The sequence below is a fragment of the Paenibacillus lentus genome, from assembly GCF_042714055.1.
Lineage (GTDB): Bacteria > Bacillota > Bacilli > Paenibacillales > Paenibacillaceae > Fontibacillus > Fontibacillus lentus_A.
In genome coordinates this window covers 1-57671 of sequence record NZ_JBHGVC010000004.1, presented here as the reverse complement: position 1 = coordinate 57671, position 57671 = coordinate 1, and the positions used below count along the sequence as shown (strand labels likewise).

The window sequence follows — 57671 nt, the reverse complement described above, 5'->3', positions numbered from 1 at the left end:
CTGCAATATCGCTAATGACGTCTTGGCCCACAACCTTAGCTTCTTTGGAATCCCCACTGCTCGTGAGAATTTCCAAATCACTGGCTCCGTAAATGACATGCGCATTCGTAATGATGAAGGCCTTGCCCTTCTCCTTCTTAAAAATAACGCCAGACCCAAGCGCCGCCTGCGCCGGATCTCCGCCCGACAGCTCGTTATGGTTTAGAATGCTAACGACCGCCGGCACAACCTTGGCAGCAGCCGTGCTAATTCGGCTGAATGGATCAGGATCCCCACCAAAAAAGGCTCCACCGCCAGAGCCGTATCTGGCCTTGGAGGAGGGAAGACCCGTAATGAAGCTGAACAGCAGCACAGCGACAATCGCGCTGAGCACGGATGAGACTATCGACACCTGCAGTGTAGACCATCCCGTGCTGTGCTTTTTTCTTTTCCAGCCGCGATTGCTCTCCACTTTACGATCATGCCGCCGCGATACCTTCGTGGAATAAAAATCGTCATCAAACAATCCCATCCGAACTCTCTCCCTCCGTGACTCTGCTCCCAGGTTACTCGCTTCCGATTCGACTCATGCTTATAACTTGAGTGAAGCCCTACTTCAACTTATTCCCGGTAGGCAAAGCCATATGTCCGTACAAACCCCTAACTTCTTGACGAGATGGTTCAGTATGAAGTTGCTGGTTTCCCGTAATTCTTTCTTTTTTTCCAAGCGTCAGGAATGTTTCTGCTCATAAAAGACTACACTAATAAGAAAAACTTCTATCGATATAAATTCTAAGTAGACAGACCGCTTTTAGCAGTAGTTTTTCTTGCGATAGATTCATAGATTTATTTTACCATAAACGGCGCGTTCCTGAAGGTTTTTCCAGCAAGGGAATTACCGGGAATTTTTATTTGAGGAGGATTTTTATGGATTCTTATGCTTCGCCGATGAACGAAGTCAACATTCTTGCCAAACTGGCCGATCTCAAGGAGGATCACTACCAGCAGCTGCTAACGCTTAGCGCTATGATGGAGCTGCTTATTGAGAAGGGTGTCCTCACCCGCGAAGAAATCACGAAGAAAGCCACCGAGCTGGACAACTTTATGGCTCACCCACCCTATCCCACGGGGTAGGACGATCCGCATAAGTTTCGCATAGACGGAACTCGCTGTCCCGATAAAAGCAGCCCCGATCCTCCATCGCGCTGCGAACCGACATTTTTGCCAAATCGAGCATGTTGTGCTCCTTGCTGAGATGAGCCAGATATGTTCGCTTCATGCGGCCGTTGAGCAGCTCGCTAAGCACCTCGCCGGACGCCTCATTGGATAGGTGCCCCATATCGCCAAGAATGCGCCGCTTTATATTCCAGGGATAACGCCCCATGCGCAGCATTTCAATATCATGATTCGCCTCGAGAACGAGCACGTCCGAATCGGCAATGGCTTGCTTCACTTTATCGCTGGCATAGCCTAAATCCGTACAGACGCTGAGCTTCTCCCGGCCGTCGCTGAAGGTATAACCGACCGGCTCCGCCGCATCATGCGAAATGCCGAACGACTCTACCCGCATCGAACCGAAATCACGCGCTTCACCTGTCCCCAGAAGACAGCGGTTCTCCTCGGCAATGCTGCCGATCGATTTCTCCATGGCCTGCCACGTTTTCTCATTGGCGTAGATGGGAAGATTATATTTTCTCGCTATTGGTCCAAGCCCTTTAATATGGTCAGAATGCTCATGCGTCACAAGGATGCCTGTCAGATGCGTCCCGGTCAACCCGCGCTCCAGCAGCAATTCATCTATGCGTCGGGCACTGAACCCCGCGTCAATCATCAGTGTTACCTCTCCGTCCGTCACCACCGTCGCATTCCCGGTAGATCCGCTCGACAGTACCGTAAATTGTAAGCCCATGTTCCCCATTACTCCTTTGATTCCTTCGTGTTTGGACTGATGACGTCCCCGCTAATGCCCTGTACGTAATACTCTTCACCGCTCTCCAGCAAAAAACGCCAAGCCGGCGAGGCTGGAAGGTCGGCGTCCGAATCAAACACCTGTCCGTAATAACCGAGCTCGATGCTTGTTACTACCGCGCCATCAGGCAAAAAGTTCTCAATGAGATTCCCCAAAGCTTTGGACGCGGACAGCACCTGCTGCTCCTTTTCATCCGTTGATTCGTTGATTTCAATGATGTCCTCACGATACGATACAATCTTTTGGTTGCCGTGATACAGCTCCAAGTTGATTTTGAACAGCGGCCATTTCCCGTCCACAAGCGGATGCAGGACAAATACATTCTCTCTCCCGGCCCACTCGTCATAACGGTAATTTCCGATATTTGGCAAACTTGACCGCAGCGCATTGGCCAGCTCCTTCGGTGAAAAGATCAGCCCGCTGTCCACCGGTGCCGGAAGTTCGACCGTTTTGTGGCTCTGCTGCCCGTTCACGAAGCGATAAGATATTTTTCGCAGCTGCGGCGACTCGCTCGGAATTTGCACCAATACCTTGATTCGTTTGCTCTCCATGACTTTTTGAATATTGCTTTCCAGGGAGGTAAGGTCTGGATTGGAGTCTGCCTGCTCCCTCAGATCATTCCAGAGCTGATAACCAAGCACTAAATTCAGCAGCAAAAAAGCGTAAATGAGCACATTTTTAGCTCTGCCCCAATCCATACTCATGACCTCCCTTGGTTATAGTTGTGTTCTGATCAAAGCTCCCTGCACGACACCTATTTCAGCTCATGCACGGCACCGCTGCTCAGCTCGACAATCCAGGTCGGCTTCAGAAGCAGCCCCTCCTGACTAAGAGAAGGGAGATACGCCGGATACAAATTAACGACGCCGGACAGCTGTTCAATTTTATCCCTTAACTCTTTACCGCCGGACAGCTGAACGACCTGCTTCTCCCAGTCTCCCGTTTTTACGTACAGCAAGGATCGCTCATATCCCGTAATCGTACCTTGGCGCATGGCGAGCGAAATGGTTCCATAGCGGAAGGAGCTGAAGTCCATAATCGGAAAAGCTCCAAACTGCCCGTTCCCGAAATATTGGCGAAAAACGACCGTATTCATCTCATCCAAGCCGTCCACCTGCTCCAAGCGATAGCTGCCGTTCCAGCCGCCATGCTGGTTTACGAAGTCGATCGAGGATAACGCGTTGCTCGCCGGACTGTTCTCGCCCGCAGACGGTGCCGCCGGGTCGGTGTAATTAATCCAATTTCCATCCTGCTTCACCTGCAAACTCCGCCTGCTATCCGTATAAATCTCCGAGCCGTCCTTTTCCCGAATAGTTCTCGTAATGCTCGGGTCAAAGAACAAGCTGCCCTGAATTTGCTCGGTCGAGAAAGTGCCCACCTTCAGTACGGTCTGCACCATATCGATAGGCTTCTCCGGAATATAGTAGCCATCCTTGAGCGTATACGGAATCCAGTCCTTGCCGAAATCGACCTGCTGCCTCACGTCCTGTACCGTCAAGTCCGCCTTGGTCGCTTCATATACGACGTCCCCCTGGGAACTGAAAAAGAACACCCTCGCCCGCTCTTCATCTTCCCCATTGTAGATGAACACCCGATTGATGCTCTCTTCCTCAAATAAAGGGTCTGCGGAAATTTGCATCACCTTCTGCAGGAGCGATACGGGTACGCCGCGGTCGAATTGAAGCTCCAAGCCCGCATAACGGCTGCGAATTTCAGACCAGTTCATATTGTCCACGGCATAGCGCTGAAACCCTTCAAACATCCGGCCCTTCAAGCGAGAATAAATCAGATCATAGAACATGGAGTCCGGGTAGAAAACCGTATGCCGGTTGTCCCCCATATGGATGGATACTTGCGCAGGAAAGATCAGCTCCTCAGCCCGCATCTCCGAACCCATATTCTCGGTCTTAATATAATCATTCTCCGTCTTGACCACAGGGTTGCTGCCCGGCAGCCGATAGATCAAGAAATAACTCTGCACCAAACTGCAAACGACAAGAAAAGTGAGCAAGAGCGATTTCACCGTTTCCTTCACTGTCCTTCGCCTCCTTGTTCCTGTGTCGGCAGTGTAAAGGTTACTTTGGTGCCTTCCCCCAGCTCTGAATCCAAAATGATCGTCCCGCCATGGGCTTTCACAATTTCCCGGGCAATGGACAGACCGAGACCCGTTCCCCCCATATTGCGGGCCCGAGCCTTGTCCACCCGATAGAACCGTTCAAAAATACGCTCCAAATCGCGCTTCGGAATGCCGATTCCATTATCCTTAACAGAAATGGCTATCATTCCATCGTCAATCCTGCGGGCCTCAAACGCAATCTTTCCGCCTTCCGGCGTGTACTTCATCGCATTGGAAATCAAGTTGTCCAGCACCTGGTCGATCTGATCCCGATCCATCCAAGCGGTATCGACGCCTTCCTCGATAAAGATCTCAGGAAGGATTTCCTTCTCCTGCATCTGGAAGGAAAAGCGGTCTACGACCTCCTCCAGCATTTCAAGCACCCCTGTAGACTGCTTCCGCAGCAAAGCCTCCTTTGAATCAAGACGAGACAAATGAAGCAAATCGGTAACCAGGCGGATCATCCGCTCGGTCTGATTCTGAATCACGGAAGCAAACCGAGGCCCGAGCTCCGGATCCTGCAGCGCACCGTCCTCCAGCGCCTCTGTATAGCTTTTGATCGTTGTCAGCGGCGTCCGCAGCTCATGAGATACGTTCGCCACGAACTCTCTGCGCGAAGCCTCCAGCTTCTCCTGCTCCGTTACGTCCTGCAGCACCGCGATCGTACCGCTCACTCCGAACTCCCGTCGGTGAATCGGCGTAAACGTCACGCGAATAAGGAACGTATCCCCTTCCGGAGAATCAATTTCCAGAATGGCGGAATGCATCGTTCCCCGTTCCAGTACGGCCCGCTCCTCGAGCGGCAAATGCAGCAGCGTCATAATATCCATGCCGCTGACCGCCTGCTCCTGAACCCGCAGCATCTCACTTGCCCGGCGATTCATCAGGATGACCTGGCGTTTCTCATCCGCTGCGATCACGCCATCACTCATATTGGTCAGAATCGAAGCAAGCTTCTCCTTCTCTTCCTCGTTCTGAGCCAGCGCGTCCTGCAGCCGGCTCGTCATATAGTTGAACGCCTTGCTCAATTGACCGATCTCATCGTTCCCTAACACCGGCATCTTTTGGTGAAACTGTCCTTCCGCCACCGCGGTCGCCCGCCGGGTCAGCTCTTTGATAGGCGATGTGATCGTATGAGCGAGTATCACACCCAGCACTGCAGTCAGTGCCAGAGCCAGCAGTAAGCCGGAGATGAATATGCTATTGATCCGCTCCATCGTGTTATAAAGATCCGTCATGGATGCGGCGATATAAATGGCGCCAACCGTTTTTCCGTCTCTTACGACCGGCTTGGCTACCACTTTTTTGCGCACATTGTCTTCATCGATCATATATTCTTCATTATCGCGTATACCCTGCAGTGCCCGGCTGACTACGGTCTGCGTATTCTTCGTGCCCACATAATCCGCATGCGACGGCTTGGAGGTCGTCAGAACCCGGCCGCTCGAATCCAGCACCTGGATCTCAGCGCCGTTAATATTGAATAAATTGTTGACAAGAACGCTTAAATTATCTAGCGATGCATCTGCCGATTCTCCAGTGACCCCTAAGTTTTGCGCAGCCAGTACCGAAAGCAATGCTGCCCGCTCCTGCAGTTCCTTCGTAAAATTGCTGGTAAGCGAGGTTTTCATCGCGCTCACGAAATAGACCCCGATCAATTGCATAGCGATCAGGATCAAAAGCACGTAAATGATGATCAGCTTAGCCTGGATCGTACGGAAGAAGGAGGGCAGATTCATCCTAGAATCCACCCGCCTTGGAGCTGCGCATCATATAACCGAGTCCGCGCCGGGTCAAAATGTACTCCGGCTTGCTCGGATCACTCTCAATCTTCTCCCGCAGCCGGCGAATCGTTACATCCACCGTGCGCACATCTCCAAAATAGTCATACCCCCACACCGCTTGCAGCAAATGCTCTCGGGTCATGACCTTTCCGGCGTTCTTCACTAGATAATGAACCAGCTCAAACTCCCGGTGAGTCAAATCCAGCGGTTCACCGTTCTTGTACACCGTATACATGTCTGTATCAATAAACAGCTCAAACAAGCTGATTCCTTGCTTGCCTTCGGTGCTTTCCAGCTGAGCCGGCTTCTGCTGCCGCCGCATTTGCGCTTTCACCCGGGCAAGAAGCTCGCGTGCGCTAAACGGTTTTGTGACATAATCATCGGCCCCGAGCTCCAGCCCAAGCACCTTATCGATCTCGCCGTCCTTGGCGGTCAGCATAATAATCGGCGTCTGCAGCTTGGCACGCACCTCTCTGCACACATCCATGCCATCCTTGCCCGGCAGCATCAGATCCAGCAAAATGAGATCGGGCTGTTCGTTGAACGCCAGCTCTACGGCCTCGATTCCATCGAAAGCGAGGATGACCTCATATCCTTCTTTTTCTAAATTAAATTTCAAAATATCAGCAATCGGACGCTCATCGTCCACGACTAAAATTTTACCCTGCATCTTGCGATTCACCCCAAACTCTCAGGCCTTGGCCACTCTTCCTCTATCTTACCATACCTGACCCCGCCCTTCATAAAAATGCGGCATAAAAAGTCATGGTTATGACCTATTCAGGACTTTAAACCTACTGGTTGCGGCTTCCTCTAAATCGACTTGCAGACACAATAAGAACCTGACCGAAATAAGGCCAGGTTCTTTTCGCTTTTTTGGATACTATTATCCGCTTATCTATTTTATAAATATTTCATCGGGTTTTGCACACTGCCATTTTTATGAATTTCAAAATGCAAATGCGTTCCCGTAGAACGTCCCGTGCTGCCCATGACTCCGATTTTCGTGCCTTTCTCGACGACGTCGCCCTTTTCCACGCTGATCTTGCTCAAGTGCCCGTACAGCGTCTCAAATCCGTTATTATGATTGATAATGATAACATTGCCATATCCCGATTTGGTACCCGCGAAGCTAACGACTCCTTCATCAGCCGCCAGAATGTTCCGGTTCGAGGAGACAAGATCGATTCCTTTATGGGTTCGGCCCCAACGCTTACCGTAGCTGCTCGTCATCCGTGCGCCGGATACCGGCCATGCGAATTGTCCGCTTCCCTCGCCGATCACCTTCGTGCCTTTCATGATGATTCGCGGGGATGAAGCCTTGAGCACCTCTTGACCAAGCCATTCCTCGGAGACCACCTCGCCGTTTTCCTTCGTCAGCCGATATTCCATCACTTTAAGACCGCTTTGCCCTTCAGCCACAACCTTCGACTTGCCTGCCTGCATGTCGGCGTTTTTCTGAATAATGACTTCCGGTTCGGTTACAATCTCCTCGGACATCAGCTCAACCGTCTTCACCGTTAGCGCGGGCTTCAATGCCTTCACATTCAGCTCGGTTCCGATTTGCATCGTTTTCTCCTGAACGCCGGGATTGTTTGCGAACAACTCCTTCTGGGTTACCCCGAATCGTTTGGCTATCGAGGAAATTGTGTCTCCCTCGCGTACCGTATAGGTGATCGCCGCCTCGCTGCCTTGTACAATGCTCTGCAGTGCCTCCTCGGCACCCAGCACCTTATTCGGGTCGGTCTTCACGGCGACCTGTGTTACATCCTCTACAATTTCGGCGGATTCAATCTTCACGCCGCTCTCTGTCGACTTCGCCGTCTTATTCGGATTGCTGCTTAGCAATTTAATTTTAGGCGCATTGCCCTTGGTTGAAGTGTCCGGTATGTATTTCCCCTTCACTTGCTCCAAAATTGCATTCGCTGTAGCCTGATCCTTCACGATCGCAATCGTCTTCCCATCGACCTTCAGTTCCACGCCCCGGGAATAACCGGTCAGTCTGCCATCGAGCTCGGCAAGCGTTGCCTCCGTATCGATCTTGGCTTTATAATTTTTCGCCTCGACTGTCGTAATGCCTTTCGTGTTCACTACCATATCGGCCTGCGGGTACTTCTCCGCATATTCCTGCTCCTTACGCTCGTAAAGCGCCAGCAGCTGTTCCTCATTCTCGATCGTTCCGATCTCTTCACCATTGATCATAACGCGGTAATAGGTAACCGTGTGCGCTTGCACATATTGAAATCCCGCTAGAAGCATGCCTACCGTAAGTACGGCAGCTATAGCTCCGATCTTGACTCTGCGTGATCTCGTTTGCTGTTCTATATTTACGCTATCTATTTGGTCTTGCTCATTTATCGCTAGATTGTGGTCCGGTCGGATGTTCTTTCCGTCAGCCTGGAGCCATTTCGTAAGCCAACCGAGACCGAGCTTTCCCCTGAAACCTTTCATGGTAATCTCCTTTTCTAGTTGACACTATTCGACAGTAAATAGTTTCAAAATTTTAACCTTTTATCACTATGGTCTACTTTAGCATACGACCAACTAGAATTTCAACTATGTTCACAAATGCCGAAAACCCGCTCCAGGAGCGGGTTTAAAGGTTTTTTACTGGATTAACCAGCAAGTATTTTATTTACAATCCTGTGAATGGAACCGCTAACATAGTGATAGGGTCGTGCTATTTCTACTTATTTTTTGAGCATATCCATCACCTTTGCATACTGTTCTTTATCTAAATGCTTAGATAGAACTTGCTGAATCTCTATCATTTCTGATTCAGTCAATCCACCTTCCATGGCCTCCGTCATTTTTCGCATATCCTCCTCCGGAAGCTTGGACATCAATATGTTGAATATTTCCTCCTTCTGCTGATCAGGAAGCTCATCTTTCTTCGCAAGCAAATCATCCGGCGTAATGACGACCAATTGATCCTGGTCGCTGCCGAGATTTCCCTGTTGCTGCGATTGCTGAGATTGTTGGGATTGGCCTGACATTCCGCCCATGACCGGGAGTGCATCCTCTGGAATGTCCTCTCCCGTATTCATCTCGTCGTGATTAGGATTGCTAGACCCGCTGCCATTATTGTTGGCTTTTCCATTTTCATTTGGGTTTTCATCCGCATTTTCATTTATATTTTCATCGGTCTTGTCATTTCTATTCACATCCGCGTTGGCTTTAGCGCTCTCATTTCCGATATCTGAGCTATTGCTGTTCGTGCCCCTGCTATCCGCGCCCTTGCTGTTAGCACTCTTGCTCCCAACATTTTTATTGGCGGCTCCCTTCTCCCCAAAGCCCAGCATGCCCTTCATCATACTCCCGAGGCTCAACGATTGCACTTCGAGAGGGATGTTATAACTGCCCAGCAGCGATTGGACATACCAATTCACTACATATCCTGTCGTTGCGACGGTTAACATACTCACTATAACAACAGTAATAGATAACTTCACAACCCAAGCGACCCACTTCATCTCTATCCCTCCTTCTGCATTCCTACCAACCAGTATGGACGATAGAACGGCAATTCAACCTCTCGAAAGGGGAAAAGAACACAAAAAAACCGCTTGGAGCAGCAGCCTCCAAACGGCAAATTTCATGACGCTTTACGTATTAATGATATAGCACGCTGTCTTATTCGTAAATAGGCAATACTTGATTCGTCTGATCACGGTTCCGGCCTACCGAGAAGATCGCAATCGGAATGCCTGTCAGCTCAGATACGCGCTGTACATAGTTCCGCGTCGTTTCCGGCAGATCGGCCAGCGTCTTCGCCCCCGTAATGTCCTCAGACCAGCCTGGCAGCTCTTCATAAATCGCTTCGCATTCCGCAAGCATTTTAAGACTGGCCGGATAGTGGCTGATGACTTCTCCGCGGTATTTATAGCCGGTGCAGATTTTGACCGTTTCCAGCCCTGTCAGCACGTCCAGCGAATTCAGTGACAATCCGGTCAGGCCGCTCACCCGGCGGGCATGGCGGACAACGACACTGTCAAACCAGCCGACGCGGCGGGGGCGCCCCGTAACAGTACCGTATTCGTGGCCTGCTTCGCGGATCGCATCGCCCAGGGCATCGTTCAGCTCCGTTGGAAACGGGCCGTCACCCACGCGCGTCGTGTAGGCCTTTGCCACACCGATCACTTGATCAATCTTCGATGGACCAACGCCGGAGCCGATGCAGACTCCTCCTGCAGACGGATTGGAGGAAGTGACGAACGGATATGTCCCTTGGTCGATATCCAGCATAACGCCTTGCGCACCCTCGAACAGCACTTTTTTCTGCGCATCAATGGCATCATTGAGAATGACCGAGGTATCTCGCACGTATGGACGCACAACCTCCGCATACTCCAGGTACTGCTTCAGCACTTCTTCGACATCTAACGGCTCAGATCCATAAACCTGCTCAATGATATGATTCTTCTCCTTCATCAGATGGCGAAGCTTCAACTCGAACTCTTCGGGATCGAGCAGATCGGCAATACGAATGCCGTTGCGCGCCGCTTTATCCATATAAGCCGGCCCGATTCCTTTACGGGTCGTCCCGATCTTATTCGGCCCCTTGCGGTCTTCCTCCAGCGCATCCAACACCATATGATAAGGCATAATGACATGGGCCCGATCACTGATGACCAGATTGTTCGTCGAGAATTTATGGTCATGAATATAATTAATTTCTTCGATAAGAGCTGCCGGATTGACGACCATCCCGTTACCGATGACGCACACTTTATCTTCATAAAAAACGCCCGATGGAATTAAACTCAGCTTGTACTTCTTCCCGTCAATAAGTATGGTGTGACCGGCATTGTTACCGCCTTGATAACGCGCCACCACATCTGCGCTTTCAGCCAGATAATCCGTGATTTTGCCCTTACCTTCGTCTCCCCATTGCGTTCCCACAACCACTACTGTTGACATGTACATTCCTCCGTCGGTGCACAGGGCACCCAAATTTGCCTTGCGTGGATTTTCGTACTTTAGATTCGGTTGTTCTTCTCTGCTCTAAAAAAGAGCAATCTCAGTGTAACAGGAGCTTTTTTCAAAGTCAAATTAAAAAGCGAACAATCACGCATAGAAATACGTGATTGTTCGGAATTGAAGTGAAAAACTATTAATTATTAGGAGTTCAGCTTATTCAATCTATAATTTACCCCGCAAACGCATCACTATGCGCACGTTCGTAATTGGCGAACTTATTGAAGTTCTTCAGGAACACCAGCTCGACTGTGCCTACCGGACCATTACGCTGCTTAGCGATAATAATCTCGATAATGTTCTTCTTCTCCGTCTCCTGATTATAGTAGTCATCACGGTATAAGAACGCGACGATATCCGCATCCTGCTCAATCGAACCGGACTCCCGCAGATCGGACATCATCGGACGTTTGTCCTGCCGCTGCTCTACGCCCCGGCTAAGCTGGGACAAGGCGATGACAGGCACTTCCAGCTCACGGGCGATTTGCTTCAGGGTACGGGAAATTTCCGAAACTTCCTGCTGCCGGTTCTCGCCCGCCTTGCCGCGCCCATGAATAAGCTGCAAATAATCGATGACGATCATGCCAAGTCCCCTTTCCTTCTTGAGACGGCGGCATTTGGCGCGAATATCGGCTACCGTTACCCCGGGCGTATCATCGATATATATTTCCGACTCCGACAAAGCGGCGATCCCCATCGTCAGCTTGGACCAGTCATCATCATTCTTAAAGTCCCCCGTACGCATTACCCCCGCATCGAGGTTCGCCTCGGCGCAAATCATCCGCTGAACGAGCTGAGCCGCCGACATCTCCAGACTGAAGATAGCGACGGTCTCTTTGGCCCGAACGGCCACGTTCTGGGCAATGTTCAGAGCAAACGCCGTCTTACCGACTGACGGCCGGGCCGCCACGATGATCAGGTCGTTACGCTGGAATCCCGACGTCATTCTGTCCAAATCGACAAAGCCCGAAGGAATTCCCGTGGTATTGCCCCGATTTTGATGCAGTTCCTCCACCTTTTCGAACACTTCCATCAGGACATCGCGAATCGCGATAAATCCGCTGCCGGAACGGCTATTGGAAATTTCAAGGATTTTCCGTTCTGCATCGCTCAGCATGCCGGATACATCCTCGCCGCCCGAATAGCCCTCACTGACGATTTGCGTGGCCGTCCGGATCAATCGGCGAAGCATAGACTTCTCTTCGATGATTCGGGCGTAGTAATCGACGTTGGCCGCTGTAGGCACTGCATTTGCCAGCTTAGCCAAATAACTGACACCGCCGATATCCTCCAGCTGTGCGCGATCCTGAAGCTTCGAGGTTAGCGTAATCAGGTCGATCGGCTGGCTTTCTTCCCCAAGCTGAACCATGGCATCATAGATCAATTGGTGGGGAGGATCATAGAAATCCTCCGTCCGCACCCGCTCCATGGCCGTAATCAGCGCTTCGGATTGCAGCAATATGGCCCCAAGCACTGCCTGCTCCGCTTCAAGGTTCTGCGGAGGGATTCGGTCGAAGAATTGATCTCCAGCCATTTTATTCCTCCGTTACTTGAACCTTGAACGTTGATTTCACATCAGGGTGAAGCTTCACAGGCACCTGAGTTACGCCAAGCGTCCGAATCGGTTCGGCCAGCTCGATTTTGCGGCGATCGATCTTCACGCCCGCTTTAGCCAAAGCTTCAGCGATTTGCTTATTGGTGATTGCACCAAACAGGCGGCCGCCTTCTCCCGCTTTGGCCTGTACCGTTACCGTCATTTCCTCCAGCTTCTTGCCCAGCTGAGCCGCTTCTTCCTTCTCCTGGGCCTTGCGCTTTTGCTCTGCCGCGTTCTGCACTTCCAGCGTCTTGACGTTGCCCTCGGTCGCCGGACGAACCAGCCCCCGCGGCAGCAGGAAGTTCTGTGCATACCCTTCGGATACGTTCTTGATTTCCCCTTTTTTTCCTTGACCTTTTACATCTTTCAAGAAAATGACCTTCATTCGAATAACCCCTCTTCCTTTTCTATTTCATCCAGTACTTCGAGCAGCCTTCTCTCCGCCTCAGCCTGGGTTCCTTCCAATTGCACAGCGGCGTTCGTTAAGTGCCCGCCGCCGCCAAGCCGCTCCATAACGATCTGCACGTTCATGTTGCCAAGCGATCGGGCGCTGATTCCAATCAAGCCGTCGGGCCGCTCGCTGATGACGAACGAAGCCAGCACATTCGTCATATTGAGCAGGGTATCCGCCACTTGAGCGATCAGCAGCTGTGGAATTTTACGGTTAGGCTCCGTTACCGCAAGCGCGATATGATTATAAATCATGCGTGCATGTTTAATAATATCGGCTTTTGCGATATATTCCTGCAGGTCTTCCTTCAGAACTCGCTGTACCATCACGGAGTCCGCGCCGACCCGCCGCAGAAATGCCGCGGCCTCAAATGTCCGCGACCCCGTATGAAGTGCAAAATGCTTCGTATCTACCGTAATCCCCGCAAGCAAGGTAGTAGCTTCCAGCGAGCTGAGCTCGACCTTCTCATGGATATACTGAAGCAGCTCGGTAACAAGCTCGCAAGCCGAGGACGCGTAAGGCTCCAAATAAACGAGCACCGCATCATTGATAAATTCCTCGCCCCGCCGGTGATGATCAACGACCACCACCCGGCTGGCCTCTTCGACCAGTCTGGGCTCCATCGTCATCGACGCCTTATGCGTATCGACAACGACCAATAGCGTATGCTCGGTCATGATATCCAGCGCATGCTCCGACGTAATGAACCGGCGTCGCAGAGATTCATCCTTCTCGATGCGTTCCATCAGGCGATCGATGCCCGGGTTCTTGTCATCGAGCACGATATGCGCCTCGACTCCATACATATCGGCCGCCTTCAGCACGCCGATGGACGCCCCGATGACGTCCAGATCCGGCATGCGGTGACCCATAATAATAACCTTGTCGCTCTCCTGCATCAAATCGCGCAGGGCATGAGCGATAACGCGTGCCCGGACACGCGTCCGCTTCTCTATGGCGCCAGATTTGCCGCCATAGAAGGACAGCCGCTGACCGGCCTTCACGGCGGCCTGGTCCCCCCCGCGCCCGAGCGCCATATCCAGACTCGACTGGGCGAGTTCGCCCAGCTCGCTGTAGCGCTCGGTGCCAAAGGCGAGGCCGATGCTCAGCGTCATCGGCACCTTCTGGTCCGCGGTCATTTCGCGAACCTCGTCCAGAATGACGAACCGGCTCTGCTCCAGCTCGTTCAGCGATTTTTGATTCAGCATCATCAAATAACGCTCGGAGGACAATCTTCGCAGATAAACTCTGTACTGCTTCGCCCATTCGGTTAGAGCCGTCGCCACGCGCGCAATAATTGCGGTACGCTGCTGGTCGTCCATTCCCTGAGTAGCCTCGTCCAGGTTGTCGAGCATCACGATACCTAGCGCCGCCTTCTCGTCCTCATAGCGATCGCGTAGAACGGCAAGCTCGGTGACGTCGTGAACGTAAATCAGGCGCTCATCATGCAGCACCGTCAATTCGTAATGGCGATCTGCTACGACCGCCTCGACCGTAGTTATTGGATTTGCAGCAGCATCCTTCTTATCCCGTAGGGGATGCGAAGGCAATGTCGGAAGGAGCTCGGAAAGCGGCTGTCCCACAACCGAGTCCAGACCATACATTTTGTTCACAAATTTATTGTGCCACTCTACCGTTCGTTCCTCGCTATAAAGCAGGATGCCGAACGGCAGCCTGCTCACTGCCTCGCCTTCCACCCGTTTAATCCGGTAAGTCAGATCAGTCACATAGCGAACGAGCTCCTTGCGAAAGCGCCGTTCTGCCTGCAGCATTATAAAAGACAAGCCGCAGACCAAACATAAACTGATCAAGCCCAGGATCCAATTGTAATACGAGATGAATATAACGAGCAGAAGCTGCAGCGCGAACACCCATACGGTCTGGTAGCCGTGCCAACGTTTTTGAAGTAAATTAGGCATGATTTCTCACCCTATCGTCTTGATCTCGTAATCATCTCACGCAGCGGAGCAGCGATATCCAGAATTCCGGCAATTTTCAGAGGCGGAATAAACAGCATCGCTATAATTAACAAAATCGGAATTGCCGGGTTCCACTTCTTATGATAGGCCAAAAAGAAGAAAAAGCTGGCGGCCTGAATCATAAACAAGAAGTTCAGCATAGGCGACAAATTGAGCAGAATCGTGCCGATGAAGCCCTCCATAAGCGCAGCGCTGCCGAATAACATCAGCAATACCGTAGCCAGGTAATACCAAATCAATGATCTTGGCAATCTCCAATCCCGCAGCGGCGGGAAGCTAGGCACGGCGTGCCCCAGGCTGTTCAAAGTCGGCCGAGCAATCATGTGAGTAACTGCAGCAAGCAGAAGCGAACATACAATCATCGTGAATGGCGTCATTCTAGCCGCCAAGCTGGATAGCTGCTGCGCAACCTCCGGAGACCATACCAATTCAGTAGCGACGAGTTCGCTATCCGCCATATTCTGCATAAAGGCTGTCATCATATTTAGCGTATCTTCGATGGATGACGCCAGATTGAAGTCAAAAATGACGGTTATGGCTAGAAACGCCAGCAAGAACTCCGCCAGAAGCGTTCCCGTTCCCATAGCGACAACCTTGAGCGCTGATGCCTTCTTCTTGTACAGGTGTCCCATGACGACGACCGGAATCATAAAGAAAACGGCCACGAGAATAATCATGGGATTAGACAGCAGAAGAGATGCCGCTGCCCACACGACCGCGGTATGGATTAAGAATGCTCTCAGCGATAGTGTTGTGTAGAGGATTACGCCGGGCAATAACATGACAAAAATGGTGATAAAAGAAAAAGGTGTAGCAAACGACAGCAGGAGCAGCAGATAAACTACGCTCCATGCAATCGAGGTCCAGCGTAAATTCAAATGGGTTCACCTCTTACGCATATGTTCTTCCAATGTAGAAATATCCTGATACCAGTCTTCCAGTTGATGCCCTTCCTTTTGGTGCTTCTTCAACTTTTCCAGAATATGAGCGTCCATATCCTTATAGGATATGCCAAGCCTGCGTCCTAATATGTAACAACTGACGATCAGACTGGCAAGACTATCACTTACCCGTGTCGTGCTGCCTTCCCACAATGCCTTGAATAAACGGGATACGTGATCGACTACTTCCGTTTTGAGCCATTCAATCACTTTGGCGCGTTTGGCCACATCCATTTCTTTCTGCATGGCGGACAGCTTCCACCCTCCCTGAAAAAGCATTATTCTTCATTATAGCATAAAGCAAATCCTTCCCACGAAGCAAACCTGACGTGCTATGTGCTAATTTTTGGGAACGGATACATCCCGCGTTACAAAACGCTCACAGTACTCAATAATTTGGCTGCGGCGAACGATGCCGATGAATCGCCCCATATCGTCAACCACAGGCACGAAGTTCTGTACCTTGGCGAGATTAATCAAGCCTTCCATATCCGCGTCGATCGATACCGGTTTAATGTTCATCTTTAGCGGAACGTCCTTAAGCAGAAATTTAGAAGCGTTCTCAAAAGTAACCTTTCCACCGGAATTCTTCATATACCACAAGAGGTCTCCCTCTGTAACAGTACCGACGTAAACCCCGTCTTTGCCGATAATCGGCACGGCCGTAAATCTGTGATACTCCATCCTCTCCAAAGTCTGTCTCAATGTAGAATCGAGCGTTACGGCAACGACGTCATTTTTCGGTAGCAAAAAAAACGCGATATTCATAGATAAAAGTCCTCCTCTACCCTTTTCAGACTCACCTATTTATTACGTTTCAAAACAGGTTCTGTTCCATGATAGGTGCGAAATCGGCAGCCGGAATACCGGACTGCCGAATCAAGTTACAATTTGGACATAAATAAATCATTGATCATTATGGCTGCTCGCTATTTTGCGCCTCTTGGTCCGCTTGTGCTTCAGGACTCAGCAAATCCTCTGTCTTCGTATTCGGATCGGTCCAGTTCTCGATCAACTGTCCCGCATAGGTCACGTCTTCCTCATTGGCCTGGATATAGTAGATGCCGTTTTTGCGTATGCCTTCGCCCATAATAGTATATCCGTTGATTTGGGGCGATTGATTGGTTAACAGCTGCTTGGAAAGATCTATAATAAAGCTAGGCGTCATATCCGTCTTGAAATTCTCTCCCAGCATATCCATCAGCTCTGGAATTTTGCCGATTTGATCCAGCTTCAGCATACGCTCTACCATGGCATTCAGAAAGATCTGATGCCGCTTCGTTCGATTGAAATCGCTATCTTCCCGGTATCTTACAAAATTAAGCGCTTCCTGCCCATCATACAACGGCTTGCCTGCTTTAATCGTAAACTTCTCATGATCCTTGTGTTTATTTACGATATCTTTATCGATAGGCAGCTCAATCCCGCCCAGCTCATCCACCACGTTCCGCAAGCCTTCAAAATTAATAGCTGCATAATAGTCCGCGGGGTAACCGAGGAAATTCGCTACCGTATCCTTGGACATCTTGGCTCCGCCGAAGGCATAAGCATGATTGATTTTGTCATTCTTGTCTCGGCCGACAAGCTCCGTATACGTATCGCGTGGAATCGAGATCAGCAGTACCTTGGAGTCCTCTGGGCGCACAACGGCGTAAATTAACGTATCTGAACGTGCAGGCTCGTTATCCCGCTGGTCGATCCCTAGCAGCAAGGCGGTAAATGGCTCTGCCTGCTTGGCGGCAACGGGTTTAGGCTTCTCTCCCTCTATCGGAGAATACGATTTCTCCAGCTTCTCCTCGACCTGCCCCGAAAGGAACAAATCAAATGCCATCAACGCCAACGGCTTGCGGAATGTATATGCGCCAGCCCCGACAATAAGCAGAACCAGCAATGTAATGAGCAGGCCTTTAAGTCTGCTGCGCTTCTTCGTTATATTCTTTTCCTTATTTCTTCGTTCTAACATCATATGCCTCCCATGGTTTGTACTATACGGCTTCTCCTCACAGCATTTTCCGTTTTACGGTATACAGCCGCAATACCAGGTGTCTTCAATTAATTGTAAACCGTAGTCCTCGGCAAAAAACTACAAAATAGTAATTTAACCGAAAGAATTTAATAACTCTACCGCTTCGTACTATACCATAAAGAGGTTTTTTCATACAAATATCATGTAAAAAAAAGCGCCAAAAGCAATCCCCCAGTGCCGAAAAGCACCAGGGGATTTCTTCTAATCCTTCTATTCAATATTCTACTCCGCCACGAACGGCTTATCCTGCGATACCGCTAGTTCATGGAGATAGATTCCTGTTCCATCGCCAATGGCAAAGTTGAGAATTCTCTTATTTACGGGTACGATTTCGGAACGATAGAGCGTCGGGAACACCGGAATTTCCTCGAGCATAAACTGCTGCCATTCTTTGTAAATGGCCTGACGAGTCGCAACATCGAAGGCTTTCTCAGAGACCCCTTCTTCCAGGAGACGGTCATTCTCCTCGCTGGCGTATCTTGAGAAGTTAAACAACGCATCCCGTCCATATAGTCCTGTCGGGTCGACGTCAATGCCTACGGTCCATGCGCCTTGATATACATCGACGTTTGGATCATCCTTCCCATTATTGCCGATGCGGTCATAGAATGTGTTAAATTCAACCAATTCCAGATTAACGTTCAGCCCGATCGCGTTCCAGGATTGGACGTAATACCGGGCCAACGGCTCTGCTATATCTCCGCCCGTCATCGACAAGAAATTGATCACCAGCTCGCTGCCGTCCGGATTGGTGCGGAATTCGCCGTTTTTCTTGTATCCGGCCTCATCCAATATTTGGTTGGCCTTCTCTACATCATAGGCAATTCCCGGATTGCTCGCATCGTGGAACTCCGGATGGGACGGTGGAATCAGCGTTGTTGCATTCCAACGTAGACCATGGTAGAAGCGCTTACCCACCTGATCGTTATCCACCGCGTGCCACATCGCTCTGCGCAGGTTCACATCCGCCATTTTCGCATCGGGATTCGGGGCAACCACCTTATTGGTCTCATCCCATTTGCCCAGCTTGAAGCCGATGTACGTATAGGCACGATCGATAACACCTAAATACTCTACATTAGACATATTGGCATTGTCGGGGAACTGGTCAATCGGGAATGTATCTACCAGATCCACTCCGCCCGACTTTAACTGCTGCACGATCGTTGTTGGATTGATGACCTTGAGCACAACTTTATCGAGCTTAGGCTCTCCGCGCCAATAATCCGTGTTTTTTGTATAAACAACGGATTCACCCGGAACGATGCTTTCTACCTTGAAGGGACCAAAGCCGATCGGCTTCTCCCGAACCTCCGGAGAGGAAGGAATTTTGGCTATTTCCATGTCTCCAAAGATGTGCTTCGCAAGCGGATACGTCCATATGCTGCCTGTCAATAAAGACGGGGTGGATTTGATATAGGTAATTTGCAGCTTCTTATCGCTAAGCACTTTAATGCCGGATATTTTATCCGTTTTGCCTTCCCGATAGTCGATCATACCTTCAATGTTCGTGAAATCAGACCCATAACGGGGGCCATCATAATCCTTGTGCCCGATGACCTCATGGGCAAATTCCCAATCCTCCGCGGTTACCGGCTTGCCGTCATGCCAATTGACGTTGTCCCGAATCGTATAGGTAAAGGTTTTGCCGTCTTCGGACACTTCATAAGTCGCTGCCCCGTTGTTCGTGAATACATAGTTTTTGTCCCAATCCAACAGCGATTCATCAAACCAGGACAGAACTTTAGAGTCAGGAACACCCGAAGAAAAATTGTAATTTAGAATGCCTTCAAATGGCGTATCGGAGACAAGGCCATACGTAATCGTGCCCCCTTTGATTGGTTCCCCCTCATTTGTTTTAACATTGCTGAAATCCTCGATGGAGTACAAGCCCTCCTCTGCCGGCTTTTTCTCGCCATCCGTTTGATTCTGCGTATTCGTTGGCGCTGGCGGAGTCGCATTGTTCCCTTTATCGGAAGTACAAGCAGAGAGAACAATAATGAATACAAATAATAGCGGCAGCAGCATTTTGGAGCTAACCCTTTTTTTCATAACATTTCCTCCCTTTATCCCTTTCTTTGTCTTGCATCCGTCGCACGCTTTAGCGCTTGACCGACATTATTTATGCTAAGCATCAATACAAGAATGAGTAGTGATGCTGGCAACCAAATCCACCACCTATATTCGAGCGTCTGCGGGTTCCTGGCATAACTGACAAGAGTGCCAAGACTAGGCGTGCTCTCCGGAAAACCGAAGCCTAGGAAGGATAATCCTGACTCCAGGCCAATATTAGCTGCTAAATTCAGGGTCATCGTCACAATGATAATGGAGCTTAAATTGGGCAGAACCTGAGAAAACATAATTTGTAAATGAGATGAGCCGAGCGTTTTTGAGGCTTTCACATACTCCAACTCTCTCTCCTGCAGCGTCTTCGAGCGAATGAGCCGGGCAATCCCCATCCATAAAAAGGCTGTCATAATCAAGGAGAACGATAGAATGCTATACTTTGGCACAGCGGCCACAAAGGCAATGACGATCATAAGCGTAGGCAGGATCATGAAAAAATCAACGACCCGCATGAATACATTATCAACCGTCCCCCCGAAATATCCTGAGATTAGCCCAACCAGGATGCCGATCAACCCGGTCAACACCGTCACGATAATTCCGATCGACAGTGAATTTCTCGTCCCGATAATCAACTGGCCGAACACGTCTCGACCGCCATAGTCGGTACCCAGCCAAAACTTGGCCGATGGCGGCTGGTATAATGCAAATAAATCGACCGTCACAATCTGCTTCTGGTCTAAGACGAGAGATACGCCATAAACCGCCGCGATGATCAACCCTAAGAAAATCAGAGACACCAAAGCCAGCTTATCCCGCTTGATCTCCCGCCATAAAATTTGCCAACTGGAGGGACTGGCCGCTGAGTCAAACGCTCCGTCCTCCATTCGCCCGTTCACTTTATTCATTTCATCACCCCCATACGTTCAAATCGTTATTTAATCCGAATGCGAGGATCCACGATGCCTAGAATGATGTCGGAAATCAAGGAACCTAGGATAGAGGCAATGCCATAGAGAAGAACCAGCGCAGTTACGACGCTAAAATCACGAATCAGAATGGAATTCAGAAAGAGCTGCCCCATCCCTGGATAACTAAAAATATATTCTATAAAAACGGTTCCCCCGATTAACCCCGTTAGTTCATAACCAAAGAACGCCGCTATCGGCAGAAGCGAATTCCGTAAAATATGATGCGTGTAAACGCGCGATTCGGATGCTCCCTTCGCCCGGGCCAGCAGAACAAAATCTTTTTGCTTCGTGTCGATAATTTCGCTGCGTAAATACTGCACCGTAGACACGGTAGTGATCAAAGCCATAGATAATGCGGGCAGCAGCAGATGATATATTTTGCTAACCATATAATCGAGGGTACCGGGTACGAGTCCAGGGGTTACGCTTCCCTCTGTGGGAAACAGACGGATATGAAAACCGAAAATCCACAGCATGAGCAGGGCAAATATAAATAAGGGTGCGGCGAAGCCAAGATACGTATAGCCGGTGATCAGCCGGTCTCCCCAGGAATCGTTATAACGCCCGCTAATGATTCCAAGAGGGATCGCGATGAGATAAGTGATCACTAACGTAACCAGAGACAACCAGATCGTATTGGTGATCCTCTGCCCGATCAAATCGGCGACTGGCATCTTGAACCGAAACGATTGGCCTAAATCACCCTGAACCGCCCTTGTGATCCAGTCCCAATACTGAATGTACCAGGGATTGTTCAAGCCCAGTTTCTCCCGCTGCTCTTCGAGCATCGACGGATCGACACTTGGATCGAGCATCCCGGTCAATGCATCCCCCGGTAAAGCCTTCGCCATAATAAAAACAAGAATACTCAGTAAAATAATTTGCGGAATCATAATCAGCAGCCTGCGCAGTATCGTCTTCCACATCGACCTCACCCCCTTTCGGGCAATGCAGCAAAGTGAGTGTCGGACAACGGCTTTAAGTCGTAGGCTAGTCCCTCATGGTCAAAATACTTGGAGTAAGCCTCATCATATTCCCGATGGATCCATTGGCGTTGCTGCTGACGCTTCTCTCGCTGCTTGGGATCCAAATCGGGTATAGCGGCCAATAGACGTTTGGTATAAATATGCTGAGGGTTTCCGAATATATCCCGCGTTGTCCCTTGTTCCACATGCCGCCCTTTGTACATGATGCCGATATAGTCGCACATATGACGGATAATACCAAGATCATGACTGATGAATAAATAAGTCAGATTAAGCTCCTTCTGAATGTCCTGCATAAAGTTCAGCACCTGAGCCTGAACCGAGACATCGAGTGAGGATACCGGCTCATCCGCGATAATCAGCTTCGGCCTCAATGCGATAGCCCGGGCAATGCCGATGCGTTGCCGTTGTCCGCCGGAAAATTCATGCGGATATTTATGTATCGTTTCCTCGCTTAAGCCTACCTGTGTCAGGAGCTCCTGCACGCGGCGCTTCTCTTCTGCAGCAGATAAGCGCTCAAAATTGCGCAGCGGCTCTGCCACGATATCCAGCACGCGCTTCTTCGGATTTAATGAGGAATACGGATCCTGAAAGATCATTTGAATATCTCTCCGAAACCGGGAATGACTGCTTCGTATCCCATCTCCAATATCCTCACCCTGAAATAGAATCCTTCCCGAAGTAATCGGATTCAAGCCGATAATCGCTCGCCCTGTCGTCGTCTTCCCCGAACCTGACTCTCCGACGAGACCATAAGTATGTCCCTCCTCAATGTTCAGGTTGACGCCGTCCACCGCTTTTACCTGATCGATGACGCGTCTGAAAATCCCGCCGTATACCGGGAAATGCACCTTTAAATCCCTAACCTCAAGAAGCGCCATATTCCTGTTCCTCCTCTCAGTGATCGAGAAAGTGAAAATCCTTATAGCATGTGCAGCGAACGTAATGACCCGGTTCAACTTCATGCAGCTGAGGATCAGCCTCATGCGCCGATTCCTCGATCCACGGAATCCGTGAGCGAAATCGACAGCCCTGGCGCGGCAGATGCTTTAAGGAAGGCACGACCCCATGGATAACATGCAGCTTCGTTCTCTCATTACTCACTGTAGGTATGGAGCTTATTAAAGAACGTGTATAGGGATGCTTTGCATTCGTCATCAAGGTGTGAATTGAAGCGATTTCAACAATTTGCCCGGCATACATCACCGCTACGCGATCCGCCATTTCAGCCACAACGCCCAAATCATGCGTAATCAGAATAATTCCCGCATGCATATCCTCCTTAAGGCGCCGAATCAGCTCCAAAATTTGCAGCTGGATCGTGACGTCCAGGGCCGTCGTAGGTTCATCGGCAATTAAAAGATTCGGTTGATTGGCGATAGCAATGGCAATGACAACCCGCTGCCGCATTCCGCCGGATAATTCGTGGGGATATTGCCCATAAGCATATTCGGGACGAGGAATCCCAACCTTCTGCAATAGTTCGATCGCTCGTTCTTTCCTATGTTTCTTGGATTTCTTAGATGGCACAGTTTGCTTGGATTCGTGAAGAAGCAGCACTTCTTCAATTTGTTCACCAATGATCATCAGAGGATTGAGTGCGGATAAAGGATCTTGAAAAATCATACTGACTTCGTTGCCGCGAAGTCGGTTTAGCTCAGATGGAGACAACGCTATGAGGTTCTGACCCTTGTAATAAATCCGTCCCTGAATTTGGGCACGGGTGTGCAATCCCATAATGGAAAAAGCCAAGGCGCTCTTCCCTGATCCAGATTCACCGACAATGGCCAATATTTCATTCTTATTTACCGTTAGATTTACGCCATCCACGGCAGCAAAAAGCTCGCCTGAAATGTGGAATGAAGTCGACAGATTCTCAATTCTTAAGAGTTCTTCAGTCACATTCATCACCCTATCGCAAGGTTTAGCATAACGTTTTAAGAAACCGCCCAAGGACAATTATTCTGCCCTGCTTACTCGGTTTAAAGATTAGCTTTAAAATGCTATTTGCTATAAAAATAACCTCTACTAGAAATATATTCTTTTTTATTACTATATATTATTGCCATATATATTCCAAGTGTTTTTTTGTAATTCAGGATATACTTGGTAATTATTCACAACATTAAGCATTCTTATAAAATAAAAATCCCCTTCGTTCAACAAGTGGAAGTCATCCTCTAGTGAGGTTCTTGTCCTTGTCTACTTAAAGGGGATTTCTTATTGTCATCTATACGATTACTCCGTAGTGTACGGAAGCAATGCGATTTGACGGGAGCGTTTGATTGCAATCGTCAAGAGACGTTGATACTTCGCGCTCGTTCCTGTCACGCGACGCGGCAAAATTTTACCACGCTCGCTGATGAATTTCTTGAGCAGTTCAGTATCTTTATAGTCAATGTGAGTAATCTTGTTCACAGTGAAGAAACATACTTTACGACGTTTGTTGCGGCCGCCGCGGCGTGCCGGTCTTTTGTCGTCTCCGCCTTCTCTTTGCTTGAAGCTCATGCTATTCAGTCCTTCCTATATTAAAATGGCAAATCGTCATCCGAAATGTCGATCGGTTTCCCATCGTCAGAGAATGGATCTTGATTGCTGCGTGAGAAATTGCTGCTGCGGTTGCTATTGCCGCCCGCGCTGCCTCCTCCAAATGGATTCTCCTCGCGCTGTCCGCCACCACTGCCACCTTCACGATTAGACTCCAAGAAACGGACATTATCAGCAATGACTTCGGTTACGTATACACGTTTGCCTTCGTTATTCTCGTAATTCCGTACCTGAATGCGTCCTTCAACCGCTGTGAGGCGACCCTTACGCAAGTAATTCGCGCACGTCTCAGCCAGTTGTCTCCAGGTTACGACCGGAATGAAATCCGCTTCGCGTTCTCCGCCCTGCGATGTGAACGGTCTGTCCACAGCAATCGTGAACTGGGTAACCGCTACGCCGGATGGCGTATAACGCAGCTCGGGATCTCTAGTTAGACGTCCGATCAGAATGACACGGTTCAACAATCAAATCCCCTCCTCCGGGCTAATGCTTACAAAACTTAGTACTAGGCTACGTCTTTTGTAATGAGATAACGGATAACCTCATCGGAAATCTTCAGAATCCGCTCGAGCTCAGCAACGACTTCAGGAGTCGCTGTAAAGTTCACGAGAACGTAAATACCGTCACGGATCTTGTTAATCTCATACGCAAGCCGGCGTTTGCCCATTACATCGTGCTTTGTAATTTCACCGCCGTTTTGGATGATGCCTTGGAATTTGTCAACTACAGCTTGAACAGCTTCTTGTTCAAGTTCAGGACGAATAATGTACATCACTTCATATTTGCGCATATATGTCACCTCCTCTTGGACTATGGCCCCCACCTTGTTACACATGGGAGCAAGGAGCGAGCTTCAACTCGCACCAAAATATTATACCAAACCGGCGTTAACCCTGCAAGTATGAAACACGAACGAACTACATACAATAGGCATGCTTCTTACCTTTTATAACAGCTTTAGCGCCATTTTATTCTGAAAGGAGGTCTGATCATGGGCGAACAAACCGAATTCGAACCTGGAGACAAAGCACCAAACCCTGGTATTTACACCGAAGTAGGTGAAGCGCGAAGCTTCCATACCCAAATCAAGAACCCAAAACGAATTGAACTAGAACGGGGCGAGACATTTCCTAAAACCACCAACAAGAATCGCAAATGGAAAAAGGCTGAAAAAGCCCGAGTCCATTAGCTCGGGTAACGGGTGCGCAATTAAGGATATCTAATTATGAATTCGTGTATAAAACACTCCAACCTGCACATAATACACTCAGTCGGTGATGCAAAGAGAGGTGTGGTTCCGTTGGAGCATCCACGAGCAACACAGCTGTCTGGAGTCTTATTCACTACACTTTAGAAGCACAAGATCGCGAATTGAGAAAGACCCCTCTTTGTCACTTCGTTAAAGCCTAGGCGAAGATCGCATGTTTCTTCCGTCGTGAGAGAAGAATTCCAATCCGCATCCCGTCTGCAAATGGAGAACCCTTGCGGGTTCTCCTTTGTTGTTAGAGCAGAAGCAGGGGCTGCATAATGGCGATCAATCCCTTTAAAAATGGTTTCTCCGCATCCTTCACCTGCCGATTTAAAGTCTCTTCCCTTTCCCCTCGTTCCCTTAGAACACCAAAAAATCCCCTACGCCCTTGTAGGAGATTCATCATTATTATTACTATTCAATTCTCATCCCGGCTAATTATAGTCTTAGCGACTATATGGCGGAAAGGGTGGGATTCGAACCCACGCACGCTTTGACACGCCTAGCTGATTTCGAGTCAGCCCCCTTGGACCTCTTGGGTACCTTTCCACAGCACTAATGAGCATACCATAAACCATTCAATTGATCAAGGGAACTTACGTTCCCCGACTTGCTAACGACATGAATTATTATCGCCCTAACCCTATGAGGGAGTTATAGTCCGATTATGATTGATCCTGCGTCGCTGTACCCTCTTCTCCGGCTGCGGCCGATCGTATTACTTTCCGCATATTTTTCTCAAATTTTGCCCTTGGAACGAGTACACTGTGCTTGCAGCCTACACATTTAATCCGGATATCCATTCCCATGCGAATAATCTCCATTTCATTGCTGCCGCAAGGATGATTTTTCTTCATTAACACCACATCGCCCAGCCCAAACGATTTACGTTCCATCTACATTCCTCTCCTACTTCATCCACATTATTCTATATTATCGCCCTTCGGGGTCGATTATTCAATCCTCTATCCCTATGAGTATCTTTACTCTCCTTCAGTCAGCCTCAATGCTTCTGCTTCTTCAAGCGCTTGCTTAACATACGTCTGTATTTGCCGTTCCATTTTTTCTCTTTCCGTCGGCAAGCATTCCATCGCAATACGAATGACAAACTCGCTGGCTGACAGGGATTGAATACCAACCACATGCGGGGAATCAGGAGCATACGGGTGATCCTCTTTCATTTTTAGCATCGCTTTTTTCATTAAGCTAATACTGTCTTCAAGCTTCTTAGAATTACTGAATGGGAAATCCACGACAACCATCGCGTTATTTAACGAATAGTTCGTCACATTGGTAATCATGCCATTGGGAATAATATGCACTTCGCCTGTCCAACTGACCAGCCGTGTGGAGCGAAGCCCGATCATCTCTACCGTCCCTTTGAGACTGCCGGTCTGAATCACATCGCCTACGGCAAATTGATCCTCCAGGATGATGAAAAAGCCCGTAATCACGTCCTTCACCAAGCTCTGGGCCCCAAAACCAATAGCTAGACCCAGCACCCCGGCTCCGGCAAGCAGCGGCGCAAGCTGAAAGCCAACTTCTCCAAGCACGAGCATAACCATAATAAAATTGCTTGTAATCCAGGTAATATTTTTAAGCAGCTCACCTACCGTTATGAACCTGCGGGGATTAACCTTTAGTCGGCTGTTCTCCCTTTTCTCCAAAGAGCGGTCAATAACCCGGTAAATAACTTTGATGAATATTCGCGTCAGTATAAATATGAGAATAATCCTTAAGGCAGAAAACATGACCATTTCCCACATATTTACATTTGTCACCCAGTCCCACAGCTTATCCTTCCAGGTTACCGCAGCTTTAAGCACATCTTCAGCAGAATCTATATCATTATCAGTCCCCGTTGTTAGTATTGTCATCTGCTCCTCCTACAATTCGATGTTATCATAACCTGTTTCTGATTGGGAGTAGATCCCCCGAATATCTACTTGCTCCTGAACGATAATCTCCTTGACGGTAAGCAGAGATTCTTCTGGAAAACGAATCGATAGAGCGCAACCTGCCGTGATTTCTTTCGGTGTCGGAAACAGGTCGATTTCTATGTCTGCATATTCCAGCAGCATCTCGGCTCTTAATGCTTGCTGCGTCGAATCAAACGCCATGACTAACCATGTGTCCACTGCTTTAGCCCCCTATGATAAGCGATACTTTAGTCGGAGTATAGAAATGCTCTTTTTTCCATATACTATCTATTATTCCTTATAGCATATATTTCGATGCTTCGGCAGCTATAACGGATAATTCCAAGCGGAAAGGAAGATTTCTATGTCTCAGCTAAATCCTTCGTACACAGGACAAGAAATTCCCTATTTAAAAATACCCCATACCGAGCCGGGCATTCATTCCGCCATCATTCACCGATTGCTTCTTCATCTCGCTCAGATCGAACCCGGACAGGAAATCGTTGTCGTGTGTATTGGTACAGATCGTTCTACCGGCGATTGCCTGGGTCCTTTAGTGGGCACTTCCTTATCCAAATATAATTGCCCTTACTTTCACTTGTACGGTACTTTGGAAGAGCCTGTGCATGCGATGAATTTAAAAGACACGCTCCAACATATTAATACCACATTTGTAGACCCTTATATCATTGGAATTGATGCCTGCCTGGGTCAAACCTCAAGTGTTGGATCGATTCAAGTGGTTCAAGGCCCTCTGCGTCCCGGAGCAGGCGTAAATAAAGAATTGCCGCCGGTTGGCGATATCCATCTTACAGGCATCGTCAACGTCGGCGGCTTCATGGAATATTTTGTATTGCAAAATACACGTCTCAGTCTCGTCATGCGGTTATCTGAAATTATTGCCAGCAGTCTCTATTCGGCCATTAAGGAATGGAACAAAGGATTTATTCCCCTTGCTCGGCGAGAGCAATAACCTCAACCTCTTCCGGAGAGAGTGCATGGGGGGATTCTCCCTTCGTCAACGGTTTGGCATATACATAAGAACCGTCCCGATTATAAATGCCTGTTATGACGACCCCATCCTTCTCATCATTTATAAACGCAATAGAAAAGCTTAAATCATTTCCACGCTCGGCAAAAGCGTTGTAACGCTTCATGCCGATTTTTGCTTTTTGTTTTGGGACAAGCCTTTGAAGCTGATCAAGCATCTTCTTTTGCTGTTCCTGGGCATCTTCCAGTTTTCCTTGCTGCAGCTTTAAATCGATCAGCAGTCCCTCTAGGTCTTCCACACCTGAGCCTTGCATCATGACATCATATTTTCGACGAATCTTTCTGAGCTTGCCCCCTTGAAGCAAGTTCCATATGAGCAGCCAAACTACGACGATAACTAATCCGATTACGACCCAAACCAACTGCTCCAGGATGAGCTCATTCCATTCTTGCATGCTTCCTCTCCCCTATGTTCTTTTCATTGAGCCGAAATTTGTCGCATGGCTAGTACGAACGCCTCTACCTCTTCCTCCGTCGTATCAAACCCTACGCTGGCTCTAACAGCACCGCCCGCCGATGTTCCTGCTGTCATATGCCCTAGTGGTGTACAATGATAACCGGCGCGCACAGCGATTCCATATTCTCTATCTAATAAAAAAGCAATTTCCGCAGCGTCTCTGCCTGCTACATTATAAGACACAAGCCCGGTTCGTGGTTCTCCCCGTTTTGGCCCAATCAAGGATACGCCAGGCATCCCAGCCAGTTCCTCCATCATTTTTTGGATAAGCAACCATTGGCGTTCATAAATTTGTTTTACCCCATATTCAAGCACAGCATTCACACCAGCCGCCAGACCAGCAATACCGACCGTATTTGCCGTCCCTGCCTCATAGCGATCTGGCCGTACAGTAGGCTGTCCAAGCTCCTCCGATTGACTTCCTGTTCCTCCATGTAAAATCGGCTCCAGCTCCACATGAGGCGAAATATATAATCCTCCTGTCCCTTGTGGACCAAGCAGCCCTTTATGCCCTGGAAAAGCAAGCAAATCAATCCCCATTTCGGCCACATCAATGGGATACGTTCCGGCAGTTTGAGCCGCATCCACTAGAAAGACTGCTCCATGCTCCCGAGCCAAATGCCCTATCTCATGAAGCGGCAGGATGCTCCCCAGTAAATTCGAGCCATGCGAGCAAACAACCAACGTCGTCTCTGGGCGAAATGAGTTTCTGACTTCCTCCATATCCAATTGCCCCAAACCATCCACCGTCACATAATCAACTTGAATTCCAATGGTTCTTTTCAAATACTCTAATGGCCTTCTCACCGAATTATGCTCAACCATCGTTGCAATCACATGATCTCCAGGCTTCAGCCAACCCTTGATGGCCAAGTTTAAAGCAGAGGTCGTATTGGAGGTAAAAACAATGTCATTCGGATTGGAAATATGAAACAACGTCGCTAGCGCTTGTCTAGCACGAAATATAATTCGCCCCGCTTGAAGTGCCATATTATGACTTCCTCGTCCGGCACTGGCAGCCTGACCATTCAGGATCGACATCATAGCCTCTCCTACTGTCGGCGGTTTAGGCCAAGACGTAGCTGCATGATCAAAATAAATGACAGATTGCTTTTTCAGAAAACTCCCCTCCTTGACACGCAGCGCCTGTCCCTCAATACTTTCTAAAACTCCAGATTCCTTTAATTCTATATCGCCGCTATATCATCTTTATACCATTTCACTTAAAATATTAAATCACTTCAACTTGCCTATAAGATCAAAGAATGACATACCCCTCCGCTGCAGAGACTGAACATCCCTCAGACAAGACGAATATGTCATCCGCATTAAACTCTAGATAAAAACGTCTATCAATGTACGTTCTAAGGAGCCAGACCGCGTTGAGCGGTAGTTTTTCTTGCGATTATAAAACTATTCAGCTCTGCTAACCAATAAAATCTTTAAGAGAGTAAGTCAAGTAATCGTTGCAAATCTTGTTGACTATAATAATTTATTTCAATTTTACCTTTTTCCTTGGTGGCTTTAATTTTCACTGTTGTCTTGAACTTCTCTCGCAGACTTCCTTCAACTTCCTCTATATAAGGGTCACGTTTTTGAGATGCCGGCTTCTGCTTATCCTTCTTCTTGCGATCCATCTGCTGAACAGCATCCTCAAGCTCACGTACACTCCACTCATGATCGATACATTGCTTAGCCAGTTCCTTAATTGTGGTTGCATCCTTCAAACCAACAAGAGCTCGGGCATGTCCCATAGACAATGTTCCACGTGAAACATATTCCTTCACTTCCTCCGGCAACGATAACAGCCGCAGAAAATTAGCAATATGGGAACGCGATTTTCCCACCTTCATAGATAGCTCTTCTTGGGTGAGTTGAAATTGATCCATTAGCCCTTGGTAAGCTACAGCAATTTCCATCGCATTCAAATTTTCGCGTTGCAAGTTCTCTATTAAAGCAATTTCCATAACCTGTTGATCGGAAAAAGATCTCACAACCGCCGGAATGGTATCATTGCCACAATACTGAGAAGCACGGAACCTCCGCTCTCCGGCAATAATTTCATATCCCTTCAAAACGCTACGAACAATGATTGGCTGAATAACGCCATGCTGTCGAATCGACTCCGCCAACTCACGGATGGCATCCTCATCAAAAGTTTTACGTGGTTGATACGGGTTGGCACGAAGCTGATTCAGTGGAATATCCACCACCTTATCATCCTCTTGAATGGAGAGTGATGGTATCAGCGCATCCAAACCTTTCCCCAATCGTTTACTCATAAGAGACCACTTCCTTTGCCAACTCTAAATATACTTCCGCTCCCTTAGACCGGGGATCGTACGTTATAATCGATTGACCATGCGATGGTGCTTCGCTTAAGCGAACATTGCGTGGAATAACAGTCCTATATACCTTTTGCTGAAAATATTTCTTAACTTCTTCAATCACTTGAATCCCCAAATTCGTTCGGGCGTCAAACATCGTGAGTAACACACCTTCAATTTGTAAAGATGTATTTAAATGTTTCTGAACGAGACGTACCGTATTCAGAAGCTGACTCAACCCTTCAAGTGCATAATATTCACACTGAATAGGAATCAACACTGAATCAGCCGCCGTCAATGAGTTAATGGTTAGAATACCAAGCGATGGCGGACAATCGATCAGCACATAATCGTACATATGCTTGACTTGTTGAATCGACTTCTTAAGCCGGACTTCCCGCGATATAGTGGGCACAAGCTCTATTTCAGCTCCTGCAAGCTGTATGGTAGCAGGAATAATATCCAGTCCATCCACCTGTGTAGAAGCTATCGCTTCTTTCGGATTGACTTCATTAATAAGCACATCATAAATACAATTAGCAACATCGGCCTTATTGATACCAACGCCGCTTGTCGTATTACCCTGCGGGTCAATATCAATGAGCAGTACTTTTTTACCGATCGCAGCAAGTCCTGCCCCGAGGTTCACAGAGGTCGTCGTTTTACCGACTCCCCCCTTTTGGTTAGCAATGGCAATGATTTTAGACAATCTATTTCACCTCAGTATCCGTTAAAAATCTTCTTGTAGTATAAATCTAGGCAGTATCAACTAAGCTGAAGCTACAAAAAGACAACAAAGTCATCCCAGTGTATGCAACATTCTTCATAAATAAGCTCATTCCCGCTAGCTGCGTGTTCGGTTTGATGGAAATGCACCTGGATGACTCAAGCCATTTTGCCGAAAAAGAAGCTGACCTCTTCAACCTCGCGGTTATGGTCAGCGAGAATCACACATTATCTTTTAGGAATTTGAATCACGATTTCATAGTGATCTTCATGGTCTTTCTCCGAAGTCTTGATTTGCATTCCAGAGCCAGATACCATATCAATCGATTGGCGAATCGTATTGAGAGCCAAACGAACATCTTTGGAGAACGAAATTCGTTTTGGCGACTTCTTATTGTTAGCGACTTCTTTGTAAAAAGCCACTCGCGCTTCGGTCTGTTTCACATTTAATTCTTTACTGATGATTTCATCAAGTACCTTTATTTGAAGCTCTTCTGTCTCTAATGATAATAAAGCCCGTGCATGACGCTCCGTAACTTTACGTTCCATGAGTGCCGTCTTCACTTGATCAGGCAGCTGAAGCAGCCGTATTTTATTGGCAATCGTCGATTGACTTTTCCCCAGTCGCTGAGCTAAACTCTCCTGGGTTAATTGATGCAAATCAATCAAGTTTTGATAAGCAAGAGCTTCCTCAATCGAAGTAAGCCCTTCTCGCTGCAGGTTCTCAATCAAGGCGATCGAAGCAGCTTGAGAATCATTGAAATCCCGCAAAATTGCAGGAATTGTCTCATAACCTAGCTTCACTACTGCACGCCAACGTCTTTCTCCAGCGATAAGCTCATACTTATCATTTCGGTAACGGACTACGATAGGTTGAATGATGCCATGCGTCTTGATCGTCTGGCAGAGCTCTTCAATTTTATCGTCGTCAAAAATAGTTCTGGGTTGGTATGGACTGCTTACAATTTCACCAACCGGAATTTGTTTCACTTCATCTCCGCTGCTTCGTTCGGTAAAACCAAACAATTTCGAAAATTGTTCTTTCATTCCGTAAATTACCACCTAATTTCATAGTGTCATAAGGCAATAACCTTATGGGCTGCATTTCCTTGCTTATGAAAGGGAAAGCTGCGCAGTAAACGGTAAGAAAAACGTCTTTCGACGTAATTTCTAAGTAGACAGACCGCCTTTAACGGTAGTTTTTCTTGCGATATCAGGGTGCCTACTTTGATTGCATTACATTCTGATATCTTAAGAAAAAACGTCTCCCGACGTAATTTCTAAGTAGACAGACCGCCTTTAACGGTAGTTTTTCTTGCGATATCAGGGTGCCTACTTTGATTGTGTTACATTCTGATATCTTAAGAAAAACGTCCTTCGACGTAATTTCTAAGTAGACAGACCGCTTTTAGCGGTAGTTTTTCTTGCGATATCAGGGTGCTCTCTTTGATTGCGTTACATTCTGATATCTTGAAATAGTCCCATCGAGAAAATCGATCACCTATGTATACCTTTCAAGGTGAATCATCTCTTGTCTGGTAGTATTTCGTGGTGAATTTCTACGATTAAATATTCATGACCTAGATTAGTAAATGATAGATAGAATGTTGTACGAAATGTAGAAATCAACTAACATTGGGCAAATGATGATCGATATATCTATTCTACCACTTTTTTCACTATAATCCTATTCTCTTATTCAGCTATTTTTTCTGATTTTCTGGCATGAATAAGAGATCCCCCAGCCCATTTGTTTCACGTGGAACAATTAGGCTGGTAGGATCGCAAATACGCAATTGAAACAGTTGCTCTACAACTAAATAATAGGTGATTTTAAAGGCGTGCCTGCCTTACGAGGATAAGCCTTTGGGGTCGCGGCAGTTTTCTTAACAAGAATAATATGGCGATCAGAGCAATCCATCGGTAAGGTGAAGTGATGATTGTCCGATAGCTTGCCGTTAAGCACCCTCATACTGCGTGCAGCTTCCTCTACCTCTTCGCGGGGATCGCTCCCCTTCATCGCTGCAAATACGCCGCCTACTTTAACGAAAGGAAGGCAAAATTCATTTAACACAGCCATGCGGGCCACAGCCCGAGCAGTCACTAAATCAAATTGATCGCGATATTGCGGCTTACGAGCAACATCTTCTGCCCGACCATGAATGAGTTCAACGCCATCTAGCGAAAGCTGATCCACTATATTCTGCAAAAATTGAATTCGCTTATTAAGTGAATCTACGATCGTAAGCTTTATATGCGGAAAACAAATTTTTAATGGAATACCTGGAAATCCTGCTCCAGAGCCGATATCAGCCAGAGAATGAACATCTTTCATATTCACATAAAAAGACAAGGAAAGTGAATCATAGAAATGCTTCACATACACCTGATCACGCTCGGTGATCCCCGTCAAATTCATTTTTTCATTCCATGCGACTAATTCTTTAAAATACGTTTCAAATTGGGTTAATTGCTCCGCATTCACCTCAATGCTATGATCGCGAAGCAATGATTGAAATTCAGATTGTATTTGATCCAATCACTTATCCTCCTGCAGCGGTAACCCGGTTATAATGTTCCAAATAGACGAGCAAAATGGAAATATCCGCTGGCGATACTCCAGAAATCCGTGAAGCTTGCCCAATGGAGAGCGGACGAATTTTGGCTAGCTTCTGACGTGCTTCGATGGCCAGCCCCTGAATATCCTCGTACTTGATATTTTCGGGCAGTTTCTTTTTTTCCATTTTTTTCAATTTTTCAACATGCAGAAGCTGTTTTTCGATATATCCGGCGTATTTCACTTGAATTTCGACCTGCTCCATCATTTCCTCATCCAAAGCAACTTCAGCTGGTGAAAATTGATGGATATGGGCATAGGTAACCTCTGGACGCCGCAAAATAGCCAGCAAATTACTGCCATCCTGGATCGTCGCTGAGCCGATTGACTCCAAAAGTGGATTGATGTCTACCGGACGAACTTTGGTTGCTCGAAGACGCTCCACCTCCTGCTCCACCTTCTCCTTCTTATCAAGGAACTGTGCATAGCGCTCCGGTGAAATCAGGCCGATGTCATAACCAATTTCAGTGAGTCTGAGGTCAGCGTTATCATGGCGAAGCAATAGACGATATTCTGCGCGCGAGGTGAGCAGACGGTAAGGCTCATTCGTGCCTTTAGTCACCAAATCGTCGATCAGCACCCCGATATAACCTTGAGAGCGATCCAGCACGATGGCTTCTTTGCCCTGCACCTTGCGAGCCGCGTTAATTCCCGCCATAACCCCTTGAGCCGATGCCTCTTCATATCCGGATGTACCGTTAATTTGTCCGGCCGTAAATAAGCCGGGGAGCAGCTTCGTCTCCATCGTCGGCCACAGCTGTGTCGGTACGATTACATCATATTCGATCGCATAGCCGTTGCGCATAATTTTCGCATTCTGCAATCCGGGAACCGAGCGAACGATTTGCTCCTGAACCTCTTCCGGCATACTAGTCGATAGTCCTTGAACATAATACTCCGCCGTATTCTTTCCTTCCGGCTCCAGAAAAACCTGATGCTGCGGCTTATCGCTAAACCGAACGATTTTGTCCTCGATAGACGGACAGTATCTGGCACCCGTTCCTTCAATAATCCCCGAGAACATCGGTGCGCGATGTAAATTCGCATTGATGATTTCATGCGTCTCCGCCGAGGTATAAGTCAGCCAGCATGGCATCTGCTCATTATCCGAGCTTTTCGTTTCATAAGAAAAAAACTTAGGATTCTCATCCCCCGGCTGAATTTCCGTCTGAGAAAAATCAATCGAATCGCGATGAACGCGAGGCGGCGTCCCCGTCTTGAAGCGGACGAGCTCGAAGCCAAGCTTTTTCAAGCTATGAGATAGGTTAACGGCAGGCTGCTGATTGTTCGGGCCGCTCTCATAAGCCAGCTCACCCATAATAATTTTGCCGCGCAGATAGGTTCCTGTCGTCAGTACAACCGCCTTGCCGCGGTACTTGGCTCCTGTCTGGGTTACCACACCAACGCACTGGCCATCCTCCACGATCAAATCCTCAACCATCCCTTGACGCAGCGTTAAGTTCTCCTGCTTCTCCAGCGTTTCCTTCATCGTATGCTGGTACAGCACCTTGTCCGCCTGTGCGCGAAGCGCATGAACCGCAGGTCCTTTACCCGTGTTCAGCATTCGCATTTGGATGAATGTTTTATCGATATTACGGCCCATTTCACCGCCGATGGCATCCACTTCTCTTACGACATGGCCCTTAGCCGGCCCCCCGATGGAAGGATTGCACGGCATGAACGCGACCATATCCAGGTTAATCGTCACCAGCAGTGTTTTACAGCCCATACGTGCTGCGGCCAGCGCAGATTCACTGCCTGCATGTCCAGCACCGACGACGATTACGTCGTATTCTGCTGCTTCAAATCCCATCCTAAAACCCCCTTTGAATTCAATATTATATAGTAGATACCTGTATTTATTTTAAAATTAAACTATTCAAAACGTTCTTTTTCATCATACCATGAATGAACCTCGGTCATACGTGCGAGAAACTATTTTCCCAGACAAAATTGGGAGAAAATTTGATCAATCAACGCATCCGGCGCAGCGTCGCCAATCACCTCGCCCAACTGCTCCCAAGCTAACCGTACATCGATTTGCAAAATATCGATCGGAATCCCGATATCCGCAGCCTCATAGGCGTCCGCTAGCGATTGCTTAGCCTTATTCAGCAGCGCAATATGCCGTACGTTGCTGACATAAGTGAGATCCCCGGACTCCAGCTGTCCTCCGAAAAATAACTTCGAAATGGCTTCCTCCAAATGATCCAGGCCCTCCTCCGTCTTCACGGACAGCTCCACGATGGCTTCCTCCGGGAAATAACGGCTGACAACCTCCCTATTCAGCTGCGAAGGCAAATCAATCTTATTCAACAGTATGATCGTCTGCCGCCCTCGGAGCTGTTCCATCAAATGAATCTCGTCTTCATGCAGCAGCTCAGCATTGTTCAGAACAAGTAAAATCAAATCCGCCTCATGCACCGCAGCCTTTGAGCGTTCCACCCCAATTTGCTCTACGACATCAATCGTTTCGCGAATTCCGGCCGTATCCAGCAGCTTGAGCGGAATATTATTAATCGTCACGTATTCCTCAATCACATCCCGGGTCGTCCCCGGAATATCGGTAACAATCGCCTTATTCTCTCTGGCCAAAGCATTCAGGAGCGAGGATTTGCCGACATTCGGCCGCCCAACAATCGCCGTCGTAATGCCTTCCCGCAAAATCTTGCCCTGATTCGCCGTCTTCAGCAGCTGTTCAATACCCTCGGTCACTTCTGTGCATTTCGTCTTAATGAACTGCGTCGTCATTGACTCCACGTCATGCTCGGGGTAATCGATATTGACCTCGATATGCGCTAACGTCTCCACCAGCGTATGACGCAGCGCCGTGATTTTTCGCGACAGATCGCCCTCAACCTGCTTCAGCGCGACTGAGAATGCCCGATCCGACTTTGAGCGGATCAAGTCAATGACCGCTTCCGCCTGCGATAAATCGATCCGCCCGTTCAAGAACGCCCGCTTCGTAAATTCCCCCGGCTCCGCCAGGCGAATATTCGGCTGCAGCAGGAGAAGATCCATCACCCGCTTCACGGAAATGATTCCGCCATGCGTGCTGATTTCGACGACATCCTCCGTTGTGAACGAACGAGGAGCCCGGAACACCGATACCAGCACCTCTTCCAGCTTCTCCTGCGTCTTTGGATTTATAATGAAGCCATAGTGTACCGTATGGCTCTCGACTTCTGCCAGCGGCTTCCTGGAGCGAAACAATGCTCCCACTTCAGCAATCGCCTCCGGCCCGCTAACCCGGATGACCGCAATTCCACTTTCACCTACTGCCGTTGATATAGCAGCAATTGTATCGCTCAACATGGCTAATTCACCTCATGATTTATAGAATAAAAATGCTCGCTCTGCTTCTCGGGAAGCAGAACGGTAACAGGGTTGGCGTGTGAAAAGAACTTGTGGTGTAAATATAACCGCGCCGCATTCCGTTTGATCCTTCGATCGCTGTTGTCGCCAGATTATTATGACTTTATGAAATCCAACTAGGTAATAATCCGCCGACAAAGGCGAACGCTGCCGCTTCTCCGAATTCAAACGGCCTGCTCTGCTAATCCTTTTCACCTACTATGCTTAACCTCACGCAGTCCGGCATTATCGCTCCCACGCATCACCCCAGAGCCAAAACACATTCAAACACTATAATTCCCGCTCACAGCCAAGCGCATCCCAAAGGGACAGCGACTCTTTGCACTCTTCAGCAGAATCCACCACTATCCTTACTTCTAAACACGCGGGGGCACCTAAGTAAAGCGTGCCCGCCAGGGCGAAAGCGACACCCATCTCTAGCGTCCCTCAGGTGCGTCTACAGCAGCAGTGCCTGCAGCGTGTTTCCAGGTCGCACGGGTGCACAAAAAGTAAGACATACCCGAAGGGGGAAAAGCGTGCCGACCACCAAACCCAAGCGTATTCCCGAAGGGAACAGCGATGCAGGTGCACCTCTCCTTCTCCAACGTTACTCTAGTTTGCGGGTGTCCCGAGGGCTGCAAGCCCTGGGAGCCCTCCCTTACGGTAAGGGAGGGTTTGGGTGGGATGAGATAATAAAAAACAGACGCAATGACATTTGCCGAAACAACGTCATTGCGTCCTCATTCATTTGCTCTGCTTCAGGGCGATTACTACGCGCCGGTTAGGCTCCTCACCTTTGCTGTAAGTCTTAACCTCCGGGTGATCCTGAAGTTTGGAATGAATCACTTTGCGCTCCTGCGGCGACATCGGTTCAAGGGCAAGCTCTTTACGGGTGCGAATCACCCGGCCAGCAAGCCTGACGGCCAAATCCTCGAGCGTCTTTCTCCGGCGTTCCCGGAAATTCTCCGCATCAAGCACGATACGAACGAAGCTATCGGAATAACGGTTAGCGATAATATTCGCCAAATATTGCAGGGCATCCAGAGTTTGACCTCTTCGCCCGATGAGTAATCCCAAATCACTGCCGGAAATGTTCAGTACCGTATTATCCTTCTTATGCTGTACCTCTACATTTACCTGAAGACCCATGTTCTCGCCGACGTCCCGAACAAATGACGCCGCCTCCTCGTAAGGATCCCGTCCGTCGCTAACCTCATCCTCTTTAAAAGTTGCAGGAACAGCATTGTTCGAACGGCTTCCTTGAAGCGGTTCTGAAGGGGTCTCTTCAAGCAAGGTTAACTCTACCTTGGCTTCCTTGACACCGATCAGCCCCAGGAATCCTTTTGACGGCTGCTCCAACACATTCACGGCGACTTTATCCTCGGTAGTGCCGAGCTTGGCCAATCCTTGTTTTACAGCTTCTTCAACGGTTTTTCCCGACGTCACAATTTTATTCATTTCGACTTTTTGGCCTCCTTGGCTCCTTTACCGGGATGACCGGCTTTTAAGTTGGAACCGCCCTTTTTCGACTTAGATCCGCCACTTCCACCGCTGCCATTACCACCAGCCGTAGCCACGACAGGATCTTTCTTGCGATAAATGAAATAGTTTTGCGCAATCGTATATAGGTTACTGTACACCCAGTATAGAGGTAGTGCTGCAGGGAAATTGTAGGCCATGATGAAAATCAGCACAGGGTAGATCAGCATCATGAACTGCATTGGTCCTTGCATGCCTGAAGGGTTCATGCTCGACATCATTTTGGTTTGAATAAATGTCGTCAACGCCGCAATTACAGGTAAAATAAACAGTTTATCCGGCTCTCCCAGCTGCAGCCACAAGAATGAATGTGTAGAAATCGCCGAGTTATTGTAAATCGAATTATATAGTGCGATGAATACCGGCATTTGAATCAATAAGGGGAAACAGCCGGCCATCGGATTAACGCCGTTCTCCTGAAACAGCTTCATCGTCTCTTGCTGCTGCAGTTCCGGATTGTCCTTATACTTTTCCTTAATCTTCGCTAATTCAGGCTGAATGGCTTGCATCGATTTTGAACTTTTGACCTGCTTAAGCGTCAGCGGTAAAATCAGTGTACGAACAATAATGGTAAGAACGAGAATCGCCAATCCATATTCGCCGCCAAACCAATCCGCAAACGTATCCAAAGCAAGCGAGAAGTAATAAACGACATTTGCAGTCCACCACGAACCGCTGTTACGCATATTTTCAGTTGTCGTAGCATTATTCGTAACTTGTCCGCAACCGGCAAGCACGACAACAAGACCGATCGCTAAAATGAGGAGAAGCCACTTGCTTCTGTTCTTCTTAAAACGCGACACTTCAAAACCCCTCTCTTAACCTATCCATTCATCGTAAATCATAACATATTTAAAAGGACAAATAAACAAGCATCCCTACGGTCTGGAAGGCTTGAGCAGCGAGGCTTTACGCAGAGCATGAAGCACGCTTTTCTCCAATTCCTGATACTCCATCCCGACTGCGCCTTTTCGCACGATAAAAATGATGTCCACATGATCCCTGATCTTAGCCTCATGCAGCCTAACAATCTCTTTGATCATCCGGCGCATCCGGTTGCGGACGACGGCATTGCCAATTTTCTTGCTGGCCGAGACGCCTAGCCGAAATCGTTCAATGTCCGGCTTGTTGGACCAATAGACGACAAGCTGCCGGTTCGCAAAAGACTTGCCGAAGCGATAAACTCGGCTAAAGTCAGCCCGGTTCCTTAATCGTAGCTTCTTGTGCACGATAATCTCCTTGACTCGAAACCCCGCGATACAACAGACAATGCAGGGCTTCACTTTCTTTGTATTATAAACCAATGCCAAAAACGGTAAACCTCAATTAAATTTAGGTATCCCGTTCCTTGAACAACCATATTCCACGTACGTGAAAATCATAACGTTCATTATTATAAGGATGCAAAGATGCATACCTGAAAATACATGCCAAAGGATCACGAAATAACAAAAATAACCCCGCAGCTAAAAGAGCGCTTCAAAATCACTTCCGGCTAATATCATGCGGTACCACAACCGAGGGACGGAAACGAGAAAGCGGAACGTTCACTGCAGGGAACCTTAATCAACCATATGTTGCATAGCCTCTAAAAAAAGACCACCGTAGTGGTCTTCACGCAGTCATTTACGCACTGAGTACTTTTCTGCCTTTTAGACGACGAGCAGCTATAACTTTACGGCCATTTTTCGTGCTCATTCTCTTACGGAAACCGTGAACCTTTTTACGTTTGCTCACATTCGGTTTGAAAGTCGGTTTCATCTATTGCACCCCCTCACAAGGACTAACTTCTATATTCACCATTTTCATTATCCACAGAAAATGCCTTTTTTCATTTAACCATAAAACCCGGAGGAAAGTCAACCGGGCCCGGCATTTCTTTTTCACCTTCTTTTGGATCAAATTTGGATCAAAAATTTTAATTTATGCACAATCCCCAACTCCGAAAAACATCATTTTCCCCTTGTCCACAAGTTTATACTCCCTTTTGAACGGAATAATAGTTATACACATGTGGAAAACTATTTCAAAATAAGGTTTACAGCAGCTTCAATCCAGAAGTATAATCGGAATCAAGTTGTATACAAGTATACCAATTAAGGAAGGGAGCAATACAATAATGAAACTTGGCATGATTGGTCTAGGAAAAATGGGTTATAATCTGGTGCTCAACCTGCTTCAGCATAAGCATGAAGTAGTGGCCTACGATGTGAATGAACAGGCCGTGCATAAAGCTGCCGAAAATGGAGTGATTCCCGCAGCCGGATTAGAGGAAATGGTGGCTTCGCTGCAAACTCCGCGAGTAATTTGGATCATGGTTCCGGCCGGCGATCCCTTGGAATCCATTATTTCCACATTAACTCCCCTATTAGATCAAGGAGATATCGTAATTGACGGAGGAAATTCTCACTATAAGGACTCCATCACCCTTGCCGGCAAGCTGTCGCAGCATGGGATTCATTTCTTCGATGTCGGAACCTCTGGCGGAGTAGATGGCGCTGAACATGGGGGCTGTTTCATGATCGGCGGCGACGAAACGATTTTTCGCCATATCGAACCGGTTTTTAAAGATATCGCAGTTCCCAACGGCTATCTCTACGCCGGCAAAGCCGGCAGCGGCCATTTTCTCAAAATGGTGCATAACGGGATCGAATACGGGATGATGCAAGCGATCGCAGAGGGCTTCGAGCTGCTGGACAAAAGCGATTTCGAATTCGATTATGAAAAAGTCGCCAAGGTCTGGTCGAACGGCTCCGTCATTCGAGGCTGGCTGATGGAGCTTACGGAGCAAGCTTTTGCCAAAGATCCTGTCCTAGAAAATATTCGCGGCATCATGCACTCTTCCGGCGAGGGCAAATGGACGGTGGAAACTGCGCTGGACTTGCAGGCAAGCGCCCCGGTGATTGCCTTGTCCTTATTTATGCGCTATCGTTCCCTCGATCAGGATACCTTCCATGGAAAAGTGGTGGCAGCGCTACGAAACGAATTCGGCGGACATGCCGTAGTCCGTGCAGATCAACCATAACGAGAGCAGCATCCCAGCTTATCAGCTTGCCGCAGGGATAATTCCCCCCTAAAGGGAAATCATGCTATGATTTAATTATTCCAGCTATATCATGGAAATTTTCTGTTTAAGATAAGGAGTTATGAATCATGGAGTATCCTCCTTCCTGGTTAAAAGGAAGCTCGTTGGGAGAGTCGATCGCGAATCAGCTTCGACTGCAAATTATACGAGGCCAGATCAAATCCGGGGAAGTCCTGTCCGAGAATCGCATCGCTGCCGATTTTGGCACCAGCCGCTCTCCTGTACGGGAGGCTTTGAAGACGCTGTCCGCCGAAGGCCTTATTACATTACAGCGGATGGGAGCCGTCGTCGTAGGTCTTCATCTCAAAGATATCATCGAGCTGTACGACGTACGCTTCCTGATTGAAAGCTTTGCCTGGCAGCAGCCGCATATAACGAAGCCCAATGATCTTCTATCACGCATGGAGCAAATTATCGATAAAATGGAGCTCGCTGCCAAGCACCAGGATCATGTGGATTTTACCTACCAGGATCTGAGCTTCCACGAGACGATGATCCAGGATTCTCAGCATACGAGAATCATGCATTTATGGGCAAGTATCCGTCCCATCGTCTTGACGGTCATGCTGATTACGAATAAGGAAGTCCTATCTCGCGGCGAGGAACAAACCAGATATGTCATCAACAAGCACCGAAAGCTGTTAAAATGCTTGCAAACCCGGGACTTGTCAATCATCCAATCGGGAGTGGAAGAGTATTTTGCGGATTCACGCCGTACTCTGCAGGCCAGCTTGCCTCATTCTTAATCCATTGTCCACTAGGATACTGAAAATGATTTTGAAAACGCATATACAACAACAAATTTCTTTTCATTAAAGTAATACAATGTATAACGGAGCAGGTTTTCGACCTCAAGCTTATTAAAAATAGAGGGTAGGTAATGAGTATGGAACATCCCCTGTATATGATCGGTGTAGATATCGGAACAACAAGCACCAAAGCTGTTTTGTTCGAGCAAAACGGCCGGATTGTTGCTTCAAGCAATGAGGAATATCCCCTCTATACCCCGACAACTTCCGTCGCTGAGCAAGATCCGGAGGAAATATTCGCAGCTGTCATCCATGCTGTCAAGCAAATCATGGAGATGAGCCAAGTCCCTCCCGGTCAGATCATGTTCATCTCATTCAGCTCGGCGATGCATAGCGTTATTCCGATGGATCGGGGTGGCAATCCGCTGATGCGATGTTTGACCTGGGCGGATAATCGCAGTCAACCTTGGTCTGAAAAGTTAAAAAATGAGCTTGGCGGACATGATATTTATTTGCGTACCGGAACCCCGGTACACCCGATGTCTCCACTCACGAAGCTGATGTGGATTCGCCATGAGCTCCCTGAAATATTTCAAGCAGCCGATAAATTTATTTCTATTAAAGAGTACGTATTCAAGAAGCTGTTTAAACAATATATCGTAGACTATTCCATCGCTTCGGCTACGGGATTACTCGATTTGCGGAAGCTGGATTGGGATCCTGAGGCGCTCGCTCTTGCCGGAATCACACCGGATTCCCTGTCCGAGCTCGTACCTACCACGCATACTGTACAGGGCCTATCGGAAACCTATGCGCAAGAAATGGGCATATCCGCTTCTACCCCGTTTGTCATCGGCGCAAGCGATGGAGTATTGTCGAATCTCGGCGTCGACGCGATTGATCCTGGTGTCGTAGCGGTAACGATCGGCACCAGCGGAGCGATCCGTACTGTCGTGGATCAGCCCGTCTTTGATCCCAAAGGCCGGATTTTCTGCTACGCGCTGACCGACAAGCATTGGGTCATCGGCGGTGCTGTCAATAATGGCGGTGTTATTTTTCGCTGGGTACGCGATCAATTTGCGGCCTCGGAAATCGAGACGGCCAATCGGCTTGGCATCAGTCCTTATGATGTACTGACGAAAATTGCCGAACGCGTCAATCCGGGGTCGGATGGACTGCTGTTCCACCCCTTTTTATCCGGCGAACGGGCTCCTCTCTGGAATTCGAACGCTCGGGGCTCATTCTTCGGACTTACGCTTAACCATCAGAAAGAGCATATGATCCGCGCTGTATTAGAAGGCGTCATTTATAACTTGTATACGGTTCTGCTCGCCATGGAGGAACAAATCGGCCAACCGCGTAAAATCCAGGCTACCGGCGGCTTCGCCCGCTCTCCATTATGGCGTCAAATGATGGCAGATATTTTCGACCAGAAGGTCATCATTCCGGAAAGCATCGAAAGCTCCTGCCTGGGCGCCGTAATTTTGGGCTTATATGCTCTCGGCAAAATCGATTCTTTCGATGTCGTGAAAGAAATGATCGGTGGTACGCATGAACATACTCCTCGTCAAGATCATGCAGCGATCTACAAGGAACTGCTGCCGATCTATATCCGCATTTCGCGTAAACTGGAGGAGGATTACGAGGCGATTGCCCGTTTTCAAAGGAAGATCAAGCCGGGTCTGTCAGAAAAATAACTATAAAACGTCTATCGACGCAAAAAGGGAATAAGTACGGGAGTTCGTCCCCTGCTTATTCCCTTTTTATTTTTCCAACAATTATGCCAAATAGCCGCACTTCAAAGTTATTCACAAAAGCCTCGCGAGAAAATCATTCCACAAATTCCAACCTTTTATTTAACAACCTGTGCATAATTTTTGACGATAATTCACTCATTATGTCGAATACTAAACAATTTATAAACAATATGTAGTGGTGTGAATTAAAATTATACACAAGTTATTGAATTTGTGGATAATTTGGTGCGGATCATTGAAATACAAGGCTTATTTTGCTATGATTAGATTGCTTTTGTTGTGAATATCTAGATGTTAACAACATAATTATCAACAGTCTGTGGATAACATTGTGAACAATTTTAAATTATCCACGTTTATAATTATTATAACCTTCTTACTAATGGGGATAACAGTCCCCTTTATTTATGCTTTTTTTCGACTCGTTCTGCATGGCTCAAGCCACAATGTGAGATTTAAAAGGAGTGACAGTCTGTGGACAGCCATACCTCCGAAATATGGCAGCATATCTTATCCATCATTAATACCAAGCTGAGTAAACCGAGCTTCGACACCTGGTTCAAGGCAACAAAGGTGGTGTCTCTCACCGATGAATCGATCGTCATTTCCGCCCCCACTACCTTTGCTGTGGAATGGCTGGAAAGCCGATATACCAAGCTGGTAGCAACAACCGTATACGAATATCTCGATAAGCAGGTCGATGTCTCCTTTGTCATCGAGGAATCCGCTCCAGCCGAGCAAACCCAGAAGCAAAAAGAGACGCCCGCACCGGTCGCAATGGAGGAAAGCGTTTCCCATATGCTGAATCCGAAATATACGTTCGATACGTTTGTTATCGGATCCGGCAACCGTTTCGCCCATGCCGCTTCCCTTGCTGTTGCTGAAGCGCCGGCCCGAGCTTATAACCCGCTATTTCTATACGGCGGCGTTGGTTTAGGCAAAACCCACCTTATGCATGCCATCGGCCATTATATTTTGGAGCATAGTCCAAGCAGCAAGGTGGTATATATCTCCTCCGAGAAATTCACGAATGAATTCATCAACTCGATCCGAGACAACAGGGCGGAGAGTTTCCGCAACAAATACCGGAATATTGATATTTTGCTTATTGATGACATTCAATTTTTGGCGGGTAAAGAATCCACGCAAGAGGAATTTTTCCATACCTTCAATGCCCTTCATGAAGAACGTAAGCAAATTATTATTTCCAGTGACCGGCCGCCGAAGGAAATTCCGACGCTGGAGGAACGGCTGAGATCGCGGTTCGAATGGGGATTAATTACCGATATCCAGCCGCCTGATCTGGAGACCCGGATCGCAATTTTACGCAAAAAAGCGAAGGCTGAGAATTTGGATATACCGAACGAAGCCATGATGTATATCGCGAATCAAATCGATACGAACATCCGGGAGCTTGAAGGAGCATTAATACGAGTCGTGGCCTACTCTTCCCTGATCAACCAGGATGTGACTACCCATCTGGCCGCTGAAGCATTGAAAGACATCATCCCATCCAGTCGTCCCAAAATGATCACCATTCAAGATATTCAGCAAAAAGTCGGCGAATACTATAATTTGAAAATCGAAGATTTCAAGGCGCGAAAACGAACAAAAGCCATCGCTTTTCCGAGGCAAATCGCGATGTATCTATCGCGGGAGCTGACAGATTTCTCGCTGCCGAAAATCGGAGACGCCTTTGGCGGCCGCGACCATACGACCGTCATCCATGCGCATGACAAAATATCCCAAGCCTTGAAGAACGACCAGGAGCTATACAAAATTGTGAATAACCTGATCGAAAAAATTAAAAACTTATCCTGAATAAGCTTTGAGCCTATGCACATTCTATGCACATGTGGATAGGCTTCATTTCATATAATTACGGGTGTTATCCACATATTCAGTGCCCCTACTACTTCTTCTATATATATTTAAAAGATATATCATCATATAAGCGGCTCAAGCCGCGAGTATACAAATCAAATACCTAACTGCCAAATACTTGCGGGCTTTTGGACGATATTATTGAAATGTATGCTTTAGAGACAAGTTTTATGAATACAGGCTGCATAAAATTTTTTAGGAGTTGAAATTATGAAAATCCGTATTCTTAAGCACGAATTAAATGAATCGATTCAACACGTTTCCAAGGCAATTTCCAGCCGGACAACGATTCCCATATTGACAGGCATTAAACTGGAGGTAAATTTTCAAGGCATGACTTTGACCGCAAGCGACACGGATATCTCGATTCAAGCATTTATTCCGGCCGAAGATCATGATAAACAAATCGTTCAAATTGAACGTCCGGGCAGCGTCGTTCTGCCGGCTAAATTTTTCGTGGAAATTATTAAGAAGCTTCCTTCCCAGGAGATCGAGATGGAGGTTAAAGAGGGTTTCCAAACATTAATCCGCTCCGGCTCAACGGATATTCAAATGGTGGGACTCGATCCAGAGGAATTTCCTGTTCTTCCTAGCATTGAAGAAGATCAGATTATTATGATTCCCGGTGATCTTCTCAAAAATATGATCAAACAAACGGCATTCTCCATATCTACCAATGAAACATCGCCTATTTTAACGGGAATACTATGGAATCTGAGTGATAGCCAATTCAAATTCGTCGCTACCGACCGCCATCGTCTGGCCAGCCGAACAGCCGTATTAGACGATGCTGCTGATATACGGTTCAGCAACATTGTTATTTCAGGGAAGACACTGAACGAGCTGAGCAAAATTATTCCTGATCAAAATACAATGATTGAAATTGTCGTTGCAGACAATCAAGTGTTGTTCAAAATCGACCGCATCCTGTTTTATTCTCGTATATTGGACGGTACTTACCCGGATACTTCCAAGATTATTCCGACAACTTATAAAACAGAACTCGTTCTGGATACGAAGAAATTGAGCGATTCCATTGACCGGGCCTATTTGCTGTCCCGCGAAGAAAAAACGAATATTGTCCGCTTGCAAACGATGGATGACGGAACGATTGAAATTTCCTCAAGCTCGTCGGAGCTCGGCAAAGTTACGGAGCAGCTGGAAGTCGCTAAATTCGAGGGGGATCCGCTGCGAATTTCGTTTAACTCCAAATACATGCTTGATGTGCTGAAGGTCGTCGAAAGCCAGCAGCTGCATATCGGTTTTACGGGCGCGATGAGCCCAATTATTATCAAACCGTTGGATGACAGCCAAAGCCTGTATCTCATCCTCCCTTACCGCACAACGAATTAATCGTGATGAGGCGCTATTAGACGCGCCGCAATTACGATAAGGAGAAAGGAAGAACCTAGATGAAGACAGTCGCCATATCGACCGAATACATTAAGCTGGATCAATTTTTGAAGCTGGCCGATTGCGTACCCACGGGAGGCATGGCCAAAGCACTCTTGCAGGATGAAGCCGTAAAGGTCAACGGTGAGCTGGAGGAACGCCGGGGTCGGAAGCTGTATCCCGGGGATACCGTTGACGTGGAAGGATGCGGCGCTTTTCAGGTTGCTAAGCAATAAAGTCCCTTAACTGCTCGCCAATTTACGATCATGTTGGAGCAGCGGGAAAGAAGGGGGCTGAAGACCGCATGTATGTAAATCATTTACGATTGGAGCATTACCGGAATTACGAGACATTGGCGCTGAACAATTTCGGTAATGTCAATTTGCTGATCGGCCGTAATGCGCAGGGAAAGACCAATTTGCTGGAGTCTCTCTTTGTGCTTGCATTGACGAAATCACACCGTACGGCAAAGGATAAAGAGCTCATCGCTTTCGGTAGTGATCATGCGGTTATCGGAGCGGAAGTAGAGAAGAAGTACGGTACAGTGAATTTGGAGCTTCGTCTATCCCAGCAGGGGAAAAGAGCCAAAATAAACAGCTTGGAGCAGCGGAAGCTAAGCGATTTCATCGGTGCCCTGAACGTGGTCATGTTCGCTCCGGAGGATTTGGAAATCGTCAAGGGAACGCCAGGAATTCGCAGACGCTTTCTTGATATGGAAATCGGCCAGGTTCAGCCAAGCTATTTGTTCCATCTCCAGCAGTACCAGAAGGTGCTAGTACAGAGAAATAATCTGTTGAAGCAGGCCTATGGAGCAGGCCCTGAAATGGGAACCATGCTGGAGATTTGGAATGAGCAGCTGGCGGAGCATGGTGTTAAAATTATCAAAAGAAGGAAACAATTTATAAGAAAGCTGCAAAAATGGGCGGAACAGATTCATGAGGGCATTACGGGGGGCCTAGAAAAGCTGGAATTATCCTATCTACCTTCCTTCGGAAAGGCCGAGGAAGAAGATGAAGCTGTCCTAATGGAGCAATTTATGATAAAGTTATCACAAATGAAAGATCAGGAAATCCGCCGTGGCATGACGCTTTCCGGGCCGCACCGCGATGATTTGGCTTTTCATATTAACGGAAATGAAGCCCAGGTGTACGGTTCCCAGGGACAGCAAAGGACGACGGCATTATCGCTTAAACTAGCCGAGATTGAGCTGATTCATGAGGAGATTGGGGAATATCCGATTCTTCTGCTGGATGATGTGCTATCAGAACTTGATCCATATCGCCAAACTCAATTGATCGAGACTTTTCAAAGCAAAGTGCAGACGTTCATTACGGCAACAGGCATTGAGAGCATCAATGCGAATCGGCTGCAGGACGCCAGCATTTTTCATGTGCATGAAGGACAAGTCAATTCATAATGAGTGGAGGAAAGAGATGTACATTCACTTAGGTGGTGAGAAGGTCATATTCTCTTCTGAACTGGTTGCTATTTTCGATATTTCGATTGAGAAATCATCGAAGATCTCCAAGCAGTTCGTTAGCCACGCGATCAAGGAGAAAAACGTACAGCGCATCGGAGAGGAAGAAGCTAAGTCAATCGTAGTAACGAAAACCAAGGTATACTATTCGCCGATTTCTTCCGCAACCCTCAAGAAGAAAGCAAACATATCCCTTGCAATCTAACTGCCCCGCAAAACGGGGATTTGAATCTATAGAAGTAGGTGAATGAAGGCATGTCGATGAACGAACAATCGTATGACGAGAGTCAGATACAGGTGCTTGAAGGCCTGGAGGCCGTTCGTAAGCGGCCCGGTATGTATATTGGTTCAACCAGTTCCCGGGGACTGCATCATTTGGTGTGGGAAGTCGTGGACAATAGTATTGACGAAGCGCTTGCCGGTTATGCCGATACAATCGATGTAACGATCCATCAGGATAACAGCATAACCGTTACGGACAACGGGCGCGGTATCCCTGTTGGCGAGCATCCCAAAATGAAGCGCTCTACGCTCGAAGTCGTTATGACCGTCCTCCATGCCGGTGGAAAGTTCGGCGGTGGAGGCTATAAGGTATCCGGCGGTCTGCACGGCGTTGGCGTATCTGTCGTTAATGCCCTTTCATCAAAGATGATCGTACAAGTACGGCGGGATGGACATGTATACATGCAGGAGTATCATCGCGGCGTGCCCCAGTATGATCTTCGCATCGTTGGAGAAGCAGGAGAGCTTACTGGCACAAAGACAACCTTTTATCCGGATTCAGAAGTGTTCACGGAAACTACGGTATACGACTACAATATTTTGCTGACCCGGATTCGTGAGCTGGCCTTCTTGAACAAGGGCATTAACTTGTCTTTAACGGATGAACGGACAGGGCAATCCGAGAGTTTCCACTACGAGGGCGGTATTATCGAATATGTAAAATATTTGAACCAGAACAGAGAAGTCCTTCATGAAGAGCCAATCTACGTCGAAGGACAACGGGATATGATCGTGGTAGAGGTAGCGCTGCAGTATAACGACAGCTACACGGAGAATATCCATTCTTTTGCAAACAACATCAATACGCATGAAGGCGGAACGCATGAATCCGGATTTAAGAGTGCCTTGACCCGGATTATTAATGATTATGCCCGCAAGAATAATATGATCAAAGATAACGATTCTAACTTGACCGGCGATGACGTGCGTGAAGGATTGACAGCGATCATTTCCGTGAAAATCCCTGAGCCGCAGTTTGAAGGCCAAACGAAGACAAAGCTTGGCAACAGTGAAGTTCGCGGTATCGTTGAATCGTTGTTTGCAGAGAAACTGCAGGAGTTTATGGAGGAGAATCCGGCGGTATCACGCCGAGTTCTGGAGAAGGCGCTGCAGGCTTCAAGGGCGCGGGAGGCTGCCCGGAAGGCTCGTGAGCTGACGCGCCGGAAGAGTGCCTTAGAGGTCAGCGCACTGCCAGGGAAACTGGCTGACTGCTCCTCTAAAGATGCTTCGATCAGTGAGCTGTATATTGTCGAAGGGGACTCCGCGGGCGGGTCGGCCAAGCAGGGACGGGATCGGCATTTCCAAGCGATTCTGCCGCTGCGCGGTAAAATCCTTAACGTAGAGAAGGCCCGATTGGATCGCATTCTCGGCAATGCGGAAATTCGGGCGATTGTTACGGCGCTAGGGACGGGGATCGGCGAAGAGTTCGATCTTACCAAGGCCCGTTATCACAAAGTTATCATCATGACGGATGCGGACGTTGACGGTGCGCATATCCGTACGCTGCTCCTAACGTTCTTCTTCCGCTACATGCGGAAGCTGATTGAGGCTGGTTATATTTATATCGCACAGCCGCCGCTTTTCAAAATCGAGCGCAACAAAACCATACGCTATGCCGGCTCGGAACAAGAGCGCGATGAAATCATCGCTGAGTTTGGAGAGAATGCCAAAGTCAACGTGCAGCGCTATAAAGGTCTTGGCGAGATGAACGCTGAGCAGCTTTGGGAGACAACGATGGATCCCGAGAGCCGTACAATGCAGCAGGTATCCATTTCCGATGCGATTCAGGCCGATGCCATCTTCGATACGCTGATGGGCGACAACGTTGAACCACGTCGTGATTTCATTAATGAGCATGCTAAATACGTAACGAATTTGGATATTTAAATTTGGATTTTGATGTATTTAGGAAGTGAAGAGTACTGTCTTACGGGACAGCACTCTTTTTGTTTTTGCAAGGATCGCGAACGGATAAAATAACCTCTACCGTTTGCTCGGTCTATAATTAGCCAGAACAATACCGCTGTAAAAGCCTAGTATCACTGCATTTTTGTACTATTTTGCGGGTTTCAGCCTTCCGTATGCAACTGCGTATCGGCGAACCTTTTTATAAATGCTTTTGTCCTGTAACCATTTGAAGGGGAAGAGAGCGGGCTTCGTATTGACCTCGAGGATCCAGATGCGGTGCTGCTCGTCGATTGCCAGGTCGAGGCCGATTTCCTTGAGCCGGGGATATTTCCGCGATAGCTGCGAGGCTACTTGAACGCCGATGTTTTTCATTTCTTTGTATAAACTGGAGAACTGCGAGGGGGTTAAATGGAACCCTAACAATTCCTCGATCGGTTGAACCGTTCCTCCGCTGTGATGATTGGTTACGATTTTTTGCGGTGCAGCTACCCGGCCTATGAAAGCGGTGGTTTCCCAGGTGTTATGAGGCGTTTTTTGCACAAGAGCACGGATATCGAATTTTCGGCGCCTGTAGGTCAACAATGAAATCCCCTTTTGAATTAAATACGTCTTTGCACCGATCTTTTCCTTGATAGATTTATGAAGTTCTTCTATATTTGGATGGATTTCACTTTCGGTTCCGAATTTCAAATTAAATTGGGGGGCGGTGTTTTCGTTAATTTCGTCTCTCAATATCTCGACGCACATTACGCCTATGCCGTAAGTACCGCAGTCAGGCTTAATGTATATCATTTCATATGTGCCTAACATGTCTTGCAGCTGAGCAAGGGAATATTGGCGGGTGTCGGGAATATACGGCGTAATATGTTCTCTTTTGTTCAAAGCTTTGGTTTTCTCCCATTTGCTTGCAACTCGCTGAATCGCCAAGTCATGTTCCTTCCTTTCCTGAGTAGTTGTTGTACATTTTCTTCAAGGATGAAAACATAGGACAGAAGTGATAAAAAATGATATAATTATGTGATGTGGGAATCTTGTTAGTTCATTGGCGTGTAAAGAAAATGCCTATATCCGTAGTATATGAGCGGAAGTAATAATGGGAGTGGACACATCCCCATTTTTTTAAGGTGCCTTACTTGGGAAGATAACCGGGAAATCAAATACGTTTAATTGTGCTTAATTTGTGAAAGTAATATAATAGGTACTAGTGGCTTACCGGTTTTTTCAAGGTTTTCCCGAACATAGGCATTTGGATAGAATTTGAAGGAGGTCCAGCATGGCGGAAGAAAAATTTTCGCAAATCGTAGATCGGGACATTAATGTGGAAATGCGCGAATCCTTTATGGATTATGCGATGAGCATTATTGTCAGCCGTGCTCTGCCAGATGTGAGGGATGGTTTGAAGCCGGTGCATCGCCGTATTTTGTATGCGATGTCCGAGCTTGGTATGTATCCCGATAAGCCGTATAAGAAATCGGCCAGAATCGTCGGCGAAGTTATCGGTAAATATCATCCGCACGGGGATTCGGCGGTATATGAAACGATGGTTCGTATGGCTCAGGATTTCTCTATGCGTTATATGCTTGTGGAAGGCCACGGCAACTTCGGTTCTATAGACGGTGACTTTGCCGCGGCAATGCGATACACGGAAGCGCGTTTGTCTAAGATTGCGATGGAGATGCTGCGCGATATCAATAAAGAAACCATCGATTTCATGCCGAACTATGACGGAGAGGAGCACGAACCTGTTGTGCTTCCGGCGCGATATCCGAACCTGCTCGTTAACGGCGTATCCGGAATCGCAGTTGGTATGGCGACGAATATTCCACCGCATAACTTAGGTGAAGTTATCGATGGGGTTCAAGCGATGATTGCCAATCCCGATATCGATTCGCTCGAGTTGATGGATTATATTCAAGGTCCGGATTTTCCGACCGCAGGTTATATTTTGGGACGCTCTGGCATTCGTCAGGCATACACTACAGGTCGGGGCTCTGTCACAATGCGAGCCAGAACCACGATTGAAGAGAATAATAATAAAGCACGCATTATCGTGGACGAGCTTCCGTATCAAGTTAATAAAGCTCGACTGGTCGAGAAAATTGCTGAGCTCGTTCGCGAGAAGAGGATTGACGGCATTACCGATTTGCGGGATGAGTCCGATCGTAACGGTATGCGCGTAGTAATTGAACTGCGTCGTGACGTCAATCCGAATGTCGTGCTGAACAATTTATATAAGCATACGTCCTTGCAGAGTACTTTTGGCATTAACATGCTTGCGATTGTAAACAATGAACCGAAGATTCTGACGCTTAAGGAAGTTCTTCATCATTATTTGCAGCACCAGGTAGAAGTTATTCGTCGCCGGACAGAATTTGAGCTCAAGAAGGCAGAAGCACGTGCTCATATTTTGGAAGGCTTGCGTATTGCCCTGGATAATCTGGATGAGGTCATTGCCCTTATTCGCGGGTCGCGAACGACGGAAATCGCCCGTACAGGGCTAATGGAGCGGTTCGGGCTGAGTCAGGAGCAATCGCAAGCCATTCTCGATATGCGTCTTCAACGCCTGACAGGCTTGGAACGCGAGAAGATCGAGGACGAGTACAATGAGCTGCTTATCAAAATTGCCGAATATCGCGAGATTCTCGCCAATGAAGAGCTCGTTCTGCAAATTATCAGTGATGAGCTTCAGGAGATTCGCGAGCGTTTTGCAGATCCACGCCGTACGGAAATCACGATCGGTGAGGAGAGCATTCTCGATGAGGACTTGATTCCACAAGAGGAAGTCGTCATTACGATTACGCACACCGGCTATATAAAACGTCTGCCAGTGACCACCTATCGCAGTCAGAAGCGTGGTGGACGCGGGGTCGTAGGTATGGATACGAAAGATAACGACTTCGTGGAGCATCTATTCGTAACGAATACTCACCATTATTTGATGTTCTTTACGGATCGAGGCAAAGCGTATCGCCTGAAAGCCTACGAAATTCCAGAGCTTGGCCGGACGGCACGCGGTACGCCGATTATTAACCTAATTCAAATCGAGCAAGGGGAAACCGTTAACGCAGTTATTCCGGTAGAGAAGTTCGATGAGGATAAATATCTGTTCTTCGCGACACGCCAAGGTATCGTGAAGAAAACGCCGCTGGAGGATTACATCAATATTCGTAAAGGCGGACTGATCGCCGTGAATTTACGGGAAGATGATACGCTGATTGATGTAAGATTAACGGATGGCGAGCAAGAGCTGATCATGGGTACGGCTCAAGGGATGTCCATCCGCTTCCCGGAAAGCGATGTTCGTTCTATGGGTAGAGCAGCTACCGGAGTTAAGGGGATAACGCTCGATGAGCATGATGAACTGATCGGGATGGACGTTATCGTGCCTGATCAGGATATTCTTATCGTGACCACGAGAGGCTACGGTAAACGTACACCTGTCTCCGAGTACCGAATCCAGAGCCGTGGAGGTAAAGGGATCAAGACGATCAATGTAACGGAGAAGAACGGCCCTGTCGTTGGTCTGAAGGTCGTCAAAGATGAAGAGGATTTGATGATTATTACAAGCAGCGGCACACTCATCCGTACGAGCATGGAAGGAATTTCAACCATGGGTCGTAACACGCAGGGTGTAAAGCTGATTAATATTCGCGAAGATGATGCCGTAGCTACGGTTTGCCGCTCAGATAAGAGCGAAGATCCGGAGCACGAGGATGCGGAGAACGGCGAGAGTCTCGAAGGAACGCTAAGCCAGGAAGCGGTCGATACCGAGCATCAAGAAGAGTCTGGTGAGGCCAATGCAGATTCAGATGTCGAGAATGATTCGTCCGAAGAGTAATTAAGTATCACGGCATGCGAAAAAGTAGTGATAAAGAAAGCGGCGCCCGATTTATAGGGGCCGCTTTTTTGCTATTTTTAAAAGCGTATTTTTAACTTTCATGTACTTGTACAAAGATGGTTCCAAACAAATGATCTCCAACATAAGCGTCGAGCTTCCACATTCCCTTTGCGGGCAAAGACATATTTGATGGAATATGCCGATTTGCTCTATTGTTGATTAGACGATGAAGCCTATTATTTGTTCCCAGATAAATGAGAATCTTTAACATTTCAAGACTCCATTTATTAAAAGGAGATTGTTGGGTCAACACAGTCATACTATAATGACAATAGTACTAATTATCGGCAGTTCTTATGGAGTGCATAGGGAGTACGCCCTAAAAGTAGAGAGTTGAGGAGAGAATGTAATGAATAAGATCCCTGTGACAGAACTCAAGCCTGGGTTAAAAATTGCTACCAACGTATACAGTCCCTTAGGTGGTTTAATATTGCAAAAGGGGAAGGTGCTGTTGCCGAGGGATTTGGATATTTTACGCGCTTTTTTGATTTCGGCTGTAGAAGTTGAAGAGTCTGTCCAGATTACGAAGGATGATTTTAATTCCACTTCTTCTGCACCGATGACGGGAAAAACGGATACAGCCGCAGCATCAGCTCCAGAGGTGGAGCATTTGCCAATCAGTGCGCTTCATGAAGAGTACGACCGAATGCTTCATTTGACGAAAAGTGCTTTTCAATCCGTATTGGCGGCCGAGCTTCCAATATATGAGCTTCGTCGTCAGTTAGAAGCTTTGATCCATCAAATGAAGCATTATAAAGTATTGACGTTTACGCCGCGGAATATGAATGAGTATGATTACCTGTACCACAATGCCATCCTCTCCTCGATGACATCTTATTTACTTGCCCAATGGCACGGCCTGCCGCAAAAGGATTGGATGCAGGTCGCTTTTGCCGGTCTGCTGCACGACATTGGGAATACGAGGATTGATCCGTTGATTTTATATAATCCTAATCCTCTCTCTGAGAGCGAAGTCGAAGAAATGCGTATGCATACGACCTATGGATATCAACAGCTTCGAAAAACGTCTGCAATCAATGAGGGAGTGCGTCTAACAGCGCTGCAGCATCATGAGAAAATGGATGGATCAGGGTACCCATTCCACCTAACGGGCGATAAAATACATGTATATGCTAGAATTGTAGCGATTGCGGATATTTTCCATGCTATGACACTTAATCGTAGATACCGAAAAGCACGGTCGCCATATTTGGTTCTGGAGCAGTTAAAGACAGAAGCGTTTGGCAAGCTGGATCCGAGTATCGTACAAACCTTCGTGGAAAAAGTAACTCAGTTCCATAATGGGATGAGAGTGCGCCTTAGCAATGGGGAGACGGGCGAAATTATATTCACGGATCGCAATCATCCTACACGGCCTATGGTATCGATCAATGGAGAAATTATGAATTTAGTGAAGGATACTAGTTTGTATATTGAGGAAGTTCTTTCCTAGGCTTGCTTTTTAGATAGGAAATAGGATATAGTATGACTTGCTGCAGCGATAGCTGAGAAGAGTTGATAATTAAGGAATAAAAATTAATTTAAAAAACTCTTGCAATTGTTCGCAGCAAGTGTTATATTATAAGAGTTGCCGCTGAAACAACGGTAACACAC

Annotated in this window: 54 protein-coding genes and 1 tRNA gene (1 of these 55 running past the window's edge); 14 read left to right on the top strand and 41 right to left on the bottom strand. The window is 47.7% G+C overall.

Annotated elements, in window-relative coordinates:
• Nucleotides 1-511, bottom strand: partial view of a S1C family serine protease gene (locus tag ACE3MQ_RS10230; protein ID WP_379392524.1) — the 5' portion only. It extends 800 nt beyond the left edge of the window; the window shows 511 of its 1311 coding nt (coding positions 1-511); it begins with the start codon at nt 509-511; the stop codon falls past the left edge of the window.
• Between the two features lie 395 nt (nt 512-906).
• On the opposite strand from ACE3MQ_RS10230, the gene ACE3MQ_RS10225 reads away from it, so the two are divergent.
• Nucleotides 907-1113 (top strand): hypothetical protein, encoded by a 207-nt coding sequence (locus ACE3MQ_RS10225; protein ID WP_379392523.1) that lies wholly within the window; start codon nt 907-909, stop codon nt 1111-1113.
• Here the strand turns inward: ACE3MQ_RS10225 and ACE3MQ_RS10220 are convergent.
• The 23 genes from ACE3MQ_RS10220 to rpsF all read right to left on the bottom strand — a co-directional run bounded on the left by ACE3MQ_RS10220 (nt 1082) and on the right by rpsF (nt 25177).
• On the bottom strand, nt 1082-1888 hold the full coding sequence (locus ACE3MQ_RS10220) for an MBL fold metallo-hydrolase (protein ID WP_379392522.1): 807 nt from the start codon (nt 1886-1888) through the stop codon (nt 1082-1084). The two genes, ACE3MQ_RS10225 and ACE3MQ_RS10220, sit on opposite strands and share 32 nt — an antisense overlap.
• A gap of 8 nt (nt 1889-1896) precedes the next feature.
• Nucleotides 1897-2646 (bottom strand): two-component system regulatory protein YycI, encoded by a 750-nt coding sequence (yycI, locus tag ACE3MQ_RS10215; protein ID WP_379392521.1) that lies wholly within the window; start codon nt 2644-2646, stop codon nt 1897-1899.
• A gap of 56 nt (nt 2647-2702) precedes the next feature.
• Entirely contained in the window at nt 2703-3983 is a 1281-nt protein-coding gene (locus tag ACE3MQ_RS10210) for a YycH family regulatory protein (protein WP_379392520.1), read from the bottom strand.
• Nucleotides 3980-5803, bottom strand: a complete 1824-nt coding sequence (gene walK / locus ACE3MQ_RS10205; protein WP_379392519.1) for a cell wall metabolism sensor histidine kinase WalK — start codon at nt 5801-5803, stop codon at nt 3980-3982. The genes ACE3MQ_RS10210 and walK overlap by 4 nt, the downstream gene beginning before the upstream one ends.
• Before the next feature lies 1 nt (nt 5804).
• Entirely contained in the window at nt 5805-6518 is a 714-nt protein-coding gene (gene yycF, locus ACE3MQ_RS10200) for a response regulator YycF (protein ID WP_379392518.1), read from the bottom strand.
• Nucleotides 6519-6751: 233 nt separating this feature from the next.
• Nucleotides 6752-8299, bottom strand: a complete 1548-nt coding sequence (locus tag ACE3MQ_RS10195) for a peptidoglycan DD-metalloendopeptidase family protein (protein ID WP_379392517.1) — start codon at nt 8297-8299, stop codon at nt 6752-6754.
• 239 nt (nt 8300-8538) lie between these two features.
• Nucleotides 8539-9321, bottom strand: a complete 783-nt coding sequence (locus ACE3MQ_RS10190; protein ID WP_379392516.1) for a hypothetical protein — start codon at nt 9319-9321, stop codon at nt 8539-8541.
• Nucleotides 9322-9481: 160 nt separating this feature from the next.
• Nucleotides 9482-10768 (bottom strand): adenylosuccinate synthase, encoded by a 1287-nt coding sequence (locus ACE3MQ_RS10185; RefSeq protein WP_379392515.1) that lies wholly within the window; start codon nt 10766-10768, stop codon nt 9482-9484.
• Between the two features lie 229 nt (nt 10769-10997).
• Nucleotides 10998-12359 carry a replicative DNA helicase gene (dnaB, locus tag ACE3MQ_RS10180; protein ID WP_379392514.1) on the bottom strand — a complete coding sequence of 454 codons (1362 nt, stop codon included), beginning with the start codon at nt 12357-12359 and terminating at the stop codon, nt 10998-11000.
• Between the two features lies 1 nt (nt 12360).
• On the bottom strand, nt 12361-12804 hold the full coding sequence (gene rplI / locus ACE3MQ_RS10175) for a 50S ribosomal protein L9 (RefSeq protein WP_379392513.1): 444 nt from the start codon (nt 12802-12804) through the stop codon (nt 12361-12363).
• Nucleotides 12801-14789 carry a DHH family phosphoesterase gene (locus ACE3MQ_RS10170; protein ID WP_379392512.1) on the bottom strand — a complete coding sequence of 663 codons (1989 nt, stop codon included), beginning with the start codon at nt 14787-14789 and terminating at the stop codon, nt 12801-12803. The genes rplI and ACE3MQ_RS10170 overlap by 4 nt, the downstream gene beginning before the upstream one ends.
• Before the next feature lie 11 nt (nt 14790-14800).
• On the bottom strand, nt 14801-15727 hold the full coding sequence (locus ACE3MQ_RS10165) for a DUF2232 domain-containing protein (RefSeq protein WP_379392511.1): 927 nt from the start codon (nt 15725-15727) through the stop codon (nt 14801-14803).
• 6 nt (nt 15728-15733) lie between these two features.
• Nucleotides 15734-16036, bottom strand: a complete 303-nt coding sequence (locus ACE3MQ_RS10160; protein WP_379392510.1) for a MazG-like family protein — start codon at nt 16034-16036, stop codon at nt 15734-15736.
• A 93-nt stretch (nt 16037-16129) separates the two neighbouring features.
• A complete protein-coding gene (locus tag ACE3MQ_RS10155; protein ID WP_379392509.1) occupies nt 16130-16558 on the bottom strand; it encodes a CBS domain-containing protein in 429 nt (142 codons plus the stop codon).
• Nucleotides 16559-16706: 148 nt separating this feature from the next.
• On the bottom strand, nt 16707-17753 hold the full coding sequence (locus tag ACE3MQ_RS10150; protein ID WP_379392508.1) for an LCP family protein: 1047 nt from the start codon (nt 17751-17753) through the stop codon (nt 16707-16709).
• Between the two features lie 285 nt (nt 17754-18038).
• Nucleotides 18039-19868, bottom strand: coding sequence for an oligopeptide ABC transporter substrate-binding protein (locus ACE3MQ_RS10145; RefSeq protein ID WP_379392507.1), 1830 nt, complete (start codon nt 19866-19868; stop codon nt 18039-18041).
• Nucleotides 19869-19882: 14 nt separating this feature from the next.
• Nucleotides 19883-20791, bottom strand: a complete 909-nt coding sequence (locus ACE3MQ_RS10140; protein WP_379392506.1) for an ABC transporter permease — start codon at nt 20789-20791, stop codon at nt 19883-19885.
• Nucleotides 20792-20817: 26 nt separating this feature from the next.
• Nucleotides 20818-21780, bottom strand: a complete 963-nt coding sequence (gene opp4B / locus ACE3MQ_RS10135) for an oligopeptide ABC transporter permease (protein ID WP_379392505.1) — start codon at nt 21778-21780, stop codon at nt 20818-20820.
• Between the two features lie 5 nt (nt 21781-21785).
• The gene (locus ACE3MQ_RS10130; protein WP_379392504.1) at nt 21786-22721 is read right to left on the bottom strand and encodes an ABC transporter ATP-binding protein; all 936 of its coding nucleotides are present in this window, start codon (nt 22719-22721) and stop codon (nt 21786-21788) included.
• 16 nt (nt 22722-22737) lie between these two features.
• The gene (locus ACE3MQ_RS10125) at nt 22738-23742 is read right to left on the bottom strand and encodes an ABC transporter ATP-binding protein (protein WP_379392503.1); all 1005 of its coding nucleotides are present in this window, start codon (nt 23740-23742) and stop codon (nt 22738-22740) included.
• 336 nt (nt 23743-24078) lie between these two features.
• Nucleotides 24079-24348, bottom strand: coding sequence for a 30S ribosomal protein S18 (rpsR, locus tag ACE3MQ_RS10120; protein WP_018750422.1), 270 nt, complete (start codon nt 24346-24348; stop codon nt 24079-24081).
• Nucleotides 24349-24368: 20 nt separating this feature from the next.
• Nucleotides 24369-24851 carry a single-stranded DNA-binding protein gene (ssb, locus tag ACE3MQ_RS10115; RefSeq protein ID WP_379392502.1) on the bottom strand — a complete coding sequence of 161 codons (483 nt, stop codon included), beginning with the start codon at nt 24849-24851 and terminating at the stop codon, nt 24369-24371.
• A 41-nt stretch (nt 24852-24892) separates the two neighbouring features.
• Nucleotides 24893-25177 carry a 30S ribosomal protein S6 gene (gene rpsF, locus ACE3MQ_RS10110; protein ID WP_379392501.1) on the bottom strand — a complete coding sequence of 95 codons (285 nt, stop codon included), beginning with the start codon at nt 25175-25177 and terminating at the stop codon, nt 24893-24895.
• A 201-nt stretch (nt 25178-25378) separates the two neighbouring features.
• On the opposite strand from rpsF, the gene ACE3MQ_RS10105 reads away from it, so the two are divergent.
• The gene (locus ACE3MQ_RS10105) at nt 25379-25576 is read left to right on the top strand and encodes a YjzC family protein (RefSeq protein WP_379392500.1); all 198 of its coding nucleotides are present in this window, start codon (nt 25379-25381) and stop codon (nt 25574-25576) included.
• 518 nt (nt 25577-26094) lie between these two features.
• On the opposite strand, the gene ACE3MQ_RS10100 is transcribed toward ACE3MQ_RS10105, so the two are convergent.
• The 4 genes from ACE3MQ_RS10100 to ACE3MQ_RS10085 all read right to left on the bottom strand — a co-directional run bounded on the left by ACE3MQ_RS10100 (nt 26095) and on the right by ACE3MQ_RS10085 (nt 27756).
• Nucleotides 26095-26185: transfer RNA gene (locus ACE3MQ_RS10100), tRNA-Ser, on the bottom strand.
• Nucleotides 26186-26301: 116 nt separating this feature from the next.
• Complete coding sequence (locus tag ACE3MQ_RS10095) at nt 26302-26532, bottom strand: DUF951 domain-containing protein (RefSeq protein WP_379392499.1); 231 nt, start codon at nt 26530-26532, stop codon at nt 26302-26304.
• 87 nt (nt 26533-26619) lie between these two features.
• Nucleotides 26620-27513 (bottom strand): mechanosensitive ion channel family protein, encoded by an 894-nt coding sequence (locus ACE3MQ_RS10090; RefSeq protein ID WP_379392498.1) that lies wholly within the window; start codon nt 27511-27513, stop codon nt 26620-26622.
• Between the two features lie 9 nt (nt 27514-27522).
• Nucleotides 27523-27756 carry a putative Se/S carrier protein gene (locus tag ACE3MQ_RS10085; RefSeq protein WP_379393046.1) on the bottom strand — a complete coding sequence of 78 codons (234 nt, stop codon included), beginning with the start codon at nt 27754-27756 and terminating at the stop codon, nt 27523-27525.
• A 163-nt stretch (nt 27757-27919) separates the two neighbouring features.
• Between ACE3MQ_RS10085 and yyaC the strand changes: the two genes are divergently transcribed.
• Nucleotides 27920-28528 (top strand): spore protease YyaC, encoded by a 609-nt coding sequence (gene yyaC, locus ACE3MQ_RS10080; RefSeq protein ID WP_379392497.1) that lies wholly within the window; start codon nt 27920-27922, stop codon nt 28526-28528.
• Here yyaC and ACE3MQ_RS10075 read toward each other — a convergent pair.
• From ACE3MQ_RS10075 to rpmH, 12 genes are all read right to left on the bottom strand, one after another.
• Nucleotides 28500-29000, bottom strand: a complete 501-nt coding sequence (locus ACE3MQ_RS10075) for a DUF4446 family protein (RefSeq protein WP_379392496.1) — start codon at nt 28998-29000, stop codon at nt 28500-28502. The genes yyaC and ACE3MQ_RS10075 overlap by 29 nt on opposite strands.
• Nucleotides 29001-29023: 23 nt before the next feature.
• The gene (locus ACE3MQ_RS10070) at nt 29024-30181 is read right to left on the bottom strand and encodes an aminotransferase class V-fold PLP-dependent enzyme (RefSeq protein WP_379393044.1); all 1158 of its coding nucleotides are present in this window, start codon (nt 30179-30181) and stop codon (nt 29024-29026) included.
• Nucleotides 30182-30504: 323 nt separating this feature from the next.
• A complete protein-coding gene (locus ACE3MQ_RS10065; RefSeq protein WP_379392495.1) occupies nt 30505-31344 on the bottom strand; it encodes a ParB/RepB/Spo0J family partition protein in 840 nt (279 codons plus the stop codon).
• Nucleotides 31337-32098 (bottom strand): ParA family protein, encoded by a 762-nt coding sequence (locus tag ACE3MQ_RS10060; protein ID WP_379392494.1) that lies wholly within the window; start codon nt 32096-32098, stop codon nt 31337-31339. Before ACE3MQ_RS10060 ends, ACE3MQ_RS10065 begins: the two co-directional genes overlap by 8 nt.
• A gap of 245 nt (nt 32099-32343) precedes the next feature.
• A complete protein-coding gene (gene noc, locus ACE3MQ_RS10055; RefSeq protein ID WP_379392493.1) occupies nt 32344-33162 on the bottom strand; it encodes a nucleoid occlusion protein in 819 nt (272 codons plus the stop codon).
• A 769-nt stretch (nt 33163-33931) separates the two neighbouring features.
• Nucleotides 33932-34654, bottom strand: coding sequence for a 16S rRNA (guanine(527)-N(7))-methyltransferase RsmG (rsmG, locus tag ACE3MQ_RS10050; protein WP_379392492.1), 723 nt, complete (start codon nt 34652-34654; stop codon nt 33932-33934).
• Between the two features lie 4 nt (nt 34655-34658).
• Entirely contained in the window at nt 34659-36545 is a 1887-nt protein-coding gene (mnmG, locus tag ACE3MQ_RS10045) for a tRNA uridine-5-carboxymethylaminomethyl(34) synthesis enzyme MnmG (protein WP_379392491.1), read from the bottom strand.
• 122 nt (nt 36546-36667) lie between these two features.
• A complete protein-coding gene (mnmE, locus tag ACE3MQ_RS10040; protein WP_379392490.1) occupies nt 36668-38047 on the bottom strand; it encodes a tRNA uridine-5-carboxymethylaminomethyl(34) synthesis GTPase MnmE in 1380 nt (459 codons plus the stop codon).
• A 783-nt stretch (nt 38048-38830) separates the two neighbouring features.
• On the bottom strand, nt 38831-39544 hold the full coding sequence (gene jag, locus ACE3MQ_RS10035) for an RNA-binding cell elongation regulator Jag/EloR (RefSeq protein ID WP_379392489.1): 714 nt from the start codon (nt 39542-39544) through the stop codon (nt 38831-38833).
• A complete protein-coding gene (locus tag ACE3MQ_RS10030; protein ID WP_379392488.1) occupies nt 39541-40428 on the bottom strand; it encodes a YidC/Oxa1 family membrane protein insertase in 888 nt (295 codons plus the stop codon). The genes jag and ACE3MQ_RS10030 overlap by 4 nt, the downstream gene beginning before the upstream one ends.
• A gap of 75 nt (nt 40429-40503) precedes the next feature.
• Nucleotides 40504-40854 carry a ribonuclease P protein component gene (gene rnpA, locus ACE3MQ_RS10025; protein WP_110930561.1) on the bottom strand — a complete coding sequence of 117 codons (351 nt, stop codon included), beginning with the start codon at nt 40852-40854 and terminating at the stop codon, nt 40504-40506.
• A gap of 397 nt (nt 40855-41251) precedes the next feature.
• Complete coding sequence (rpmH, locus tag ACE3MQ_RS10020; protein WP_110930560.1) at nt 41252-41386, bottom strand: 50S ribosomal protein L34; 135 nt, start codon at nt 41384-41386, stop codon at nt 41252-41254.
• Nucleotides 41387-41744: 358 nt separating this feature from the next.
• Between rpmH and gnd the strand changes: the two genes are divergently transcribed.
• The 9 genes from gnd (at nt 41745) to gyrB (ending at nt 52138) form a co-directional block, all read left to right on the top strand.
• Entirely contained in the window at nt 41745-42650 is a 906-nt protein-coding gene (gene gnd, locus ACE3MQ_RS10015) for a phosphogluconate dehydrogenase (NAD(+)-dependent, decarboxylating) (RefSeq protein WP_379392487.1), read from the top strand.
• Between the two features lie 128 nt (nt 42651-42778).
• Nucleotides 42779-43456 (top strand): GntR family transcriptional regulator, encoded by a 678-nt coding sequence (locus ACE3MQ_RS10010; protein ID WP_379392486.1) that lies wholly within the window; start codon nt 42779-42781, stop codon nt 43454-43456.
• Nucleotides 43457-43596: 140 nt separating this feature from the next.
• A complete protein-coding gene (gntK, locus tag ACE3MQ_RS10005) occupies nt 43597-45156 on the top strand; it encodes a gluconokinase (protein ID WP_379393042.1) in 1560 nt (519 codons plus the stop codon).
• A 534-nt stretch (nt 45157-45690) separates the two neighbouring features.
• Nucleotides 45691-47037 (top strand): chromosomal replication initiator protein DnaA, encoded by a 1347-nt coding sequence (dnaA, locus tag ACE3MQ_RS10000; protein WP_379392485.1) that lies wholly within the window; start codon nt 45691-45693, stop codon nt 47035-47037.
• Between the two features lie 273 nt (nt 47038-47310).
• Nucleotides 47311-48453 carry a DNA polymerase III subunit beta gene (gene dnaN / locus ACE3MQ_RS09995; RefSeq protein ID WP_379392484.1) on the top strand — a complete coding sequence of 381 codons (1143 nt, stop codon included), beginning with the start codon at nt 47311-47313 and terminating at the stop codon, nt 48451-48453.
• Between the two features lie 59 nt (nt 48454-48512).
• A complete protein-coding gene (gene yaaA, locus ACE3MQ_RS09990; RefSeq protein ID WP_379392483.1) occupies nt 48513-48728 on the top strand; it encodes a S4 domain-containing protein YaaA in 216 nt (71 codons plus the stop codon).
• Between the two features lie 68 nt (nt 48729-48796).
• Nucleotides 48797-49909 (top strand): DNA replication/repair protein RecF, encoded by a 1113-nt coding sequence (recF, locus tag ACE3MQ_RS09985; RefSeq protein WP_379392482.1) that lies wholly within the window; start codon nt 48797-48799, stop codon nt 49907-49909.
• Nucleotides 49910-49925: 16 nt separating this feature from the next.
• Nucleotides 49926-50174 (top strand): extracellular matrix regulator RemB, encoded by a 249-nt coding sequence (gene remB / locus ACE3MQ_RS09980; protein WP_379392481.1) that lies wholly within the window; start codon nt 49926-49928, stop codon nt 50172-50174.
• Nucleotides 50175-50224: 50 nt separating this feature from the next.
• Nucleotides 50225-52138, top strand: a complete 1914-nt coding sequence (gene gyrB / locus ACE3MQ_RS09975) for a DNA topoisomerase (ATP-hydrolyzing) subunit B (RefSeq protein WP_379392480.1) — start codon at nt 50225-50227, stop codon at nt 52136-52138.
• A gap of 168 nt (nt 52139-52306) precedes the next feature.
• Here gyrB and ACE3MQ_RS09970 read toward each other — a convergent pair whose 3' ends face one another.
• Nucleotides 52307-53086: a YheC/YheD family protein gene (locus ACE3MQ_RS09970; protein ID WP_379392479.1), complete on the bottom strand. Its 780-nt coding sequence runs from the start codon at nt 53084-53086 to the stop codon at nt 52307-52309.
• A gap of 346 nt (nt 53087-53432) precedes the next feature.
• Between ACE3MQ_RS09970 and gyrA the strand changes: the two genes are divergently transcribed.
• Both gyrA and ACE3MQ_RS09960 read left to right on the top strand, forming a co-directional pair.
• Nucleotides 53433-55997 (top strand): DNA gyrase subunit A, encoded by a 2565-nt coding sequence (gene gyrA, locus ACE3MQ_RS09965; protein WP_379392478.1) that lies wholly within the window; start codon nt 53433-53435, stop codon nt 55995-55997.
• Between the two features lie 409 nt (nt 55998-56406).
• Nucleotides 56407-57510, top strand: a complete 1104-nt coding sequence (locus tag ACE3MQ_RS09960; protein WP_379392477.1) for an HD domain-containing phosphohydrolase — start codon at nt 56407-56409, stop codon at nt 57508-57510.
• Nucleotides 57511-57671: the final 161 nt, after the last annotated feature.

Bases quoted from the DNA above. Each gene is read 5' to 3' on its own strand.
- ACE3MQ_RS10225 (WP_379392523.1), top strand. From the start codon at position 907: ATGGATTCTTATGCTTCGCCGATGAACGAAGTCAACATTCTTGCCAAA.
- ACE3MQ_RS10220 (WP_379392522.1), bottom strand. From the start codon at position 1,888: ATGGGCTTACAATTTACGGTACTGTCGAGCGGATCTACCGGGAATGCG.
- yycI (WP_379392521.1), bottom strand. From the start codon at position 2,646: ATGGATTGGGGCAGAGCTAAAAATGTGCTCATTTACGCTTTTTTGCTG.
- walK (WP_379392519.1), bottom strand. From the start codon at position 5,803: ATGAATCTGCCCTCCTTCTTCCGTACGATCCAGGCTAAGCTGATCATC.
- yycF (WP_379392518.1), bottom strand. From the start codon at position 6,518: ATGCAGGGTAAAATTTTAGTCGTGGACGATGAGCGTCCGATTGCTGAT.
- ACE3MQ_RS10195 (WP_379392517.1), bottom strand. From the start codon at position 8,299: ATGAAAGGTTTCAGGGGAAAGCTCGGTCTCGGTTGGCTTACGAAATGG.
- ACE3MQ_RS10190 (WP_379392516.1), bottom strand. From the start codon at position 9,321: ATGAAGTGGGTCGCTTGGGTTGTGAAGTTATCTATTACTGTTGTTATA.
- ACE3MQ_RS10185 (WP_379392515.1), bottom strand. From the start codon at position 10,768: ATGTCAACAGTAGTGGTTGTGGGAACGCAATGGGGAGACGAAGGTAAG.
- dnaB (WP_379392514.1), bottom strand. From the start codon at position 12,359: ATGGCTGGAGATCAATTCTTCGACCGAATCCCTCCGCAGAACCTTGAA.
- rplI (WP_379392513.1), bottom strand. From the start codon at position 12,804: ATGAAGGTCATTTTCTTGAAAGATGTAAAAGGTCAAGGAAAAAAAGGG.
- ACE3MQ_RS10170 (WP_379392512.1), bottom strand. From the start codon at position 14,789: ATGCCTAATTTACTTCAAAAACGTTGGCACGGCTACCAGACCGTATGG.
- ACE3MQ_RS10160 (WP_379392510.1), bottom strand. From the start codon at position 16,036: ATGCAGAAAGAAATGGATGTGGCCAAACGCGCCAAAGTGATTGAATGG.
- ACE3MQ_RS10155 (WP_379392509.1), bottom strand. From the start codon at position 16,558: ATGAATATCGCGTTTTTTTTGCTACCGAAAAATGACGTCGTTGCCGTA.
- ACE3MQ_RS10150 (WP_379392508.1), bottom strand. From the start codon at position 17,753: ATGTTAGAACGAAGAAATAAGGAAAAGAATATAACGAAGAAGCGCAGC.
- ACE3MQ_RS10145 (WP_379392507.1), bottom strand. From the start codon at position 19,868: ATGAAAAAAAGGGTTAGCTCCAAAATGCTGCTGCCGCTATTATTTGTA.
- ACE3MQ_RS10140 (WP_379392506.1), bottom strand. From the start codon at position 20,791: ATGAATAAAGTGAACGGGCGAATGGAGGACGGAGCGTTTGACTCAGCG.
- opp4B (WP_379392505.1), bottom strand. From the start codon at position 21,780: ATGTGGAAGACGATACTGCGCAGGCTGCTGATTATGATTCCGCAAATT.
- ACE3MQ_RS10130 (WP_379392504.1), bottom strand. From the start codon at position 22,721: ATGGCGCTTCTTGAGGTTAGGGATTTAAAGGTGCATTTCCCGGTATAC.
- rpsR (WP_018750422.1), bottom strand. From the start codon at position 24,348: ATGAGCTTCAAGCAAAGAGAAGGCGGAGACGACAAAAGACCGGCACGC.
- rpsF (WP_379392501.1), bottom strand. From the start codon at position 25,177: ATGCGCAAATATGAAGTGATGTACATTATTCGTCCTGAACTTGAACAA.
- ACE3MQ_RS10105 (WP_379392500.1), top strand. From the start codon at position 25,379: ATGGGCGAACAAACCGAATTCGAACCTGGAGACAAAGCACCAAACCCT.
- ACE3MQ_RS10095 (WP_379392499.1), bottom strand. From the start codon at position 26,532: ATGGAACGTAAATCGTTTGGGCTGGGCGATGTGGTGTTAATGAAGAAA.
- ACE3MQ_RS10090 (WP_379392498.1), bottom strand. From the start codon at position 27,513: ATGACAATACTAACAACGGGGACTGATAATGATATAGATTCTGCTGAA.
- ACE3MQ_RS10085 (WP_379393046.1), bottom strand. From the start codon at position 27,756: ATGGCGTTTGATTCGACGCAGCAAGCATTAAGAGCCGAGATGCTGCTG.
- yyaC (WP_379392497.1), top strand. From the start codon at position 27,920: ATGTCTCAGCTAAATCCTTCGTACACAGGACAAGAAATTCCCTATTTA.
- ACE3MQ_RS10075 (WP_379392496.1), bottom strand. From the start codon at position 29,000: ATGCAAGAATGGAATGAGCTCATCCTGGAGCAGTTGGTTTGGGTCGTA.
- ACE3MQ_RS10065 (WP_379392495.1), bottom strand. From the start codon at position 31,344: ATGAGTAAACGATTGGGGAAAGGTTTGGATGCGCTGATACCATCACTC.
- noc (WP_379392493.1), bottom strand. From the start codon at position 33,162: ATGAAAGAACAATTTTCGAAATTGTTTGGTTTTACCGAACGAAGCAGC.
- mnmG (WP_379392491.1), bottom strand. From the start codon at position 36,545: ATGGGATTTGAAGCAGCAGAATACGACGTAATCGTCGTCGGTGCTGGA.
- mnmE (WP_379392490.1), bottom strand. From the start codon at position 38,047: ATGTTGAGCGATACAATTGCTGCTATATCAACGGCAGTAGGTGAAAGT.
- jag (WP_379392489.1), bottom strand. From the start codon at position 39,544: ATGAATAAAATTGTGACGTCGGGAAAAACCGTTGAAGAAGCTGTAAAA.
- rpmH (WP_110930560.1), bottom strand. From the start codon at position 41,386: ATGAAACCGACTTTCAAACCGAATGTGAGCAAACGTAAAAAGGTTCAC.
- gnd (WP_379392487.1), top strand. From the start codon at position 41,745: ATGAAACTTGGCATGATTGGTCTAGGAAAAATGGGTTATAATCTGGTG.
- ACE3MQ_RS10010 (WP_379392486.1), top strand. From the start codon at position 42,779: ATGGAGTATCCTCCTTCCTGGTTAAAAGGAAGCTCGTTGGGAGAGTCG.
- gntK (WP_379393042.1), top strand. From the start codon at position 43,597: ATGGAACATCCCCTGTATATGATCGGTGTAGATATCGGAACAACAAGC.
- dnaN (WP_379392484.1), top strand. From the start codon at position 47,311: ATGAAAATCCGTATTCTTAAGCACGAATTAAATGAATCGATTCAACAC.
- yaaA (WP_379392483.1), top strand. From the start codon at position 48,513: ATGAAGACAGTCGCCATATCGACCGAATACATTAAGCTGGATCAATTT.
- recF (WP_379392482.1), top strand. From the start codon at position 48,797: ATGTATGTAAATCATTTACGATTGGAGCATTACCGGAATTACGAGACA.
- remB (WP_379392481.1), top strand. From the start codon at position 49,926: ATGTACATTCACTTAGGTGGTGAGAAGGTCATATTCTCTTCTGAACTG.
- gyrB (WP_379392480.1), top strand. From the start codon at position 50,225: ATGTCGATGAACGAACAATCGTATGACGAGAGTCAGATACAGGTGCTT.
- gyrA (WP_379392478.1), top strand. From the start codon at position 53,433: ATGGCGGAAGAAAAATTTTCGCAAATCGTAGATCGGGACATTAATGTG.
- ACE3MQ_RS09960 (WP_379392477.1), top strand. From the start codon at position 56,407: ATGAATAAGATCCCTGTGACAGAACTCAAGCCTGGGTTAAAAATTGCT.